Origin of the sequence: Rhodococcus sp. Chr-9, assembly GCF_000801125.1 — a bacterium.
GTDB classification, from domain to species: domain Bacteria; phylum Actinomycetota; class Actinomycetes; order Mycobacteriales; family Mycobacteriaceae; genus Rhodococcus; species Rhodococcus pyridinivorans.
On record NZ_JTIZ01000043.1, the window covers coordinates 56,802 to 112,517 of the forward strand.

Sequence of the window (55,716 nt, forward strand, 5' to 3'; positions counted from 1 at the left end):
GACCCGCGAGCGGTAACCCTTGGCGCTGAGGCGGTCGGTGACCGTGCCCGAGCTGATCATGAGGAACAGACCGATGATGGACGGCAGGGCGAACATCGAGCCGGCCTGCAGAGCGCTGTAGCCGAGACCGACCTCGAAGTAGGACGGCAGCCAGGTCAGGACGACGGTGGTGAGCGCGTAGACGACCATGATCAGGATCGCGCAGCTGATGAAGGTGCGAGTGAGGAAGATCTTGCGCCACGGCACGGACGGTTCGGTCTGCGCGGCGGAAGCGGCGGTCTCGGCGCCCTTGACGGCCCGGGTCGTGTAGGGGCCTTCCTTCCAGCCGAGGAGCCAGCAGCCCATCCAGATCGCACCGAGGATCGACAGCGAGATCAGCGCGGCACGCCATCCCCATTCGACGGTGATGAAGGTCAGGACGGGAGCGAGGGCGATCTTGGCGACCGAGGCGGAACCGGCCAGGAAGGCGCCGGGCAGGCCACGCTTGGCCGGCGGGTGCCACGAGTACGCGGCGGTGTGCATGAGCGCCGAGCTCGGTCCTTCGGCGAGACCGAGCAGCATGCGGGTGACGACCAGCATCGCGAAACTCGCACTGACGACCAGCGGCAGCATGACGAGCGACCAGGTCAGGCCGAGGGCCAGCAGGGCCCAGCGGAGGGTCATGTACTTGTTCAACGGCCCGGCGAAGAAACCGCCGACGGTGAATGTGACGAAGAACAGCGACCCGACCAGGCCGATCTGGGAGGAGCTCATGCCGAGCTCACGCGCCAGAGGCTGGGCGATGATGCCGAGGACGGCCTTGTCGGCGTAGTTGACGACGTAGAGGAAGATGACCAGGCCGGTCATGCTCCACGCGCGGCCGGGGGTCACGAGAGGTGTCGAGCCGGTCGTCGGCCGACCGGGCCCGCCGGCGGCTGCCGACTTGTCGTGCGCGATTTCGCCTGTGGTCACTGGGAGTCCCTTCAGAACTCGAGCGGGATGGCCGACTTACGAACGATCGGTATGTCGCTGTCGGAGGAACGTCACGCCTGGCGTCTGCATGTATTGAACGTGAGCCATGTCACCTGAAGCAAAGAGCGGGAGGCGAACGAATCGATCACTGAAACCTATGACTCATCACACGGCGGATTCAGGCCGCATCGAGTATTGGTCTGCGCTAACCGAGCGATAGCCGATCGGTGCTGTTCCGGGCGGCAAAACCTGGGCATGCTGACTGTGCCCGAAACAATCTGCGACGAGGACGAGCGAGCCCAGCATGAACTCCACCGCTTCCACCGACGAGCTGCCCTCGTCCACTGCACCCCTCGCGGGAGTGCGCGTGGTCGAGGTGTCCAGCTTCGTGGCCGCACCCCTGTGCGGCATGACCCTGGCCGCGCTCGGCGCCGACGTGATCCGGGTCGACCCGATCGGCGGCGCTGCCGACTACCGCCGCTGGCCGGTCACCGACGGCAACGAGTCGATCTACTGGGCCGGCCTGAACAAGGGCAAGCGATCGCTCGCAGCGGATTTCCGTAGCCCGGAGGCACAGAACCTGATCCGCGACCTGATCATCGATGCCGGCGTGCTGGTCACCAACGCCGCCGGTCGCTCGTGGCTCGACTACGACGAACTCGCCGCGATCCGCCCCGACCTGATCCACGTGCAGGTCCTCGGTCGCGCCGACGGCACCGGCGCCGTCGACTACACCGTCAACGCCGCCGCCGGTTTCCCGCAGGTCACCGGCGCCGAGAACGTCTCGACCCCGGTCAACCACGTGCTGCCCGCCTGGGACGTCTCGTGCGGCCTGTACGCCGCGTTGTCGGTCGCCTCGGCCGTCTACCGCCGCGAGATCACCGGTGCAGGAACGAAAGTCGTTCTCCCCCTCGAGGACGTTGCGTTCGCGACCGTCGGCAACCTCGGCTACATCGCCGAGGCCCAGCTCGGCCGCCCCGTCCGGGAGAAGGTCGGCAACTCCGTCTACGGCACATACGGCGCCGACTTCGCCACCAGTGACGGCGCACGCTTCATGCTCGTCGCGCTCACGCCGCGGCACTTCCGCGACCTCACCGAGCTCACCGGTACCGCCGAGGCCGTGGCCGCACTCGAATCCGCCCTGGGCGTCGACTTCCGCGACGAGGGCACCCGGTTCGAACACCGCCACGTGCTGAACAGCCTGTTCGGCGCCTGGTTCTCGCGCCACACCGCCGACGAGGTCGAGACGGCGCTCGGTGGTACCTCGGTCCTGCACGAGCGCTACCGCACCTTCGCCGAACTCGCCGCCGACCCGCGCGTGACCGACAACCCGATGTTCCACAAGCTCGACCAGCCGCGCATCGGCAGCTACCACGCCCCGAGCACCCCGATGTCCTTCGACGGCTGCTACCCCGAGGTCCGCCCCGCGCCGGCCAACGGCGACGACACCGCCGAGGTGCTCACCGAACATCTCGGGCTGACCGACGACGAGGTCGACGCCCTCGCCGCTTCCGGCACCATCCGCATCTCCCAGAAAGAGCCCGCATGACCCGCCTCGCCCAGACCCTCGGTCTGACGGAATTCCAGTCCGAGATCCTCGACACGGTCCGCACCTTCGTCGACCGCGAGATCATCCCGAACGCTCAGGAACTCGAGCACTCGGACACCTATCCGCAGGCCATCGTCGACCAGATGCGCGAGATGGGGTTGTTCGGACTGATGATCCCCGAGGAGTACGGCGGACTCGGCGAGTCGCTGCTGACCTACGCGCTGTGCGTCGAGGAACTCGCCCGCGGCTGGATGAGCGTCTCCGGCGTCATCAACACGCACTTCATCGTCGCGTACATGATCCGCCAGCACGGCACCGAGGAGCAGAAACAGTACTACCTGCCGCGCATGGCCACCGGTGAGGTCCGCGGCGCGTTCTCGATGTCCGAGCCCGAACTCGGCTCCGACGTCGCCGCCATCCGCACCAAGGCCAAGCGCGACGCCGACGGCAACTACGTCATCAACGGCCAGAAGATGTGGCTGACCAACGGCGGCAGCTCCACCCTCGTCGCCGCCCTGGTCAAGACCGAGGAAGGCTCCGACAAGCCCCACAAGAACCTGACCACCTTCCTGGTGGAGAAGCCCGCCGGCTTCGGTGAGGTCGTCCCGGGTGTCACCATCCCCGGCAAGATCGACAAGATGGGGTACAAGGGCATCGACACCACCGAACTCGTCTTCGACAACTACAAGGCCTCGGCCGATTCGATCCTCGGCGGCGAGCCCGGCAAGGGCTTCTTCCAGATGATGGACGGCGTCGAGGTCGGCCGCGTCAACGTCTCGGCCCGCGCGTGCGGTGTCGCGATCCGCGCGTTCGAGCTCGCCGCCCGGTACGCCCAGCAGCGCACCACCTTCGGCAAGCCCATCGCCCAGCACCAGGCGATCTCGTTCTCCCTCGCGGAAATGGCCACCAAGGTCGAGGCCGCCCACCTGATGATGGTCAACGCCGCGCGCCTGAAGGACTCGGGTGAGCGCAACGACGTCGCCGCCGGTATGGCCAAGTACCTCACCAGCGAGTACTGCTCCGAGGTCACCCAGGCCGGCTTCCGCATCCACGGCGGCTACGGCTACTCGAAGGAGTACGAGATCGAGCGCCTCATGCGCGAGGCTCCTTTCCTGCTCATCGGTGAGGGCACCAGCGAGATCCAGAAGACGATCATCAGCAAGGGTGTGCTGCGTAGTTACGCGCTGTAAGGTCCACCCCCGCAATCACATTCATCCCTGGAAGGACAACGCGTGAAGCGCACGCTGTACAACGAGGATCACGAGGCGTTCCGGCAGACCGTCCGCGACTTCATCGCGAAGGAGGTCGTACCCGTCTACCCGGAGTGGGAAGAGTCCGGCCATCCTCCGCGCGAGTTCTACAACCGCATGGGAGAACTCGGGCTCCTCGGTATCCAGGTTCCCGAAGAGTACGGCGGAGGCGGCGAGACGTCGCTGAAGTTCAACGTGATCCTCGCCGAAGAGGCGTCGGCGGCCGGTGTGTCGTTCGGTTCGTCGTCGGTGCACTCGAACCTGATCCTGCCGTACATCATGCAGAACGCCACCGAGGAGCAGAAGCAGCGCTGGCTCCCCGGGTTCGCCTCGGGTGAGCTGATGTTCGCCATCGCGATGACCGAGCCGGGCACCGGTTCCGACCTCGCCAACATCGCGACCACCGCGAAGCTCTCGGAGGACGGCAGCCACTACGTCCTCAACGGCGCGAAGACGTTCATCACCGGCGGTGCGCTCGCCGACCGCATCCTCGTCGTGGCCCGCACCTCGCCGTACAACCCCGAGGACCGTCGCGGTGGCCTGTCGATTCTTGTGGTGGACACCAGGAGCGAGGGCTTCGCGGTCGGGCGCAAGCTCCACAAGATCGGTCTCAAGGCCTCGGACACCGCCGAGCTGGCGTTCGACGACGTGAAGGTGCCGGTCGCCGATCTGCTCGGCAAGGAGGGCGAGGCGTTCTCGTACCTGACGCAGAACCTCGCGCAGGAGCGTCTCACCATCGCGTTCGGCGCTGCCGCCACCGCGGCCGCGGCGATCCAGCACGCCATCGCATACACCAAGGACCGCAAGGTCTTCGGCAAGCCGGTCGCCGCGTTCCAGAACACCAAGTTCGTGCTCGCCGAATGCTCCGCGGAGCTGCAGGCGCTGCAGATCATGGTCGACAACGCCATCGAGCTCAACGATCGCGGTGAGCTCACCGTGCCCGACGCCGCCCGCGCGAAGCTGTTCGCGACGGAAACCGCCGGCCGCATCATCGACAAGTGCCTGCAGCTGCACGGCGGCTACGGCTACATCACCGAGTACCCCATCGCCCGCCTCTACGCCGACACCCGCGTGACCCGCATCTACGGCGGCACCAACGAGGTCATGAAGACGATAATCGCCAAGGATCTGGGACTGTAGGTCTTCTGTAGCTCTTCGGTGGAGTGGGCCCCGCTACCGGGGGTTCACTCCACCGAAGTCGTTTCCGACTATCGTTTCCCGCCATGCGGCTAGTCGTGAAGACCAAGAGGGTGATCGAAGCCCACCTGAACAATTCGTCCGTCCGGGCCCTGTCGGGGTCGATGGTGGCGTACGAGGGCCAGGTCGGTTTCAAGTCCGCCGGTTTCGGTGGTGGCGAGGGTGTTCTCTCCGGGCTGCGGCAGCGCGCGACGGGTGAGGGGCTCTCGCTCATGGAGTGCAGCGGCACGGGCGTCGTCTACTTCGCGCATCAGGCGCAGGACGTGACGGTGCTGGAGCTGAACAACGAGACCCTGCAGGTCGAGTCCGAGCAACTGCTGGCACTGAGCGGGAACCTGAACACGAACGTGACGTTCGCGGGTCTGCGCGGCGGTATGAGCGGCCAGGGTCTGTTCACCACGACGGTGACGGGGACCGGGCAGGTCGCACTGCTCTCGGCCGGGGGCCCGCTCATCCATCTCGAGGTGTCGCCGCAGTATCCCCTCGTCGTCGATCCCGACGCCTTCGTGTGCGCGAAGGGTCAGCTCACGCAGTCGTTCGTCACCGACGTGTCGTGGCGCTCGGCCATCGGTCAAGGTAGCGGCGAGGCGTTCTCCCTGAAGTGGGACGGCGTGGGCGTGGTCTCCATCCAGCCGGCGGAACGGTAGGAACAGATGAGCTTCACGAAGATCAACGGCAAGGTCGTGCGCGTCGACCTGCGGCAGTCCGGTCCCGTCGTGGCCCGCCGCGGCGCGATGCTGTTCTACACCGGCAACGTCCGGTTCTCCCCCCACGGCGTTCCCGGCGGCACGGGAGGCGCTCCCGGTCTCGGCGGTCTCGCCGGTATGGCGGGACGCATGCTGCAGGGTGAACACGAGGCCACGATGCTCGCGCAGGGCGACGGTGTCGTGCACTACGGCTTCCGCGGTCTCGAGACGCACATCGTCGACATGTCCGCGGGCGGTGAACTACGCGTGGAGGCGTCGCGCCTGCTCGCCCACACCACCGGTCTGCAGTCCACTGTCGTCTCGGTGGCCGCGGCCTCCGGTGGGGGCGGTGGCGGCGGGGGTCTGTTCGGGGCGCTACGCGGCGCCGCCACCGGCGCGATGACCGGCACCGGCATGTTCACCACGCAACTGACCGGCCAGGGTGCGGCGGTGCTGCTCGCCCATGGGGGCGTGTTCGAGCTTCAGGTGGGCGGCCCGACGCCGGTGGTCGTCGACCCGCAGGCGTTCGTAGCGTCCTACGGCCCGGTCCGCACCGAACTGAAATCGTCGATGAGCTGGCGGAACGTCGGTCGCACCGGCGGGGAGGCCATGCAACTCGAATGCAGCGGACAGGGCATCGTCTACGTGCAGGCATCGGAGGAGAAGCTGTGAGTACCGTTCTGAACCCGTCGAGCTTCGGCGGCAGCGACAACGTGCCGGGCAACCCCTATGCCTACTGCATCGACCTGCAGACGCCTTGGTTCCTGTCGAAGGGCGCGATGATCGCGTACTACGGCCAGGTGCAGTTCTCGGCGCTCACCCACGGACTGCAGGGACACCTGCTGCACATGGTGGCCCAGCAGTTCTCCGCTCCGCTCTATCTCGGCGACTACGTCGTGGCCGAGGGTTTCGGGAAGCTGATCATCGGCGACCGCGGATACGACATCAACTCGTACGACCTCGACGACGGCAACCTCACGATCCGGCAGGCCAATCTGCTGGCCTTCGAACCGGGCCTGTCGCTCAACCAGTCGATCGTCCCGGGTTTCCTCACCCTCATCGGTACGGGCCGTTTCCTCGCGTCGTCGAACGGGCCGGTGATGTTCGCCGAGCCGCCCCTGAGGGTCGACCCGGAGGCACTCGTCGGCTGGGCCGACTGCCCGTCCCCCAGTCACCACTACGACGAATCGTGGATCACCGGGTTCGTCTCGGCCGGGGCGCGGCGTTTCGGCGTGCAGTCGGGGGAGGAACGGCAGTTCGATTTCACCGGCGCGGGCACCGTCCTGATCCAGTCGAGCGAAAAGGTTCTCGACGATTCGTCGCTGGTGCGCACGATCGAGAACCAGATCCCGGGCCTCACCGCGCCTGGTCTGCACCGGATCAACCAGGTGGTATCGCAACACCTGCAACAGCAGTAGCTGCGGTAACACCCCCTGGGACGGACCTGGGTATAACACGGATCCGGCCCTCCCTTTGTGTGACTACGATCACAAGCTAGGCTAGCCTAAGCCGATGTAAGGTTTGGACAACCTAAGTGAGTGTTCCCTCAGTCGCAGAAAGGTGGCTCTGATGATCGTCTGCAGTTGCCACGCTCTTACCCACCACCACATCGAGGCAGAGGTGGCTGCGGGAGCACGCTGTACCCGCGAGGTGAGCGCCAAGTGCCGCGCCGGTACCGACTGCGGGAATTGTGTACGCAATATCTCGGCGATCATCCGGCAGGCCCGGCAGCGGAATGAGACCATCGAACTCGAGACCGCCGTGTAGCCAGCCCCTACCCGGCGGTAAACCTGATGGTTCACCCCGGGAGGTGCCATGAAGGGCGACAAGAAGGTCATCGAGTTGCTCAACGAACAACTCACCGCCGAGCTCACCGCGATCAATCAGTACTTCCTGCATTCGAAGATGCAGGACAACCGCGGATGGGCGAAACTCGCGAAGCACACTCGCGACGAGTCGTTCGACGAGATGCGTCACGCCGAGAGACTCACCGATCGGATCCTCTATCTCGACGGACTCCCCAACTACCAGCGCCTCGGGGCGTTGCGTCTGGGTCAGACCGTCAAGGAGATGCTCGAGGCCGACCTGCAGGTGGAGATCGAGGCCCGCGACCGGCTCCGGAAGGGAGCCGAGTACATGCGCTCGGTCAGCGACATCACCTCGGCCAACATCTTCGAGGAGATCCTCGCCGACGAGGAAGAACACATCGACTATCTCGAAACCCAGCTCGATCTGATCGAGCAGCTCGGCGAACCGCTGTACCTCGCCCAGCACATCTCTCCGCCGGAATAACCCGGCACAGCAGAACGGGCCGCGGCATTGCGCCGCGGCCCGTTCTCTATGCTGTGGACACACCAGCTTGGCTGTGGGACACACCAGCTTGTCGACGGTGAGAGGAAGACCATGAGCGATTCGTCCGTGACCGTGGTGCACAACGCCGAGAAACAGAGGTACGAAGTCCGGGACGACGACGCCGTCGTCGGATACACCCAGTACCACCCCGACGACGACGGCCGCCTCGTCTTCGACCACACCGAGATCGACAAGGGTTACTCCGGTCAGGGACTCGGAGGCAAGCTCGTCGGTTTCGCCCTCGACGACGTCCGCGAACGCGGCAAGCGCATCGTCGCGATCTGCTCGTACGTCGACAAGTTCATCGAGAAGCACCCGGACTACCGGGATCTGACCGACTAGACATGCACGCGGGCGCTGGTCAGTTCCCCGCGCGGTTGCGCAGGTCGAGTGCGACGTCGGTGATCATGTCCTCCTGCCCACCGACGAGGCCACGACGGCCGATCTCGACGAGGATGTCGCGGGTGTCGAGACCGTAGATGCTCGCTGCGGTCTCGGCGTGACGCAGGAAGCTCGAGTACACGCCGGCGTAGCCGAGGGTGAGGGTTTCACGGTCGACCTGCACCGGGCGGTCCTGCAGCGGACGCACCAGATCGTCGGCGGCGTCCTGCAGACCGAACAGGTCGCACGAGTGCTTCCAGCCCTTGAGGTCGGCGACCGCGACGAACGGCTCGATCGGGCAGTTGCCCGCACCGGCACCCTGGCCGGCGAGCGACGCGTCGACGCGGATCACGCCCTCCTCGACCGCCACGACGGAGTTCGCCACCGACAGCGACAGGTTCTGGTGGGCGTGGATACCGATCTGGGTGCTCTCGTTCAGCACGTCCCGGTATGCACGGATGCGCTCGCGGACACCGTCCATCGTGAGGCGGCCACCCGAGTCGGTGACGTACACGCAGTCGGCGCCGTAGGACTCCATGAGCTTCGCCTGCTGGGCCAGGGCGTCTGCGGAAGTCATGTGCGACATCATCAGGAAGCCCGACACGTCCATGCCCAGTTCCTTCGCCGCCGCGATGTGCTGCGCGGAGACGTCGGCCTCGGTGCAGTGCGTCGCGATGCGCACCGACCGCACACCGATCTCGTAGGCGCGCTTCAGCTCGTGGACGGTTCCGATACCGGGCAGGAGCAGCGTCGTCAGGGTTGCCGAATTGATGGCTCCCGCTGCGGCTTCGAGCCACTCCCAGTCGGTGTTGCTGCCGGGACCGTAGGTCAGCGAGTGACCGGCGAGGCCGTCACCGTGCGACACCTCGATGGCGTCGACACCCGCACGGTCGAGTGCACCGGCGATCGCCGCGACGTTCTCGGGGGTGATGCGGTGACGGATGGCGTGCATGCCGTCGCGCAGGGTCACGTCCTGGATGTACAGAGCCGTTCCGTCGCTTGCGAATTCGCGTGCCGTAGTGGTTGCCGCGGTCATGCCGTCACCTGATCCTTCGTGCGTGCCGCCACGGCGCGTGCGACCTGCAGCGCCGCGGAGGTCATGATGTCGAGATTGCCCGCGTACTCGGGCAGGTAGTGCGCTGCGCCCTTGACCTCGAGGAACACCGCGACCTTCCACAGGGGGCCGGTGTGGTCGGTGAGCGTCTCCATGGGCTCGGTGACCTCGGTGAACTGCACCTCCTGCTTGAGGGCGTAACCGGGCACGTATTCCTGGACCTTCGCGACCATCGCCTCGACGGACGCGACGATCTCGTCCTTGCGGTCCTCGCCGACGAGCGCGAGCACGGTGTCGCGCATGATCATCGGCGGCTCGGCCGGGTTGAGGATGATGATCGCCTTGCCGCGCGTGGCGCCACCGATCTTCTCGATGGCCTGCGAGGTGGTCTCGGTGAACTCGTCGATGTTGGCGCGGGTGCCGGGGCCGGCCGACTTCGAGGAGATCGAGGCGACGATCTCGGCCCAGTGCACCTTGGTGACCTGGGAGATGGCCGCGACGATCGGGATGGTGGCCTGGCCACCGCAGGTGACCATGTTGACGTTCGGGGCGTCGAGGTGCTCGGTGAGGTTCACCGGCGGCACCGTGTACGGGCCGATCGCGGCCGGTGTCAGGTCGATGAGCATCTTCCCGTGCGGGCGCAGGACCTTCTCGTTGTACTCGTGGGCCTTCGCCGAGGTTGCGTCGAAGACGATCTCGATCTCGTCGAAGCGCGGGTGCTCGACGAGTCCTTCGACACCGGTCGAGATGGCGTCGATGCCGAGGCGCTTCGCCCGTGCGAGGCCGTCGGATTCGGGGTCGATGCCGACGAGGGCGACGGTTTCGAGTTCGGCGTCGGCCAGTCGCTTGATCTTGATGAGCAGGTCGGTGCCGATGTTGCCCGACCCGATGACGGCAACCTTGGTGGTCATGAGTTCTCCTGTGCGGTGGAGCTTTCGGAAGAGAAACGCGCGGTGACGGTGCCGAGCGAGGAGATCTCGGCGCGGACCGTGACGCCGGGCGGCGCCGGGACCATCGGGCCGAGTGCCCCCGACAGCACGACCTGTCCTGCGCGCAGGGGCTGCCCGAACTCGCGTGCCGTGCGTGCGAGCCACAGCAGGGCGTTCAGCGGATCGCCGAGGCAGGCTGCGCCGTTGCCCTCGGAGACGAGCTCGTCGTCGACGTACATCCGCATGGTGGCGTCGATCGGCTCGAACTCGTCGAGGGTGAGAGTCTGCGAGCCGAGCACGTACAGGCCGCTGGATGCGTTGTCCGCGACCGTATCCGTGATCTTGATGTCCCAGCCGGCGACGCGGCTGTCGACGATCTCGAGAGCGGCGACCGCGTGGCCGACGGCGGCGCGGACGGTCGCGAGATCGAGATCGTCCGAGTCGAGGTCGGCGGAGAGGACGAAGGCGATCTCGGCCTCGGCCTTCGGCTGCAGCAGGCGCTTGCTGGGCACCTCGTCGAGAGCGGTGACGTCCATGTCGTCGAAGAGGACACCGAAGTCGGGGCGGTCGACACCGAGCTGCTGCTGCACCGCCGGGGAGGTCAGGCCGATCTTGCGTCCGACGATGCGGGCACCTTCGGCGAGCCGGCGGTCGGTGAGCTGCTGCTGCACCGCATACGCCAGGTCGATGTCGGTCTCCCCGAGCAGGTCGCGGACCGGACCGCACGGTGTGGAGCTGCGTGTGGCCTCGATGAGACGGTCGGCTGCCGCACCGGCGATGCGGGTGCGATCCGCCGCTGATGTGGTGTTGGAGCTGGTAGTCATCACGTCCTCGTCGTTCGATGGATTACGACCATCGTGGCGGCGAGGTCCGCCCCCGTACAGGGGGTCGTTCCGGTGAGTGGAACGTGCGCGCTCAGAGGTTGCGAATGGCCTCGCGGCGGGCGTGGGTGGCGGCGATACCCGCGGCGGCGGCCTTCACCGCTCCCTCGTGCTTCTCCGGACGGAACCGGGTGACGGGACCGGTGACGCTCACCGCCGCGATGGGACGCTCGTCCGCGTCGAGGATCGGGGCGGCGACACAGGCCAGGCCGACCGCGGACTCCTCGAACTCGAAGGCCACCCCGCGCTCGAGCACGGTCGCGAGATTCGCCCCGAGCCGCCCGGGGGTCGTGATGGTGCGGGGAGTCTTGCGCGCCAATCCGGCCTCGACCACCTCGGCCAGCAGCTCCGGTGGGGAGAACGCGAGAAGAGCCTTGCCGATCCCGGTGCAGTACATGGGCATTCGCCCACCGATCCGGGACGGCGTGGACGCGGGGCGATGTCCGCCGATCTTCGAGACATAGACGACCTCGACACCCTCGGGGACGCCGAGGTGCACGGTCTCGTGGGTGCGCTCGTAGAGGTCCTCCATGAACGGGATGGCGACCTCGACCAGGCCCCGCTCGAGGGAGGCGCGCAGGCCAAGTTCGAAGAGCTGCCCGCTCAGGCGGTAACCGGCCGGGTCCTTGTCGAGCAACCGGACGGCGACGAGGTCGCCGACGACGCGGTGCAGCGTCCCCTTCGGCAGACCGGTGCGTCGACCCAGTTCGGCGAGGGTGAGGACGTGGTCGTCGGCGGTGAACGCCCACAGCACGGTGACGACCTTGCCGAGCACCGTGTTGGTGTCCACCCCGTCGCCCGGCGGGCGGGCATGCACCGGCGACTCGCGCTGTCCTTCCACGTGGCTCAGGTTAGGACACCAGCACCGTGTGGCGGTCGGGACCCACAGCCGCCCGGACCCGGTGCCCGCCCCTGGCATCCTGGATGTGTGACCGAGCGCAAGCGGTGGGATCTGACGTTCGAGACGTGGATCGAACGGCAGATCCGCGTGGCGCAGGACCGGGGCGATTTCGACGATCTGCCCGGTTACGGCAAACCCATCCCCGACCACGGCGACGACGATCTGTGGTGGGTGAAGAGTTATCTGGCGCGTGAGGGCCTGTCGACGGAGGCTCTGCTGCCGCCCGAACTGCAGTTGCGGCGCGAGATCGAGCGGCTGCCCGGCACGGTCGGGTCGGCGCCCAGCGAGAAGGTGGTGCGCGAGATCGTCTCCGATCTCAACCGGCGGATCGCCGACTGCCTGCGGTTCCCGAGCGGACTGCCCGTGCCGATCCACAAGGTCGACGCCGAGGAGATGGTGGAGGTGTGGAAGGTCGAGCGGGCGCGTCGTCGTGAGGAGGCCCGCACGGCTCTGAACTCGACGCGACCCCGGCTCGAGACGGAGTCCGAGGCCGGGGCCGTGCGCAGGGGGTGGATCTTCCGGTGGTTCCGCAGGCGGAACCGGCCGGTCGTCAGAGAAGGGTGAGCGGTGCTCCGGTGGCGGCGCGCACCTGTTCCTCGGTGACGCCGGGGGCGCACTCGGTCAGGACGAGGCCGTCGGCGGTCACGTCGATCACCGCGAGGTTGGTGATGATGCGCTGCACCACGCCCTCACCGGTGAGCGGCAGCGAGCACTCCGAGACGATCTTCGGGTTGCCCTGCTTGTCGGTGTGCTCCATGAGCACGATGACCTTGCGGGCACCGTGGACGAGATCCATCGCCCCGCCCATGCCCTTGACCATCTTGCCGGGCACCATCCAGTTGGCCAGATCGCCGGTGGCCGAGACCTCCATGCCGCCGAGCACGGCGGTGTCGATGTGGCCGCCGCGGATCATGCCGAAGCTCAGCGCCGAGTCGAAGAAAGCAGCGCCGGGGTTGACCGTCACGGTCTCCTTGCCGGCGTTGATCAGATCCGGGTCGACCGCGTCGTCGGTGGGGTACGGCCCGGTGCCCAGGATGCCGTTCTCACTGTGCAGGGTCACGTGCACACCCTCGGGCAGGTAGTTGGGGATCAGCGTCGGCAGGCCGATACCGAGGTTGACGTACTCCCCCGGCGAGAGTTCCTGCGCGGCGCGCGCGGCCATCTGCGTGCGCGTCCAACCCTGTGTCTCGACAGCTGTGGTCATCTTCTACGCTCCCTTCGCGGCGCTGACGGTGCGCTTCTCGATCTGCTTGTCCTGGACACCGGTGTGCACGACCCGGTTCACGAAGATTCCCGGCAGGTGCACCTCACCCGGATCGATCTCGCCCGGCTCGACGAGTTCCTCGACCTGGGCGATGCACACGCGGCCGGCCATCGCGGCGAGCGGGTTGAAGTTCATCGCGGCCTTGTTGAACACCAGGTTGCCCTCGGTGTCGCCCTTGAGGGCGTGCACGAGCGAGAAGTCGGCGGTGATGGACTCCTCGAGCACGTACCGCTTGCCGCGGAACTCGCGGATCTCCTTCGCCGGCGACGCCACGGCGACCGAACCGTCGGCGTGGTACTTCCACGGCAGTCCGCCCTGCGAGATGGGCGTGCCGACGCCGGCGGGGGTGAAGAAGGCGGGGATGCCTGCGCCACCGGCGCGGAGCTTCTCGGCGAGGGTGCCCTGCGGGGTCAGCTCGACCTCGAGCTCACCCGAGAGGTACTGCCGGGCGAATTCCTTGTTCTCCCCGACATACGACGCGGTGACCCGGCGGATGCGCTTGCTGCCCAGCAGGATTCCGAGACCGTGGCCGTCGACACCGCAGTTGTTGGAGAACACCTCGAGGTCGGTGGCCCCGGCGTCGGCGATGGCCCGGATCAGGATGTCGGGGATACCGCACAGTCCGAATCCGCCCACCGCGAGCGTCGCACCGTCACGGATGTCGGCGACGGCCTCCGCCGCCGTCTCGAACACTTTCGTTGCCAACTCTCACCTCTCGGGTTTCCGGGGGAGCCGCCGGGCTCCGCTGGACGAATCACGTCCACTGGATGAACGCAGTCGCATGCTTGGTTTCTACTAAAGAGTCTGCAGGTGGCGAACACAAGTACCTGCCGGAATCTCTCTGAAATTGATCGTTCATCGAACAGAGACGCTATATGCGTTCACTGAGTGGACGTATAATCGAGGCATGTCGTCCGATGCACGGGGTCAACTGGTCGCGCGGATCGCCGCCCTGCTGCGCACCGTCTCGTCGCACGAACCGGAAGGGGTGACGACCTCGGAGGTCGCCCGCACCACCGATCTCGCCCGGCCCACGGTGCACCGGCTGCTCAGCTCGCTCGCCGACGAGGGGCTCGTCGACCGGGATCCGGCGTCGGGACGCTGGGCCCTCGGACCCGAGCTCTACCTGCTGGGATCGCTCGCCTCCGTGCGCTACGACATCACCGATCTCGCGGGCGACGTGCTGCGCGATCTGGCGCGCGCGACCGGCGAGAGCGCCTTCCTCTCCGCGCGGCGGGGCGACGAGACGGTCTGTCTGGCGATGGAGGAGGGCAGCTTCCCGCTGCGTTCGCACGTGCTCCACATCGGGATCCGGTTCCCGCTCGGGGTGGCGTCGGCGGGGCTGGCGATCCTCGCGCACATGCCCGATCAGGAGATCGAGGCGCATCTGTCGCGGGTGGATCTCACGCAGGATTGGGGACCGGACCACGCGCGACCCGCACTGGAGAAACGGATCGAGACGACACGGCTGACCGGCTACGCCGTCAATCCGGCACTGATCGTCGAGGGCAGTTGGGGAATGGGCGCCGCGGTGTTCGATCACCGCGGCGCCCCGACCTGGGCGTTGAGTCTGACCGGCGTGGAGAGCCGGTTCCGGCCCGATCGTGTGCCCGAACTCGGTGAGGCGCTGCTCGACAGCGCCCACCGTCTCACTCAGTTGTTGCGTCACCGTCCCCGGTGACACGCGGTCATGCCGAGGCGGCAGCCGACGCGCGCTGCAGCACGCGCTCGGCGTGACGCAGCACCGGGGCGTCGACCATCTTCCCTTCGAAATCGAAGACGCCGCGCTCCGATTCGGCGGCCTCGAGGACACGTCGCGCCCACGCCTCCTCCTCGGGGGTGGGCGCGTACGCCCGGCGGACGACGTCGACCTGGCTCGGGTGGATCGACACCTTGATGTCGAATCCGACCGCCACGGCGTCGAGGGCCTCCTCGTGGAGACCGTCGGTGTCCTTGATGTTCAGGTACACCGAGTCGAGCGCCCAGCGGGCGTGACCCTTCGCGGCGAGCAGGGTCACCGACCGGGCGTGTTGCGCGACCGCGCGGTACGTCCCGTCGGCGCGGCGGCTCGCGTTGCCACCGAGTCCGGCGACGAGATCCTCGGCACCCCACATCATTCCGAGTGTGTTCTCGGCGACGGCGATGTCTTCGACCGCGAGCACCCCGAGGGGCGACTCGATGAGCGCGACCACCTCGAGCGGTGCGAGCGAGCGCACCTCGTCGCCGCTCTCGCATTTTGGCAGCATGACCCGCGTGTACGACGTGCGGCGCAGCGCCTCGAGATCGGCCTCGTGGTCGGCCGTGCCCACCGGGTTGACCCGCACCACGGTGCGTTCGGGGTCGAGCGGCGTGGCGATCAGTGCCTCACGGGCGGCCTGCTTGTCGGCCGGTGCGACGGCATCCTCGAGGTCGATGATCACCACGTCGGAACGTTCGGCGGCCTTGGCGTAGCGCTCCGGGCGATCGGCGGGACAGAAAAGCCATGCGGGGCCGGGGAGTTCCCAGGTCATGTCGTGGGCCTCTTCTGGACCAGGGTCTTGCGCACGGCGACGGCGACGACATCGCCGTGCTGGTTGCGACCGGTGTGTTCGAGGGTGACGATGCCCTCCCCCGGCCGGCTCTTCGACTCGCGCTTGTCGACGATCTTCGTCTCGGCGTAGAGCGTGTCGCCGTGGAACAACGGCTTGGGAAAGGAGATCTCGGAGAACCCGAGATTCGCGACGATCGTGCCCTGCGTGAGCTGGGCGACCGACAGTCCCACGAGCGTCGAGAGCGTGAACATCGAATTGACCAGACGCTCACCGAAACTCGTCTCGGCAGCGTATGCGGCGTCGAGGTGTAGCGCCTGCGTGTTCATCGTCTGCGTCGTGAACAGCGTGTTGTCGGCCTCGGTGATCGTCCGGCCGGGGCGGTGCTCGTAGATCGCGCCGAGTTCGAACTCCTCGAACCACAGGCCACGCTGGACGATCCGCTTCTCCACGGTGGTGTCGGTCTCGCTCACAGTCCCAGCTCCCGTCCGATGAGCATGAGCTGCACCTCGGTGGTGCCCTCACCGATCTCGAGGATCTTGCTGTCGCGGTAGTGGCGCGCCACGGCGTATTCGTTCATGAAGCCGTAGCCGCCGTGGATCTGCGTCGCGTCACGCGCGTTGTCCATCGCGGCCTCGGACGCGACGAGCTTGGCGACCGCGGCCTGCTTCTTGAACGGCTTGCCGGCGAGCATCGCGGCGGCGGCGTCGTAGTAGGCGGTGCGTGCTGCGTGCGCACGCGCCTCCATGCGGGCGATCTTGAAGGCGATGGCCTGGTTGTTGCCGATCGGGCTGCCGAATGCCTCGCGTTCCTTGGCGTACTTCACCGATTCGTCGACGCAGCCCTGCGCGGCGCCGGTCGACAGCGCGGCGATCGCGATGCGGCCCTCGTCGAGGATGCGCAGGAAGTTGGCGTAGCCGCGGCCCCGCTCGCCGAGGAGGTTCTCCTCGGGCACCCGCACGTCGGCGAAGGTGAGCGGATGCGTGTCGGAGGCGTTCCAGCCGACCTTGTTGTAGGCGGGTTCGGCGGTGAAGCCCGGCGTGGAGGTCGGCACGAGGATCGTGGAGATCTCCTTCTTGCCGTTCTCCCGCACACCGGTGACGGCGGTGACGGTCACCAGCGAGGTGATGTCGGTGCCGGAGTTGGTGATGAACTGCTTGTTGCCGTTGATGATCCACTCGCCGTTCTCGAGCTTGGCGGTGGTCTTCGTGCCTCCGGCGTCGCTGCCCGCACCCGGCTCGGTGAGACCGAAGGCGGCGAGGTTGCGACCGCTCGCGAGCTGCGGCAGCCACTCCTGTTTCTGCTTCTCGTTGCCGAAGCGGTAGATCGGCATCGCACCGAGCGAGACACCGGCCTCGAGAGTGATGGCGACGGACTGGTCGACCTTGCCGAGTTCCTCGAGTGCGAGGCACAGCGCGAAGTAGTCGCCGCCCATGCCGCCGTACTCCTCGGGGAACGGCAGGCCGAACAGGCCCATCTCGGCCATGCCCTGCACGACCTCGTAGGGGAACGAATGCTCGGCATCGTGCTTGGCCGCGACCGGCGCGACCACCGTGCGGGCGAAGTCGGCGACCGTCTTGCGCAGCTGCTCGTACTCGTCGGGAAGTTGGCCCGTGGCCAGGTATTCCGTCATCACTTTGTCTCTTCCGTGTCGGCGTGCGGGGTGATTCGCACGAGAAGTTGATCGACCTTGACCTGCTCACCGGCGGCCGCGAACAGTTCGACGGTGCCGTCGATGGGGGCGGTGAGCGAATGTTCCATCTTCATGGCCTCGACGACGACGAGCGTCTGCCCGGCCGTGACGGTGTCGCCGGGGGCGACGGACACCGCGATGACGGCACCGGGCATCGGGCTCGTGATGTCGGCGTCGCCGGCGTGGGCGTCGTCGCCGCGCACCGACGCCTCGCGCACCTCGCGGACGGCGACGCTGCCGTGACCGTCGGAAAGCCAGACCGCACCGTCGGATTCGCCGACGCGGTAGCTGTGACGCCGGCCGTCGAGCACGACCGCCAGAGCGGAGCCGTGCAGCACGGCGCTGAACCGGTAGGTCTCGCCGTCCTCGACCTCAGCGACACCGGCCGCCGGAGTTCCGGTCAGGCGCACATGTGCGGTGCGGTCGCCGGAGGTGAGCCGCGACGTGACGGGCCGGTGGGCACCGACGCGCCATCCGTCGGGCACCGCCCACGGATCGGTGGTGTCGCCCGCCCAGCGGTCGAGCCACCGCAGGATGGCCGCGGCGACGAGCGTGGAATCGGCGGTCGTGGGGGCGGTGTAGTCGCCGACCCGGCGGTCGAGGAGTCCGGTGTCGAGCGCACCGGCCACGACGTCGTCGTCGGCGAGCAGGAACCGCACGAAGTCGACGTTGGTGACGACGCCGAGCACGGCGGTCTGCGCGAGCGCCCGGTCGAGGCGGCGCAGCGCTCCGGCGCGGTCGTCGGCGTGGGCGATGACCTTGGCGAGCATCGGGTCGTAGTCGCTGCCGACCACGGTGCCGGCGCGGATGCCGGAGTCGACGCGCACGCGGGGACCGGTGACGTTCCCCGTCGCTGCGCTCGCCCCGAAAGGCTCGACGACATCGACGATCTCACCGCCGGTCGGAAGGAAGCCACGAGCCGGATCCTCGGCGTAGACGCGGGCCTCGATCGCGTGGCCGGTGAGGGTGATGTCGTCCTGGGTGAAGCCGAGCGGCTCGCCCGCGGCGATACGCACCTGCCACTCGACGAGGNCGGTGACCATCTCGGTGACCGGATGCTCGACCTGCAGTCGGGTGTTCATCTCCATGAAGAAGAACTCGTCCGGCTTGTCGGCGGAGACGATGAACTCGACGGTGCCGGCGCCGGTGTAGTCGACGCTGCGCGCGGTGTTGCACGCGGCCTCACCGATGCGGGCGCGGGTGGCCTCGTCGAGCAGCGGCGAGGGCGCTTCCTCGATGACCTTCTGGTGCCGTCGCTGCAGGCTGCACTCGCGCTCCCCGAGGTGCACGACGTTGCCGTGCGCGTCGGCGAGGACCTGGACCTCGATGTGCCGGGGGCGCTGCACGAACCGCTCGAGGAAGAGGGTGTCGTCGCCGAACGCCGACGCCGCTTCGCGACGGGCGGATTCGAGCGCGGCGGGCAGATCCTTCGGGTCCTCGACGAGGCGCATGCCCTTGCCGCCACCGCCGGCGGACGGCTTGACGAGCACGGGATAGCCGACTTCCTCGGCGCCCGCGATCAGTTCGTCGTCGCTCAGTCCGGGCCGGGAGATGCCGGGCACGACGGGAACGCCGAACTCCGACACCGCGGCCTTGGCGGTGATCTTGTCGCCCATGGTCTCGATGGCGTGGGCGGACGGGCCGAGGAAGGCGATACCGGCAGTGGCGCACGCGGCGGCGAAAGCCGAATTCTCCGAAAGGAATCCGTAGCCGGGATGGATGCCCTGTGCACCGGTGGCGAGCGCCGCGTCGATGACCTTGTCGATCACCAGATAGCTCTCGCGCGCCGCGGCGGGTCCGAGCAGCACCGCGGTGTCGGCCTCCTGCACGTGCCGGGCGTCGCGGTCGGCCTCGCTGAACACGGCGACCGAGCGGATGCCCATCGCCTTCAGGGTGCGGATGACGCGCACCGCGATCTCACCGCGGTTGGCGACCAACACCGTGTCGATCCGAGTCGTATCAGTCATGGGTGCACTCACATCCGGAAGACGCCGTAGGAGACCGGCTCGAGCGGGGCGTTGGCGCACACCGACAGTGCCAGTCCGAGAACTTTTCTGGTGTCTGCGGGATCGATGATGCCGTCGTCCCACAGGCGCGCGGTCGAGTAGTAGGGATTGCCCTGTTCCTCGTACTGGGCGCGGATCGGAGCCTTGAACTCCTCCTCCTGCTCGGCCGTCCAGGGATTGCCCGAGGCGTCGAGCTGGTCGGAGCGCACCGTGGCCAGCACCGAGGCGGCCTGCTCGCCGCCCATGACGGAGATGCGGGCGTTAGGCCACATCCACAGGAAGCGAGGCGAATACGCGCGACCGCACATCGAGTAGTTGCCGGCGCCGTACGAGCCGCCGATGACGACGGTCAGCTTCGGCACCCGCGCGCACGCGACCGCGGTGACCATCTTCGCGCCGTGCTTGGCGATGCCGCCGGCCTCGTAGTCGCGGCCGACCATGAAGCCGGAGATGTTCTGCAGGAACACCAGCGGGATCGAGCGCTTGTCGCACAGTTCGATGAAATGCGCTCCCTTGACGGCGGATTCGCCGAAGAGAACGCCGTTGTTCGCGATGATGCCGACCGGGTGGCCGTGGATGCGTGCGAAGCCGGTGACGAGAGTCTTGCCGTATTCGGCCTTGAACTCGTGGAAGCTGCTGGATCCATGGCCGTCACCGCCGGCGCCGTCGACCACACGGTCGATGACCTCGTGCACGTCGTAGGGGATGCGCGAGTCGGTGGGCACCACGTCGTACAGCTCGGTGGGGTCGGCCTCGGGTTCGACGGTGGGTTCGACGTCCCACGGACGCGGGTTGCGCGGACCGAAGGTGGAGACGATGTCTCGCACGATGCGCAGCGCGTCGCGGTCGTCCTCGGCCAGGTGGTCGGTGACGCCGGAGACCTTCGAGTGCAGGTCGCCGCCGCCGAGCTCTTCGGCGGTGACGACCTCGCCGGTCGCGGCCTTCACCAGCGGCGGGCCACCGAGGAAGATGGTGCCCTGGTTGCGGACGATGACGGCCTCGTCGCTCATCGCGGGGACGTAGGCGCCGCCGGCGGTGCACGAGCCCATGACCGCGGCGATCTGCGGAATCCCCTTGGCGCTCATGGTGGCCTGGTTGTAGAAGATGCGGCCGAAGTGCTCGCGGTCGGGGAAGACCTCGTCCTGCCGCGGCAGGAAGGCGCCACCGGAGTCGACGAGGTACAGGCACGGCAGGTTGTTCTGCAGCGCGACTTCCTGCGCCCGCAGGTGCTTCTTGACCGTGATCGGATAGTAGGTGCCCCCCTTGACGGTGGCGTCGTTCGCGACGATCACGCACTCGCGGCCGGCGACGCGGCCGATGCCGGCGATCATGCCGGCGCCGGGGCACTCGTCGTCGTACATGCCGTCGGCGGCGAGGGGCGACAGTTCGAGGAACGGGCTGCCCGTGTCGAGCAGTTCGTCCACGCGGTCGCGGGGAAGCAGCTTGCCGCGGGCGACATGCCGCTCCCGGGCTTTCTCGCTGCCACCCAGGGCTGCGGCAGCGAGCTTGTCTCGGAGCTCTCCGACCAGCTGTTCGTGCTGGTCGCGGCTGGTTGTCGAGGCCGTCTCAGCGGTTGTCACGGACACCATCCTCGGTAGATCGACTAATCGCCATTAACTGAAATCTAGGTTAGTTATGATTAACCGAGTTGTCCAGACCACACCGAGCGGAGATTTTCATGACCGAGTCCGCGATCGACGTCTCGACCGCATCGGGACGCCCGACGCGGCGTAGCCTCGCCAAGGCGGAACGCCGACGGGACCTCCTGCGTGCCGCGGCGCACCTGATCGCCGAACGCGGATTCCCCGGGGTCCGCCTCGAGGATCTCGGTGCGGCCGTGGGGATCAGCGGTCCCGCCGTGTACCGACACTTCCCCAACAAGGACGCCCTGCTCGTCGAGATCCTCGTCGAGATCAGCCGCCGCCTCCTCGCAGGTGGCACGCAGGTCGCCGAGACGACGCCCGACCCGCGCGACGCCCTCGAGGGCCTGGTCGACTTCCATCTCGACTTCGCGCTGGGCGAGCCCGATCTCATCCGCGTGCAGGACCGCGAGTTCACGTCCCTCCCCGACGAGGGGCAGCGGGAGGTGAGGGTGACCCAGCGTCGCTACGTCGAGATCTGGGTCGAAGCCCTGCGCCGCATCGACCCCGCACTGCCCGAATCCGATGCGCGCACGATGGCGCACGCGACCTTCGGACTCATCAACTCGACACCGCACAGCGCCGACCCGCGTTCCCCCGAAGGCACCCGCGCGGTGCTGCGACGCATGGCACTGGCAGCTCTCGCCGCGACCCCCTCGGCTCTCGCGGCAGAGCCGTCACGAACGGAGACCGCATGAGCTACTTCGAACGACTCGGCCCGACCTCCTTCCGCGCCACCGAACATGTCGGTGGGGCGTGGAACGAGGCGGAGCAGCACATCGCTCCCGCTCTCGGGCTGATCGCCCACGTCGTCGAATGCGACCGCGACGCGCGGCGCGACGACGACCTCACGATCGGACGCCTGTCGTACGACATCCTCGGCACCGTGCCCGTCGGTCCCGTCGTCACGACGGTCGAGGTCCTGCGGCCCGGACGCACCATCGAACTCGTGGAAGCGACCCTCGCCTACGACGGGCGCGCGATCGTGCGTGCCCGCGCGTGGCTGATGCAGACCCGCCCCACCGCGGAGATCGCCGGCACCACGCTGCAGCCGATTCCGACGCCCGAGGACTGCGAACCCTGGGACCCGACGACGCTGTGGCCGGGAGGATTCATCGACTCGGTGGAGGTGCGCCGCGTCTCGACCGCACCCGGACGGGCCTCGTTCTGGGTGCGCACCGGTCTCCCGCTCGTGGAGGGCGAGAAGGTCAGCGATCTCGCCGCCACGGCCGGCCTGTTCGACATCGCCAACGGCATGGCGGTGCGTGCCGATCCGAGAACGGTCGCCTTCCCCAACGTCGACCTGACCGCGCACCTGTTCGCCGAACCCCGCGGTGAATGGGTCGGCTTCGATACGTCGGTCTCGTTCGGCACCGACGGCATCGGCCTGACGAGCACGGTGCTGCACGATGCGACCGGCCCGATCGGCACGATGTCCCAGATCCTCACGGTGCGGCCGATCTGAGCGGCCACACCGATCCGGTGACCTCGGGGTTCGGTGACCTCGGGGTTCGGTGACCTCGGGGTTCGGTGGCCTCAGCTCAGCAGCGCGGACGCGATCTGCCTGTATTCCTCGCTCGGGAAGGTGAACGGATCCGCGGTGAGCACCTGGATGGCGACCTCGTCGGCACCGGCGGCGTAGTGCTTCTCGATGCCGGCGACGACGCTGTCGAGATCACCCCACGGGATGAGCGCGTCCATCAGGCCGTCGCTGCCACCGTCGGCGAGGTCCTCGTCGGTGTACCCGAGGCGACGCAGGTTGTTCGAGTAGTTCGGCAGCGCGAGATAGCCGCGCATGTACTCGCGGGCGATGCCGCGCGCAACGGTCTCGTCGGTTTCGAGGACGACGGCCACCTCGGGGGCGAGCAACGGCTCCGAGCCGAGGGTCTCGCGCGCGATCGCCGTGTGTTCGGACGGCACGAAGTACGGGTGGGCTCCTGCCGCGCGCTCGGCGGACAGCTTCAGCATGCGCGGGCCGAGCGCCGCGAGAACCCTGCGATCGGTGGGCACCGGCGTCGATGCCGCATCGAGGCCGTCGAGGTACTCGACCATCCGGCTGTAGGGCTTGGTGTAGCTGGTGTTCTCCCGCGCGTCGACGACGGGAGCGTGACTCGTTCCGACGCCCAGCAGGAAACGACCGGGATACCGCGACTCCAGATCGGCGACCGCAGCCGCCGTGGTCTCCGGGTCGGCGTGCCAGATGCTGATGATGCCGCTCGCCAGCTCGAGCGTCGTCGTCGCCGCGAGCAGTTCACCGTAGACGGAGGGGAAGCCGTCCTTGAATCCGCCGGACGTCCACAACCGGGAGTACCCGAGCTCCTCCAGTTCGCGGGCTGCATCGAGCGCCTGCTCGCGAACCTTCCGACTGAGCCAGAACGCGCCACCCCACACGCTCACTCGTCGTGTCATGCGACCGACCCTAGTCGCGTTCCGGCACTCGGTGCAGCCGGTTCGGCCCGTGGCCGGATCGGAACGGCTCCACCGGTCGGCTACAGTTCGCATTCGGGTTCAACAGACAGCCCGTCCATACGTGTGTTCGCAGACCGACAGGTTCGGGACCGCACCGCCGTCGGGATTCGTCGCCCGTAGGCGCGAATCGGGCACGGGCCGGGAAGCTGGGGTGGATGTGATCGGTATCGTGCGTTCCGCCGAGGTCGGAGCGACGGTGCGGCGATGAGGGATCCTTCGGTTCCCGAACCGCGCATCGAGCGGTTCTCGTCGCGGCTGGTCGTGCAGAGCTGGTTCCAGGTCGCGTTCGCGGTCCTCGCGGTCTTCGCCGTCCTCGGCTCGATCGTGGGCGGAATCTTCATCCAGCGCACCGTGCAGATCACCGACGAGGTGACCGGGCGGATCCACCCCGCGATGACGGAGTCCTACCGGCTGCAGCGCTCATTGCTCGATCAGCAGACCGCGGTCCGCGGGTATGCGCTCACGACCGACCCGATCTTCCTCGGGCCGTATCGCGCCGGCCGAGCCGATCAGCAGGTCGCCCTCGATCGCCTCCGTGAACTCCTCGCCGACCATCCCGAGCTCCTCGCCGACATCGACTCCATCGACGCCACCGCCCGGCAGTGGCAGACACAATATGCAGAGCCGATCATCGCCACAGTCGTGCCCGGGCAGCCGCGCCCCGTCGATGCGAACCTGGCAGAGGAGGACCGGCTGACCTTCGGTGAGATCCGGTCGATGTTCGTCCAGGAGAACAACGCGCTCTCCCGTGTGCTCGAAGAGAACCTCGACGATCTCGTGCAGTCCCGGACGATCCGCAACTCGGTCCTGATCGCCATGGTGATCACGTTCATCCTCACCGGCCTCGCGATGGTGGCCCTCGTCCACAATCTCGTCGCCGTGCCGCTCAGCAAACTCCGCAACGCCAGTCGCCGGGTCGCGCTGGAGGAGAACTTCTACCAGCACATATACCCCCAGGGACCGAAGGACATCCGGGCACTCGCCCTCGACGTCGAGACGATGCGCGGTCGTATCGCGGACGCGTTGGCGGACTCCCGGAAGCAGCAGACCCTGCTCGCGAAACAGACCGAGGATCTCGATGCCCAGGCCGAGGAACTCCGCCGCTCGAACACCGAACTCGAACAGTTCGCCTACGTCGCATCGCACGACCTGCAGGAACCGCTGCGGAAGGTCGCGTCCTTCTGCCAGCTGCTCGAGAAACGGTACGGCGACGTCCTCGACGATCGTGGACGACAGTACGTCGAATACGCCGTGGACGGCGCGAAACGGATGCAGGTGCTGATCAGCGATCTGCTCGCCTTCTCCCGGGTCGGACGCGTCCACGACGCCTACGTCCGGGTCGACCTCGGCCGACCGCTCGAGAAGGCGTTGTTCAACCTCTCCGCCTCCATCGAGGAGTCACAGGCGCAGATCGAACGCCCCGACGACCTCCCCGAGCTCACCGGTGACCCCACTCTGCTGACGATGCTGTGGCAGAACCTGGTCGGCAACGCCATCAAGTTCCGCCATCCCGATCGCACCCCGGTGATCAGGATCGAGTGCGAAAAGGCCGAGGACGAGTCGGACGGTCCGCGGTGGCACTTCTGCGTCACCGACAACGGCATCGGGATCGACAGCGAGTACGCCGAGAAGGTGTTCGTCATCTTCCAGCGGCTGCATCCTCGCGACGATTACCAGGGCACCGGTATCGGACTGGCGCTGAGCAAGAAAATCGTCGAGTATCACGCGGGAAGAATCTGGATCGACACCGAGTACGGCGATACTCATACCGAGGGCACTCGAATCTGCTTCACCCTCGGAACCGCATCACGCCCCGTCGAGCAGAAGCAGGGGACAACGTCATGAGGAGCACGATCGTGACCTATCCCGCTGCCCGACCGGTGGACGTCCTGTTGGTCGAGGACGATCCCGGCGACGAGCTGATGACCCGTGAAGCATTCGAGGACAACAAGATCGGCAACGCCCTACACGTCGTCCGCGACGGGGCGGAAGCACTCGACTTCCTGTACCGCCGGGGCGACCACGAGGGTGCGCCGCGCCCGGATCTGATCCTGCTCGACCTGAACCTGCCGAAGTACGATGGCCGGCAGGTACTGACGAAGATCAAGTCCGATCCGGAACTGTCCGACATCCCGATCGTGGTGCTCACGACCTCGTCGGCCGAGGAGGACATTCTCCGCAGCTACAAGCTGCACGCCAATGCGTACGTCACCAAGCCGGTCGATCTCGACCAGTTCATCGGTGCCGTGAAGCAGATCGACGAATTCTTCGTGCAGGTCGTGCGGCTACCGCGTCGCGGACGCTGACGAGAAACTCCGCGGGGCGGCTCGGGCCGAACCGTCAGGACAGGATGCCGAAGATCGCGACCACGAATCGGGATCCTGGCTTCCGTGGTGTTCGGGGTCCGAAGTGGTCACCTGACCTCCTTCTGTGCGGCTGCGCTCCCGCAAGAGCGGCCACAGACATGTGTCGCGGTGATTCGATTCTGTGGCGACATACCTCTCCTCCGGCACGCGCAAACATGTGCGGCGCGGCAGGGACCCGCTCGCGGGCAGCGTTTGCCCGCGCCGAGCGGGGGTAGGCATCGAGGGACACGTGCCGGGCACGGCCCGACATTCCTGCACCCGAGGAACCGAGGAGCGACATGAAGGCAGTGACATGGCAAGGGCGCCGCAACGTGAGCGTCGATACGGTGCCCGATCCGACGATCCAGGAGGCCGGTGACGCCGTCATCCGCGTCACCACCACCAACATCTGCGGCTCCGACCTGCACCTGTACGAGGTGTTGGGAGCCTTCATGACTCCCGGCGACATTCTCGGTCACGAACCGATGGGCATCGTCGAGGAGGTCGGCTCCGGCGTCACGAAGCTGAAGCCCGGCGACCGGGTGGTGATCCCCTTCCAGGTGTGTTGCGGCCAGTGCTTCATGTGTTCCCACGGCCTGCATTCGCAGTGCGAGACCACGCAGGTCCGTGAGGAGGGCACCGGCGCCGCACTGTTCGGCTACTCGAAGCTCTACGGCAGCGTGCCCGGCGGGCAGGCCGAATATCTGCGCGTCCCCCATGCCGACGCCACCCACATCAAGGTCCCGGAAGGGCCGGCCGACGACCGTTTCGTCTACCTTTCCGACGTGCTGCCCACCGCGTGGCAGGCCGTCGAGTACGCGGAGATCCCCGACGGCGGAAGTGTCACGGTGCTCGGCCTCGGCCCCATCGGAGAGATGGCCGCCCGCATCGCGGTGCACAAGGGTGCCCGCGTGATCGGCGTGGACATGGTCCCCGAGCGACTGGCCCGCGCGGCCTCCCGCGGCATCGAGGTCGTCGATCTGCGCGAGGTCGACAACAATCCCGGCGACATGATCCGTGACATGACGAACGGGCGCGGCACCGATTCGGTGATCGACGCCGTGGGTATGGAGGCGCACGGCTCGCCCGTCGCGAAGCTCGCCCAGAGTGCCGCCGGCTTCCTGCCGTCGGCGATCGCCGAGCCGTTCATGGAGAAGGCCGGAGTGGACCGTCTCCACGCGCTGTACACCGCGATCGACGTCGTGCGGCGTGGTGGCGCGATCTCGTTGAGCGGTGTGTACGGCGGGGCGGCGGATCCGATGCCGATGCTCACCCTGTTCGACAAGCAGATCCGTCTCCACATGGGTCAGGCCAACGTGTTGAACTGGGTCCCGGAGATCCTGCCGCTGCTGACCGACGAGGATCCGCTGGGGGTCGACGACTTCGCGACCCACCGCCTCCCGCTCGACGACGCACCGCACGCGTACGAGATCTTCCAGAAGAAGCAGGACGGCGCCATCAAGATCTGCCTGAAACCGTAGTGGACGCAGCCGAACCGGGCCCGGGAATCATCCCGGGTCCGGTTCGCCGTAGCGGTTCACTTCTCGATCGCGGCCTGGCCGTTCGTCTCCGCGTCGATCACCGAGATCTTGCGGGGCTTCGCCTTCTCTGCGACCGGAATCGTCACGCGTAGAACACCACCGCGGTACTGCGCTTCGATCCGATCGGTGTCGAGGGTGTCACCGAGGAACAGCCTACGAGTGAAGATGCCTCGCGGCCTCTCGGTCGAGACGAATTCCTTGTCCCGGTCGACTTCCGGACGTTCCGCGCGCACGGTGAGCACGTTGCGTTCGACATCGAGGTCGATCGAGTCGGCGTCGACGCCCGGGAGATCGAACTCGGCGACGAAACGGTCGCCTTCTCGCCATGCATCGAGCGGCATCACCGCGGGCCGTGCCATGGTGCCGAGCACCTGCTGCGTGAAGCGATCGATATCGCGGAAGGGGTCGGTGCGCATCAACATCGGTCTGTCACCTCCGACTGTCCGGCCGTTCGTGACGGCCACGCTTTGTTGATTATCTGCGTCCGTAGACACAGATTTATTATGGACCTGTGATAAGGTTCGGTCAAGTCGCGGGTGACCGCAGCGCGACCCGAGAAGACCGACTCCGGAGGAAACGATGACGCCAGATCCGTTACGCGCCCGGCGCGGGGTCTACGGCATCTCGGTGGCCGCCGAACTGTCGGGACTCGACCCGCAGACCTTGCGCCTGTACGAACGTCGAGGGCTGCTGAACCCCGCACGCACAGCGGGTGGGACGCGCCGCTACAGCGACAACGATCTCGAGATCGTCCAACGGATCGTCGAACTGGTGGGCTCCGGAATCAATATCGCCGGAATCGCCCGGATCCTCGAACTCGAGGCGAACAACGCGGCCCTCAAGGAGGACAACGACCGTCTGCGCTCCACCCTGGACAGCAGACCCCCTCCCCCGCCGCATACTTCCTAGACCTCCTCTACCTGTGCAAACAGCAGAAAGACCGGGCCGGTTCAGTAGAACCGGGCTAAGATTCAAGAACGCCTCAGAGGTGCGTAGGAGTGCGTCCGCCAATGACGCACCGATAGCAATAAGGGGTGACCTCAGTGCGCAACGCACAGCACGATTCACCGAATACCGGACAGGGACAGCAGGACATGGCATCCCGGCCCAATCACATCGCAGACGACACGATCCGCTGGCCCGATCCGAGCCCGCTGGACGGATGGTGGGCCCGCGTCATGGGCAAGTCGGTTCCCTGAGAGGAACCGGCACGATCCGACCATTCCACGACATCGATTCGCGGATACCGAGTTGTTGATATCGAGGTGGACATGACGCCGCACCGCGACCCGATCTCCGGTGGCCGGTGGGTCTTCCGTTGCGACCATTGCGATCACTGCTACCGCACTGCCGCACAGAGCAAGCTGCAGGCAGAGCTCTATGCCCAGATGAACGGCTGGGCCATCGATCCGACGTTGTGCCCCGGATGCGCAACACTGTTCACCGGCGAGTTCGCGCCGCTCGCGCACGCCGACGGTTGATCCGATAGTTGTCGCAGTCGCCGGTCGGGAGGCGGGTGAGCATCTAGGCTCGCTTCATGACCGGCGACGCAACACGTATCGATTCACCCGAGAAACTCTCGGCTGCTCTCGAGACCACGGGATATCTCGCCGACGACGGACTGGCGACCGTCGTCTTCCTTGCGATGCGTATGGGCCGGCCGCTCTTCTGCGAAGGCGAACCCGGAACCGGGAAGACTTCGCTCGCAGCGGCTCTCGCTCAGGCCCTGGATCTGCCGATGGTCCGGTTGCAGTGCCACGAGGGCATCGACGCCTCGCAGGCCCTCTACGACTGGGATTTTCCCCGGCAGTTGCTCCATCTGCGCTCGCTCGAAGCGGCGAGCGACGGTGTGCTCGATGCGGACACCGCCGAGCGTTCCCTCTACACGGAGCGCTATCTCCTCGTCCGCCCGTTGCTGCAGGCGCTCACCGACTCACCGTGCGTGCTGCTCGTCGACGAAATCGACCGCGCCGACGACGAGTTCGAGGCCTTCCTACTCCAGTTGCTCGACGAGAACGCGGTGACGATCCCCGAATTGGGCGAGATCCGCGCGGAGGTCCCACCGCTGGTGGTGCTCACCTCCAATCGGACCCGCGAGGTGCACGACGCACTCAAGCGCCGCTGTCTGTACCACTGGGTGGAGCATCCCGATCTCGAACGCGAGGTCGCGATCCTGCAGCGGCGGCTGCCCGGTCTGGGGCACCCGCTCGCCGAGCAGATCGCCCGCGCGGTGCGCTCGTTCCGCGAACAGGACCTCCTGAAGCCACCGGGGATCGCCGAATCCCTCGACTGGGCGCGCGCACTGGTCGCCCTCGACCGCGACGTCCTCGACGCAGCGACCGCTGCGGCGACACTCGGTGCCGTACTGAAGTACCGCGAGGACATCGACCGGGTCACCCGCGCCGGACTCGACCTCTCGAGGGCCGGATGACGACCGCCCCCGGCCCGGTCGCCGGGTTGGCCGGCTTCTGCCGCGCCCTCGCCGCCGCCGGTCTGCCCGTCGCCCTCGACGCCACCGCCACCTATCTCGACGCCCTCGCACACGTCGACGTCGGGGATCCCGTGCAGGTCTATTGGGCAGGCCGCGCCACGCTGTGCCGCACACCGGACGACACGGCCCGCTACGACGTGGTCTTCGTCCACTGGTTCGGCGACACCGTCCCCACCGGCTCGCGTACCCACGGGCAACGCACCCGCACCGCACGGATCGCCGCGCTGTCCCGCAGCGAGGGCGCCGAGGGTGATTCCGGTGACGACGCGCCACGCCTGCAGGTCGCGGCGGACGACACCGACGTCCTCCGGCACCGCGACGTGGCCGAATTGACGACCGCCGAACGCGCTCACCTCGCCGAACTGCTCGCGCGGTTGCAGCCCCGACCCCCGACGCGTCGGGGATTGCGGTCGAAGCCCTCCCGCCGCGGGCCGGTGGACCCGCGGCACACCCTGCGCGACATGCTGGCGGGCGGAGGCGAACCCGTCCGGCCGCGGCACCGGGCACGAGCGACGAGACCGCGCCGGGTGGTGTTGCTGATCGACGTATCCGGCTCGATGAGTCCCTACGCCGACGCGCTCCTGCGGTTCGCGCACGTCGTCACGCGTGCCGCGCCGTCGTCCACCGAGGTGTTCTCCCTCGGCACGCGGCTGACCCGCCTGTCGCGTGCGCTGCGTGCCCGCGACCCGCAGATCGCGCTCGCCGGGGCCTCGCGTGCGGTACCGGACTGGGCGGGCGGGACACGTCTCGGCGACACGCTCGGCGCGTTCCTGGACCGCTGGGGGCGCAGAGGTTTCGCGCGCGGCGCGGTGGTGGTGATCTTCTCCGACGGCTGGGAGCGCGGCGACACCTCGCAGCTCGGGGAACGCATGGCGCAGCTGCATCGCCTCGCGCACCGCGTGCTGTGGGTGAACCCGCACGCCGGCGGCGCCGGATACGAACCGATCCAGTCGGGTATCTCCGCGGCCCTGCCGCACATCGATCGTCTGCTCGCGGGACACAGCCTTGCGACACTGGAAGAACTTCTCGAGGAGGTTCGGCGTGCGTGAAATTCTGGACGAGCTCGACCGGCGGTACCGGGACGGGGAGGCCGTCGCGGTAGGCACCGTGGTCTCGACTTTCCGTTCGGCGCCCCGGGGGCCGGGTGCATCGATGCTGGTCGCGCAGGACGGCACCGTCACCGGCAGCGTCTCTGGCGGGTGCGTCGAAGGCGCCGTCTACGAACTCGGCCGGTCGGTCATCGACAGCGGGCAGCCGGTGCTGCAACGCTACGGGGTCTCCGACGACGACGCGTTCTCCGTCGGCCTGACCTGTGGCGGCATCATCGACGTCTTCGTCGAACGGATCGACGCCGCGTCCTTCCCCGCCTTCACCGACCTGCTCGACTCCGTCCGCGCGGGCGAACCCGTCGCGCTCGCGACCGTCACCGCCCATCCCGACCCGGCGTTACGGGGACGACGGATGGTCGTGTGGCGCGACCGCGCCGACGGACAGCTCGCCTCGTCCCGCATGTACGACGCCGTCGTCGACGACGCGCGCGGCCTGCTCGAGGTGGGACGCTCGGGCACCCTTCACTACGGCACCGACGGTGAGCGTCGCGGCGAGGGGATGTCGGTGTTCGTCAACGTCTTCCAGCCCCCGCCGCGGCTGATCGTGTTCGGGGCGATCGACTTCGCGTCGGCGATGGCCCGGCTCGGCTCGTTCCTGGGCTACACGGTGACGGTGTGCGACGCGCGCGGGGTGTTCGCCACCGAGGCCCGCTTCCCCGGCGCCCACGAGGTGATCGTCGACTGGCCGCACCGCTATCTCGCGGCCGAGGCCGAGGCCGGACGTGTGGACGCCCGCACCGTCATCACGGTACTCACCCACGACCCGAAGTTCGACGTGCCGCTCCTCGAAGTCGCCCTACGGCTCGACGTGGCCTACGTCGGGGCGATGGGGTCGCGCCGCACACACGACGACCGGATGGAGCGTCTGCGGGAGACGGGACTGACCGAGGAGGAACTGGCGCGCCTGTCGTCGCCGATCGGTCTGGATCTCGGGGCCCGCACCCCGGAGGAGACCGCGGTGTCGATCGCCGCGGAGATCATCGCGCTGCGCTGGGGCGGGGGCGGCGGCCGCCTCGCGGAGACACGCGGACCGATCCACGCCCACGAGGAGCACATCGGCGCTCAGAAGTACTGAGCACCACCGTCGATCGCGAAGCTCTGGGCGGTGACGAAGACGGACTCGTCGGACGCGAGGCGACCATGTTCGCGATCTCGTCCGCCTCGGCCATGTACTTGTTCAGGAAGGGCATGGTCATGCCGCCGAGCCGGGGGTTGCTCTCGGCGGTCTGGGCGATGCGGTCGCGCATCGAACCGGATCCCATCGGGGTGTTCACCGCGCCCGGGTGGATGCTGTCGACCCGGATGTCGTGCTGTCCGAGTTCGGCGGCGAAGGCCCGCGCCATCCCGACGAGGGCGTGCTTGCTGGTCGTGTAGTGCACCAGATGTTCCTTGGCGCCCTCCGCCTCGACCAGCCGGCGTGTCTCGTGACGATCCCGCCTCCGATCGACGCGAGCCCAAAGGCGATTTCGGCGATTCGGGTCCTTTCGACGCGCGATATGCAGCAGAGTGTCAGTGATCTGTATCACTGCGCTACGCGAGGCACTTGGAGGATCGATGCGCATCACTGTCACCGTAGACGGAACGCAGTACACGGACGACGTGGAACCGCGACTGCTTCTCGTCCACTACCTCAGAGATCGACTCGGGAAGGTGGGCACGGTGGTCGGCTGCGACACGAGCAACTGCGGCGCCTGCACCGTGTTGCTCGACGACCGCAGCGTCAAGTCGTGCTCGATGCTCGCGGTACAGGCCGACGGACACTCGGTCACCACCGTCGAAGGGCTCACCACGAACGGCAGCCTGCATCCGGTCCAGGAGGCGTTCCGCGAGAAGCACGCCCTGCAGTGCGGCTTCTGTACGCCCGGGATGATCATGGCGACCATCGATCTGCTCTCCGAGAACTCCGATCCGAGCGACGAGGACGTACGGCACGGTCTCGAAGGAAATCTGTGCCGCTGCACCGGGTACCAGAACATCGTGGCCGCTGCGCGTGACGCCGCTCAGCGACTGCGCGAGAACCCGGCCGCCACGCAGGAGGTATGACGATGACGAGCACCGTGGATCCCACCACCGACGAGGGCACCGGCGAATCCGAACTCGGCCGGGCACGCCGCCGCAAGGAGGACGAGCACCTCATCACCGGCCGCACGCGCTGGACCGACAACATCGTGCTCCCTGGGATGCTGCACGCCGCGATCCTGCGCAGCCCGATCGCGCACGCCCGCATCACCGGACTCGACGTCTCCGAGGCCCGGGGCAAGCCGGGGGTCGTCGCCGTCTACACGGGCGCCGACCTCGCCGAGGAGCAGGGCAGCCTGCCGTGCGCGTGGCCGATCACCGAGGACATGAAGACCCCGAACGCCCCGGCCCTGGCCGTCGACACCGTGCGGTTCGCGGGTGAGGCCGTCGCAGTCGTGGTGGCCCGCAGCGCATACGAGGCCCACGATGCCCTCGACGCGATCGACGTCGACTACGAGGACCTGCCGGTCGTGCTCGATCTCGGGAGCGCGACGCAGGACGGCGACCTCGTCCACCCCGATCTCGGCACCAACGTCAGCGCGACATGGGTGTTCGACTCCGCCGAGGCCGGCAGCGGCGGCAACGTCGAGGACGCGATCCGCGACGCGGAGGTGGTCGTCGAACGGACCTTCCGGCAGCAGCGGCTCATCCCGGCCTTCATGGAACCGCGATCGGTCGTCGTCGACCCCACCGCCTCGCAGATCACCATGTGGTCGGCGACCCAGGTCCCGCACGTGCTGAAGCTGATGCTCGCGATGACCCTCGGTCTCCCCGAGCACAAACTGCGCGTCATCGCCCCCGATGTGGGCGGTGGTTTCGGCGGCAAGCTGCAGGTCACGCCGGAGGAGGTGCTCACGCTCCTCATCGCGCGTCGCCTACACAAGCCCGTCAAGTACACCGAGACGCGCAGCGAGTCGATGCTCGCCGCGCACCACGGCCGCGACCAGGTCCAGAAGCTGACCCTCGCCGCGCGCCGCGACGGCACCGTCACGGGCCTGAAGGTGGAACTGCTCGCCGATATGGGCGCCTACCTGCGTCTCGTCACCCCGGGTGTGCCGATCCTCGGCGCGTTCATGTTCAACGGCATCTACAAGTTCGACTCGTACCGGTTCGCCTGCACCAACGTGTTCACCAACAAGGTGCCCACCGACGCCTACCGCGGCGCCGGACGCCCCGAGGCCACCTTCGCGATCGAACGCATCATGGACGAGCTCGCCGTCGAACTGTCCATGGATCCCCTCGAGCTCCGCGAGAAGAACTGGATCAAGCACGAGGAGTTCCCGTTCGACACCGTCGCGGGCCTGACCTACGACTCGGGCAACTACGAGGCCGCGACCGCCAAGGCCCGAGAGTTGTTCGACTACGACGCATTACGGCGCGAGCAGACCGAACGACGCGAGCGCAACGACCCGGTGCAGCTCGGTCTCGGTGTCTCCACGTTCACGGAGATGTGCGGCCTGGCCCCGTCGCGGGTGCTCGGTTCACTCTCCTACGGCGCCGGCGGCTGGGAGCACGCCGCGATCCGCATGCTCCCCACCGGCAAGGTGGAGGTCGTCACCGGTTCGTCCGCCCACGGTCAGGGCCACGAGACGGCGTGGAGCCAGATCGTCGCCGACCGGCTCGGAATCCCGTTCGAGGACATCGAGATCCTGCACGGCGATACGCAGAGTTCACCGCGCGGTCTCGACACCTACGGCTCCCGCTCGCTCGCCGTCGGCGGCATCGCGGTCGTGAAGGCCGCCGAGAAGGTGGTCGCCAAGGCCCGGCCGATCGCCGCACACCTGCTCGAATGTTCCGAGGACGATCTGGATTTCGAGGCAGGACAGTTCCGCGTCAAGGGCACCTCGAAGTCCGTCGGGCTCACCGACGTCGCGCTCGCGGTGTTCGCCGCGCACGACCTGCCCGACGGTGTCGAACCGAACCTCGACTCCGAGGCGACCTACGATCCCGACAACTTCTCGTTCCCGCACGGCACCCACCTGTGCGCCATCGAGGTCGACACCGAGACGGGGCACGCGCGGATCCGCAAGTACGTGTGCGTCGACGACGTCGGGCACGTCGTGAATCCGCTCATCGTCGAGGGTCAGGTGCACGGCGGACTCGCCCAGGGTATCGCCCAGGCCCTCTACGAGGAAGCGGTGCACGACGAGTCGGGCACGTTGCTGAGTTCGTCGTTCGCCGAGTATCTGCTACCCACCGCGGTGGATCTGCCGCCCTTCGTCACCGATCGCACCGACACTCCGGCACCCGGTAATCCGCTGGGTGTCAAGGGTGTCGGCGAGGCAGGAACCATCGCCTCCACCCCGGCCGTCGTCAACGCCGTACTCGACGCGGTCCGGCCGTTCGGCGTCACCGACGTCGAGATGCCCTGTACACCGATGCGGATCTGGCACGCGCTCCGCGACGCCCGAGGAGGCACGAAATGATACCGGCCCCGTTCGACTACGTCGCCCCGTCGAGCGTCGACGAAGCGGTCGCCGCGCTGACCGAGGCCGGTGAGGACGCGAAGGTCATCGCCGGTGGGCAGAGCCTCATGCCCGTCCTGCGCCTGCGGATGGCGGCACCGACCGTGCTCGTCGACCTCGGCAGGATCCCCGAACTGCGGGGCATCCGCGACGACGGCGACGCCCTGGTGATCGGCGCGACCACCACCCACCACGATGTGCTGCACGACCCGCTCGTCGCGGAGCACGCACGGTTGCTGGCCGAGGCGACGGCGACCGTCGCCGATCCCCAGATCCGGCACCGCGGCACGTTCGGCGGGTCGCTCGTGCACGCCGACCCGGCCGGGGATCTCGCGGCGCCTGCCGTGGCGCTCGAGACGACCTTCACCGTGGCCGGTCCGTCCGGGCGTCGCACCATCGCGACGGACGACTTCTTCCAGGACTTCTTCACGACCGCGGTCGAGCCCGGAGAGATCCTCGTCGAGGTCCGGATTCCCAAGCACACGGGCTGGTCTGCGCGCTACGAGAAGTTCCATCGCGCGGCCCAGCAGTGGTCCATCGTCGGGGTCGCTGCGACCCTACAGGCGTCCGGCGACACCATCGAACGGGCGAGGATCGCGCTTACTAACATGGCAGCCGTCCCGGTCCGGGCACGCGGCGTCGAGGAATCGCTGATCGGTAAGCCCGCGACGGCCGAGACGATCCGGGAGGCCGCCGAGCTCGCCACCGACGGCACGGCTCCCATGACCGACGGGAATGCCGACGCCGAGTATCGGAGCCACCTCGCCCGGGTACTCACCCAACGAGCGGTCACCACTGCCTCCGGGGTCTAGGCGTCTCCACGCCGAACACCGAGATCCCGGACCACTTGTTCGGAAAGGACCTCATGCAACTCGAACACACACTGTCCGTTCCCGCCCCGGTCGACGAGGTGTGGACCGCCCTGCTGAATCCGGAGAAGGTCGCGCCGTGCATGCCGGGCGCGACGCTCACCGGGGTCGACGGCGACACGTTCACCGGGACCGTCAAGGTGAAGCTCGGACCGGTGGCGCTCACGTTCAAGGGCACCGGCGTGTACGTCGAGAAGGACGAGAGCGCCCGCCGGGCGGTCATCGAGGCCAATGCGAAGGACACCCGAGGCAACGGCACGGTGGCCGCGACCATCACCGTCACCCTCACCGGCGACGGCGACCGCACCGACGGCATCGTGAGCACCGACATGAAGATCACCGGCAAGCCCGCCCAGTTCGGGCGGGGGATGATCTCGGATGTCGGTGGGAAGATCCTCGAGCAGTTCGCGGACTGCCTGTCGAAGAAGCTCGGACCCGAAGCGGCGGCCTCCTCCACGTCCTCCTCTGTGTCCTCCTCCTCCGCGGCGACCGCTGAGGCAGCCGAGTCGCAGCCCAACGAGTCCGTGCCGGCGAGCCCGCCGCTCACCGCCGCGGGTTCGGGCGACGAGCCGGCCGGTGGAGCATTCGTCGGGCCCGGCGCCGGGGACGACGACTCCGCGCAGCTGCGGCCGAACGAGTCGGTTCCGCCCAGCCCGGTGAGCGCCTCACCGGCGCCTACGATGACCTCGACGCCTCCCACGCCGTCGACGACTCCCTCCCCGGCCGCGCCCCCGCAGCCCGAGGCCGAACCGCTCGACCTCATGCAGTACGCGAAGGGATCGGTCGCGACGCGGGTCGCGCCGGTCGGAGTGGTCGCGATTCTCGTCGTGGTCATCGCGGTGATCCTCCAGCGTCGATCGGGACGCTGACCTCGTCGGATCCACTCGAACGCTGCGGATCGAACCCCGTCGAACGGGCCGGTCCGCAGCGTTCGTCGTCGTCAGCCTGCCTGTGCTGCGACGCGGCGACGTCCGATCGGGTCGAGCTGCGCACGGAGCCAGGCGTGCGCGGGATCCGCATCGCGCTCGGCGTGCCAGACCGCGAATTCGCGCAGGGGCGGCAACTGGAAGGTCGGTTCCAGGATGCGCAGGAACGCCATCTCGGCGAGGTGCCGGGCCAAGCGCTCGGGCAGGAACGTGACCATGCGGGTGTTCTCCAGGGCGTACGGAAGCACCGCGAGGTTGCCGCTGGTCGCGCCGACCTGGGCCACCGCCCCCGCACGCAGCAGAGCGCGGCCGAGGTTGGTGTCGTCGGAATACTGCGCGTAGGACAGCAGCGGGTAGCGGCCGAGCACTTCGCGGGTGAGCTTGGTGCCGGTGTACGGGTGGCCGGACCAGACCGCCCCGACGAGTCTGTCGGTCAGCACGACCTGCCTCCGGCAGCTCTCGAACTCCGGGGATTCGAGCACGTGTTCCGGTAGCACCGCGAGATCGATCTCGAACCGGCGGAAGGCATCGAGACCGGCACCGTTGAACGGCAGCAGATCGAAACGGATGCCGGCCGGGGTGCTCCCCCGGACCAGCAGACGCAGGAGGGTGATCGCGGCGTAGTCGCCGGTCATGATGGTGAAGGTGCGTGAATCCGTCGCGGGATCGAAGCCGGGCGCAGCCAGTACCGAGCGCTCGAGGGTCCGCAGCACCTCGCGGAGCGGTTCGACGATCGCCTGGGCGCGCACGGTGGGACGCAGTGTGCGGCCGCTCTTCACGAGAAGCGGATCGTCGAATTGCTTGCGCAACCGGGCGAGAGCCGTACTCGTCGCCGGTTGCGACATGTTCAGTCGCCGCGCCGCGCGCGTGACATTGCGTTCGGAGAGCAGGACTTCGAGGACGACGAGCAGGTTGAGATCGACCCGTCGCAGATCCATGCGCCCCCCTGACATCGAAACCCGGCGGAACGGGAAATTCCGGCGGCATCGTAGCGCACGACCGTGATGTATACACAAGATCGAATACCAGCTATCGGACTTGGACGGCGATCTTGTGAGCGCAGCGAAGTACTACCTACTCTGACCCACGTCCTGACGGCAGCGAACCGTGATTCGCCCTGGCCCGAATTTCCAAGGCGAAGTTCTTTACTTGCCGAAGTCCAGTTTCGGCCGGCCGCCGACTCAGGCAGGTAGAGAGGCTCGGGGGGCGAAACGTTGTGAGTGTCATGAGGAAATTCCGGCAGTACACGCCGGACAACTGGCGTCTGTGGCGCAGGATGACCGCGGTCGTCGCCGTCCCCATCGTCGCAGCGACCCTGTACGGCTCGCTCCGCGTCTACGACCTCTACCAGGAGAACGACGCCTACAGCGCCGCCGCCGAGAACGTCTCCATCCTGCCGACCCTCGCCGACTACGCCACCAGTGTCACCGGCGCCGCGGCAGCGACGATCCTGTCACTGCCCGTCGACAACGGCGCCCAGGTCGCCCGCGAATCCGCCGCGACGCTGCGCGACCACATCGACGCGAAGGATCTCGATCCGCAGATCGCGGCGATGATCAACCGCATGCTCGCCGAGGGCGAGAGCCTGCTCGACAGCGCGTCGTCGGGAACCCTGGCGCCGACCGTGGCCAGCGAGCGCGCCGAAGGATTCGTCAGCCGCGCCCAGGCTGCCTACCGCGCCATCACCACCACCACGGACGACCCCACCGTCCAGCGCGAGAGCGCGACACTTCTCGACCTGTGGGACACCCAGTGGTCCCTGCTCGACCAGGTCCTCGCATACTCCGCGCTGAGCGCCGGAACCGACGGTGCCCTGCTCATGTGGAACAACGCCCTCGGTGTCGAGTCCGCGCGACTGGCCGTCCTCCGTGACACCTTCGTCGAGAACGAGACCGCCGACTCCTCCCGGGTCGACGGTCTGATGACCCAGCTCGAGAATCGCCGCAGCCTCACGGCCAACCTCGACAACGAAGCGGGCAACGTCGCCGCTCTGCGCGGGTCGCTCTTCGAGAGCCTCATGATCTACCAGGAGGAGGTCGCCGGTTCCGCGACCCGAGCCGTGGCCACCCTCGACGACCTCGCGGCCGAAGCACGCGCCGAAGCCCTCAAGAACGCCATCGGTATCGCGATCGTCCTCGCGCTCGCCCTCGGACTGGCGATCGTGATCGCGATGTCGCTCGTCCGACCGCTCCGCCGACTGCGCGACGACACCCTGCGCACCGCCGAACAGGATCTGCCCGCCGCGCTCGCCGCGATCAAGGACGGCGCCGAGATCGAATCCGTCACACTCGATCCGGTCCGCGTCCACACCCGCGAGGAGATCGGCGAGGTGGCGCGCGCCGTCGACAGCATGAACGAGGGCGCCCTGCGTCTGGCCGGCGAACAGGCCCAGCTGCGCCGACAGGTCAACGAGATGCTCGAGACCCTCGCCCGCCGCAACAAGACGCTCGTGGAACAGCAACTGGCACTGATCGATTCGCTCGAACACGAAGAGCGCGACCCGACACGTCTGCAGAACCTGTTCGCACTCGACCACCTCGCCGCCCGCATGCGGCGCACGGGCGACTCGCTGCTCGTCCTCGCCGGCACCCGCCAGCGTCTCGGCCGGGTCCCCGACACACCGCTCGTCGACGTCCTGCGCGCGTCCGTCTCCCAGGTCGAGAACTACCAGCGCGTGAACATCGGCAATGCGCCCGACGGCAATCTGGTCGGCAGCGCCGTCACCGACGTCGTCCACATGATCGCCGAGCTCCTCGACAACGCGCTGCGCGCCTCACCGCCCGAGAGCACCGTGGCGTTCGCGTTCTCCCGCGCCGTCGACGGCGGACTCCTCCTCGAGATCGCCGACCGCGGAATCGGTATCCCCGCAGATGAACTCGCCGACATCAACATGCGGCTGGGTGCGGAAGGCGAAACCGGATCCGGTGCCGCACGGCGAATGGGTCTGTTCGTGGTCGCACGTCTCGCCGACCGTCACGGCATCACGGTGCGTCTGCGTCCGACCTTCGACTCGTCCACCAATGCCGGCATCACTGCGAGCATCTACCTGCCGACCAGCCTGCTCAAGGGAACCGGCAGGAACCACGACGATCCGTACCGGATCGATCGGCCGCGCCGCCTGCCCGATCCCCCGTCGGAGTACGGCGAGCAGTTCCACGCCGACCCGGCATCCGGATCGCAGCCGGTGGTCGGAAGCCGTCACTCGGCACCCACCCCCGCTCTCGCGACGCCCGGGACGAGTCCGGGTATCCGGCGCGGACAGCTGCACGAACGATGGGTTCCCCGCGGCGCGGGACAGTAGGCGACGCGGACAACGGACAGCGGGCGGGCGGTCTGCCATCCTGACGGCATGACCGTTCCCCGCGTCGACGTCCACCAGCACGTCTGGCCGGCACCACTCGTCGCTGCGTTACGGGCACGCACCCGTGCGCCGCGGCTCGTCGGATGGACGCTGTACCTCGGCGGTGAACCCCCGTACGAGGTGCGACCGGAGAATCACTCGATCGCCCGGCGGGCCGAGCTCGCGGCGCAGGACGGCATCGACTTGGCGCTGGTGTCGTTGTCGAGCCCGCTGGGGATCGAAACGCTTCCCGCAGCCGACGGGGCCGGCCTGCTCGACGCCTACCACGAGGGAGTGCTCGCGCTGCCGCACCCGTTCGGGGCGTGGGCGGCAGCGTCGGTCGACGATCCCGATCCCGCGGCGCTGCGCAAGGTGCTCGGGGCGGGCTGCGTCGGTCTCCAGCTTCCCGCCACCGCGTTGGCGGATGCCGACGGCTACGCGCGGTGCGCCCCGCTCCTCGACGAACTCGACCGCGTCGGTGCTCCCCTGTTCGTGCATCCCGGGCCCGCCGCGGCCGATCCGTCGGCTCCGCCGTGGTGGCCGGCGATGGTGTCGTACGTGGCGCAGATGCACACCGCGTGGTTCGCCTGGCACGAGTACGGGGCCCCTCGCCTCCCCGGACTGCGCGTGGGGTTCGCGATGCTCGCCGGGCTCGCGCCGCTGCACGCCGACCGGATGGCCGCGCGCGGCGGACCGGCGACGGTCCCGTCGGCCGGAGTGTTCGTCGACACCTCGTCGTACGGTCCCGAGATCGTCGAGGCCGTGGCGTCCGGACTCGGCCCCGACCGCGTCGTGCTCGGTTCGGACCGCCCGTACGCAGCACCGTTGCTGTTCGGCGACGCGCGCGACGAGCCCGTACGGCGACGCAATCCGGCCCGGTTGTTCCGAACGTCACACGAGTGAAAATCTTGACAGTGCCGCATCCGGCCGCTGAAGTGAGCGACATGCGTCTTCCGGCGACCCTGCGGCATCGCAGGCTTCATGTGGACTACGTCCGCATCGCCGGTGGTTTCTGTGGTTGTCGCGCCTGTCGTTGATCCCGGCCCGACCCACTTCCCCTGCCCGGACGACCCTACGATCCCGTCCGGCTCCCGTTTCGAGGAACCACGATGGCTGCTGCTCTTCTGTCCCCCTCCGTGCGCGTCGATCTCGCCGAGATCGTCCGTGACATCGCCGCGGACGTCTCCCGCTGGCGTCCGCTCGTCCGCTTCGACGAGACCGAACGCTGGTACACCCGGCTCGCCGTCGCCGACGACTACGAGGTGTGGTTGCTGAGCTGGCTTCCCGGGCAGCGCACCGGGATCCACGATCACGGTGGGAGTGCCGGTGCATTCGCCGTCGCGCAGGGACAGGTCCGGGAGGACACCGTCGACCAGCCGTGGTCGGAAGATCTTCCCGGGCAACGCGTGACGCTCTCCCGCACCCATCTGTCGACGGGTGTCACGCGTCGATTCGACGATCGGCACGTGCACGAGGTCGTCAACGACGGTCCCGTCCCGGCGGTGACCGTGCACGCCTATACCCCCGCGCTGGACTCGATGAGCCGATACCGTCTCGAGAGCGGCATCCTCGCCCTCACGACCTCGGAGCGTGCCGGCGACGACTGGTGATCCACTCGTGACAAATCCGGCACAGTGGGTATCCGCCGGGATAGAGTCGAAAACCGACCGTGCCGCATCCGAGGGAGCAACCCGTGAAACGCTTCGCACGCACCACCGCGCTTCTCGCCGTGTCCGTATTCGCCCTGGCCGCCTGTTCCGGCGGCGGAGACGAGGATCCCCTCGCCGGAGACACAGCGGACGGAGGCGCGATCGTCGTCGGTTCGGCGAACTTCCCGGAGAACGTCCTGCTCGCGGAGATCTACTCGCAGGCGCTCGAGAGCACGGGGGCGGAGGTCACCCGCCAGTTCAACATCGGCAGCCGCGAGATCTACTACGACCAGGTCGCCTCGGGTGCCATCACGCTCGTCCCGGAGTACAACGGCGCACTGCTCGCGCGGGTCGACCCCGACAGCACCGCCTCGACGACGGAGGACGTCAATGCGGCCCTGTCCGAAGCCCTTCCGGACGGGCTCGAGATCCTGGCCTCCGCCCCCGGTGAGAACAAGGACGCCCTCGTCGTCACCGAGGAGACCGCGCAGCGCTACAACCTTGTGAGCATCGCCGATCTCGCGCCGGTCGCCGGCGAACTCGTCCTCGGCGGACCGCCCGAGTTCGAGACGCGTCAGCAAGGTGTCGTGGGTCTGCGTGAGGTGTACGGGGTCGAGTTCCGCGAATTCGTCCCCACCGACACCGGTGGCCCCATCACCATCCGCGCGCTCTCGGACGGCACCGTGCAGGCCGCGAACATCTTCACCACCGATCCGTCGCTGAGCACCGAACCGTTTGTTGCGCTGGAGGACCCGGAATCGGTCTTCGGAGCCCAGAACGTCACCCCGCTGGTGCATCGCGCCGATCTCGACGACGACCACGTCGCGAAGATCGACGCCGTGTCCGACAAGCTCACCACCGACACCCTCGTCGTCCTGGTCGGACAGGTGGTCACCGACGGTCGCGACATCGACGTCGTCGCCGAGGAGTGGCTGCAGCAGAACGATCTGAACTGACGGAAGTCGGTGCCACGTGATCACATTCGACAACGTCGGGAAGCGTTATCCCGACGGGACCGTCGCCGTCGACGGACTCTCGCTGGAAGTCCCGACGGGCACCCTGACGGTGTTCGTCGGGCCGTCGGGGTGTGGGAAGACCACCTCGTTGCGCATGATCAACCGGATGGTCGAGCCCTCGAGCGGGCGTGTGCTCGTCGGGGGCCGCGACGTCCGGGACGAGGATCCCCGGATCCTGCGCCGCGGCATCGGATACGTCATCCAGCACGCCGGGCTGTTCCCCCATCGCACAGTGATCGACAACGTCGCCACCGTGCCCCGGTTGCTCGGCGCGAGCCGTAAGGAGGCCCGCGCGACCGCGATGGACGTGCTCACCCGAGTCGGCCTCGGAAAAGAACTGGCGCAACGCTATCCTGCTCAGCTGTCCGGCGGGCAGCAGCAGCGTGTCGGTGTGGCACGCGCGCTGGCGGCCGATCCTCCGATCCTGTTGATGGACGAGCCGTTCTCCGCGGTCGATCCTGTGGTCCGCAAGGATCTGCAGGACGAACTCCTGCGCCTGCAATCGGTGCTGGCCAAGACGATCGTGCTCGTCACCCACGACATCGACGAGGCGATCAAGCTCGGCGACCGCGTGGCCGTCCTGCGGCCGGGCGGGGTGCTCGCCCAGTACGCGACTCCGGAGGAGCTTCTCACCTCCCCCGCCGACGATTTCGTCGCCGGATTCCTCGGCGTCGACCGCGGTGTGCGACTCATGTCGTTCTTCTCGTCCGCCGACCTGCCGCTGCGCACCGATCCGATCGTCACCCGCGATGCCGCCGAACTCGCCGTCGGCGACGGCTGGCTTCTCGTCGTCGACGACGACGGACGCCCGACGGGGTGGCGAGACGGCAGTGCCGATGCGGAATTCCTGCCGGCCGGAAAGCCGTTCGTTCCCGGGCGGGATCCGCTGCGCGTCGTGCTCGACGCGGCCGTGCTCTCACCGTCGGGCCATGCCGTGGCGGTGGACGACGACGGACGTGCGCTCGGGGTGATCAGTGGCGAAGAGGTGACCGCGGCGGTCCGCGCGGCGCACAACCACAGGGAGGCCGGCACCCCGTCTCCGCTCGCGATGCGGAAGTTGCGGTGAGCTTGCGGATTCCCGGTTATCTCGGGACGTTCTGGGAACTGCTCGGCGATCATCTCGTCATGGCCCTCGGCTCGTCGCTGCTCGGCCTCGTCCTCGCTCTGCCGCTGGGCCTCGCGTGCGTGCGGTGGCCGCGGGTGTACGCCCCGGTGCTCGCGGTCTGCAGTGTCCTGTATTCGATTCCGTCGCTTGCCTTCTTCGTCATGCTCATCGCGTTCACCGGGATCAGCCGGACCACCGTGATCCTTCCGCTGGCCGTCTACGCGCTGGCGGGCCTCGTCCCGAACGTCGTCGACGGATTGCGTGCTGTGCCCGACAGTGTCCGCCAGTCGGCGGTGGCGATGGGATTCTCGACGCCGCGCCGGTTGCTCACCGTCGACCTGCCGCTGGCGATCCCCGCGGTCATCGCGGGGCTGCGGGTCGCGACGGTCGCGAACATCAGCATGGTGAGCGTCGGAGCGCTGATCGGCATGGGTGCCTTCGGCGCGTTGTTCACCGCCTCGGTGCAGCTCGACCGACTCGATCTGGCGATCATCGGCATCATCGCGACCGTCGTGATGGCACTGGTCGTCGACGCGGTGCTCGTGCTCGTCCAGCGTCTCGCCACGCCGTGGATGCACCGCACCTCGAAGGTGCGCCGATGACGACGCTGCTGAACTATCTGGCCGAATACTTCGGCGACTCCGCGAACTGGTCGGGCGCGTCCGGGATCCCGACGCGACTGGCCCAGCACTTCGGCTATACCCTGCTCGCGTTCGTGATCTCCGTGCTCCTCGCGTTGCCGCTCGGCCTGTGGACCGGGCACACGGGCCGCGGCGGTGTGCTCGTGTCGCTCACAGCGAACGCCGCACGCGCCCTCCCCACCTACGGCCTGCTCGTGTTGCTGGTCGTGCTGTACGGGATCGGGCTCGTTCCGGTGATGGTGCCGCTGGTGGCACTCGCGATCCCACCCATCCTGTTGAACTCCTACGAAGGGATCCGCGGGATCGACCCGGCGCTGACCGACGCCGCCCGCGGGATGGGGATGACCTCGTCCCAGATCCTGCTGCGGGCCCAGCTGCCGGTGGCCTTGCCGCTGATCCTCGTCGGCCTGCGCACCGCCGCCGTGCAGATCGTCGCGACCGCCACGATCGCCGCGGCAGTGAGCTTCGGCGGGGTGGGAAGGCCCATCGTGGACGGTCTCGCGCGCAGCGACTACGCCCTGGTCGTGGGCGGTGCCGCCCTCGCCGGGATCTGCTCGCTGGTGATCCTCGCGCTCTTCGCGGTCCTCGGCCGACTGCTCGTCTCACCCGGCGTCCGGGCCTCGCGCGACTAGCTCCTACGACCCCTCCTTCGGAACCGACAAACGTGTCGGTGGCCCGGAGCACACTGGAGGTAGAGACGAAGTCCTATCGAGGAGGCGCAGGTGCGATGTATGCGCAACGCGAAACCTACTTCGGCTGGACGTCTCGGCGCGTACCCCTGTACGCAGCCGCGCAGCCCACGGCATCCCCGGCCACACCGGCCGCAGCCGGCCCGAGCATCCGTCCCGAGGACGAGCGCGTTCCCTCGGGCGTAACGCTCGACCGCATCCTGCCCGAGTCCGTGCTGCATGGCCGCCTGGTCGCGTATCACGACGCGGACGAGGACAGGGACTACGTGGCCGTGGCGGTCGGCGCGGTGGCGGGCGAGAACGATGTACCGGTCCGCGTGGCCGAGGAAGAGACGCTCGTCGTGTCCGCGGCCCGCAGCATGATCGATGGGATCCTCGTCGGCACGGAGAGCGACGACCTCGACGAACTGGAGGTCGCCCGTCAGCTCCGCTTCGGCGGACCGGTCCGCGACCTGCTGGAATACATCGGAGCACGGTCGGTGGTGGTCGACTGGAGCCCGGCTGTGGCGTGATCCGACAGAGCCGTGGCGTGATGTGATCGCGTCCCCGTAATCGCGGATGTGTGACGCGCCGGTACACACATCTGCAACGACACAGCATTCAGGTGGTACGGTCGTAGGCGTCCCCGTGACCAAAACGTAATAATTCGGGGATTATCGCAGCCCTGGTGTGGGTACTCGAGCCTTCGGGTTCCACTGGGAGGGTGACCGGAAGTGGCGATGCCGGACTGACAGCTACGCCCGTCGGGGGCAGCCCGGCACCGCCACTTTCGACCTACACTCTCCGGGACCGGATTCTTCCGAGTCCCGGTTCTCAGTTCTCCGTTACCGCTGCGGCTGCGGCCGTCGCCGCCAGAGCGGCCGGCGCCTCGACCGCGAGGAGATGACCCACCTCGGGAAGCGCCACGAAATGAGCACCCATGTCGTCGGCCAGCTTGTTCAGCGCGTCCACCTGTACGAGGGGGTCCTTGCTTCCCACGACGACCTCGACCGGACGCCCGCGCCAGCGGCGCAGCACGGCCCGATCGATGCGGGGCATGTTCGTCAGCGACGTGCAATACGCACCGACGCGGCAGGACCACCGCAGGGTCTGTTCGTCGGGCCGGTAGTCGCATCCCGCGAGTGCTCGAAGGTACCGCTCGGTGTTCTCGAAGTTGGGCTCGTTGCGCCACTGCAGGCCGGGGATGAGGGCGCGGTTCCACCGGACGCGCGGGACGAGACCCAGCGGCGCCGCGATCACCAGCTTCTCGATCCGGTCAAGATCCTCCACCGCAGCGGCCACGGAGGCCGACCAGCCGAGACCGATCACGGGAATCCGCTCGACGCCGAGTGCATCGAGCACCTCGACGAGCCAGTGGCCGTAGACGCTGTGGATCCGGCTGTCGGGCCGGCTGCCCGCGCTCGCACCGGGAAGGCCCGGGACATCCACGAGCACCACCCGGTGGCGCTCGCCGAACTGCTCGGCGAGCAGACGCAGCCCCGCCGCCGGGAGATCGCCACCCGCGAGCACCACGATCGGCGGTGCGGTCGCAGGACCCGTGGTGAGCACGTAGGTGTCACCCAGCGAGGTGCGGGCGACGTGCTCCTCGACGGGACGCTCCCAGTAGGTCAGCAGTCCTGCGCACGCGTGGTGGATCACGCTGCCGTCTCCGGGGCAGCGGTAGGGCGAACGTGTCAGCAACGCCATCATCCTCCTACCCGGACGATTCCGGGGACGACGAGGGATTCACGGAACGGCATGAATGGATCTTCTTTCGTGGGGTACGAGCGTCTTTCGCCGACCAACCTCGGGCACACCGCACGACACCGTAGCCCAGTGCTCGGTGTGGACGCCACCCGTGGTTCCGGAAAACTTCACAGCCGTCCCTCACGTCACTTTCGTGCCGAATGCCCTATCACCCCTGCGCCTCCAGGTCCTCCCACGAGGTGTGAACCTGCGGTCGGAAGCCGTAGCCGGTGTCGGGTTCGGGCAGATGCCCTTCGGGGTCGATCACGACGACCTCCACGCCGTCCCGGTGGAGCCGACCGATCATCTCCAGCAACATCCTTCGGCCGACCGGCAGGATGGTACGGACGAGGGACAGGTCGAAGACCAGGCGTTTCGTCTCCACAGGCTCGTCGACCACGGCCGTCACGAGACCCTCGGAACTGGTGAACTGGAGGTCGCCCTGCAACTCGAGGAGGGTGAGAGACTCGTCACCCTCGCCGATGACATGTCTTCTGCGTAACACCGAGTGTGCGACCATCGGCGCGTCCATCAGATGCAAGTTCATGTCGCGGGAGAGACGACCGAAGGCGGCGACCCCCTGGACGCTGGTGCCGTGGTCGTCGAGGCGCGGCGAGTATGCGGCAATACCCAACTGTCCCGGTAGGATTCCTATGATTCCTCCGGACACGCCGCTCTTGGCGGGGATACCGACGGTGGAGAGCCAGTCCCCCGCCGCGTCGTACATCCCACAGGTCGCCATCACCGACAGCACCTGACGCACCACGTCCCGCGAGAAGATCTCCTCGCACGTCACGGGTTGCACACCGCCCGCCGCGAGCGTCGCGGCCATCATCGCGAGATCCTTGGTCGTCACTGTCACCGAACACTGCCGGATGTACCCCTCGACGATCTCGTCCGGATCGTCCTCGAAAACCTCGTACCCCCGAAGGAGATTGGCGATGGCGACATTGCGGTAGGAGTTCTCGAGCTCCGACGACGCGACCTTCTCGTCGATCGTCAGCTCGCGACCGGCCAGGGACGACAGCAGAGAACGGATGTCCTCCACCGAGGCCTCGGGTTGCCGTCCGTCGAGCACCAGGGCGTGTGCGGCGAGCGCACCGGCATTGATCATCGGGTTGAGCGGACGGCCCGTGTTGCGTTCGAGCGAGACCTCGTTGAACGCCTCCCCGGAGGGTTCGACATCGATCACGTCGAGCACGGCGTCGAAGCCTCTCTGTTGCAGCGCAAGACCGTAGACGAAGGGCTTCGAGATCGACTGGATCGTGAACTCGGTGTGGTCGTCGCCCACGGAGTACACCGCACCTTCGGCGGTCACGAGGGTGAGGGCGAACCGGTCCGGGTCGGCCCTCGCCAGTTCCGGGATGTAGTCGGCGAGGGCGCCCGAACTGTCGGCGCATCCTCGGAGCACTTCGGTCAGATAATCCGGCAACGGTGAACGCATGTATTCATCGTGACCGAATCGGACGCTGCCGGGGTGAGGAGTGACGAAGGCGATTGAACCGGCGGATCGCGGGTATGCCATCCCCATGACTGCTCTGTCGTCGGCGCTGTCCGTGCCGTTCCGAGTGGGATCCGCGCTGCGCGGAGCGCGCGTGTTCCACCCGCGCGGTGCGACCTTCGAAGGGGTTGCCGAACTCGAGTCGTCCTGGTGGCCGCGGCAGATTCCCCGCCCTACTCCTGTCGTCGCCCGGGTGTCGCGGGCCATCGGCACACCGGACGGCATGCCGGACGTGCTCGGTCTCGCGGTGCGCTTCGCCACGAAGACCGGCCCGTGGGACGTCCTGCTCGCATCGGCTCATCTGCCGGCCCGGGTGGCGCTGCTGCCGGCCCGTTCGTGGTCGAGTGCCCGCTACAGCACGCTCATGGCCTATCGGACCGACAGCGACCCCGCGCCGCGGTGGATCACCGCCGTTCCGCGCGGACGACAACCGTCCTCGACGACCTCCGTGCAGGCACTCGAGATACCGCTCGAGTTCTCTCTCCTGGTGGGTTCCGCCCGCGGGCCTCTGGAAGCGGCGGGACGTCTGACGCTGACTCGCCACCTTCCCGAGAAGGATTCGGAGCAGCCGTCATTCGATCCGACCGTCCACTGCCCCGGATTCGTCGATCCGTGGCCGGGATGGCTCGTCGAGACGCGGCGCGACGCCTACCGGGCGAGCCGGGCCGGACGAGGCGCCTTCCTCGCCCGGCCGCAGCACACCGTCAGCTGATCACCGCGTCGATCGTCTTCTTCAGCGCGGACGGCTGCGCCGGTGACCGCGGGGCGCCCTCCTTCATCTCGAGCATGCGGGCACCGATGTCCTGCAACTGCTTACGGCCGAGCGCCTCGCGCACCTTGGGAAACCACTCGTCCTCCTCCTCGTCGATGTGATGCTCGACGTTCTCGATGAGGACCGTCGTCTTCGCGTCGAAACGCTCTGCGTCGGGCTTCATCCCGGCCAGTTCGATGACGAGCACGTCGGCGACGTGGTGCTCCTCGTACGATTCGAGAATGTCGTCCTCGAGATCGGGGAGCAGGGAACGCACCTCGGGGTACATGCACTCGTTCTCGAGATAGGTGTGCACGGTGAGGGCTTCGATGATCTTGTCGACGATCTTGCCCTTCTCCTTCTCCCCCTCGGCCTTCCGGAAGTCGCGGAAGAGTTTCTTGATCTCCTTGTGGTCTTCCTTCAGCAACACGATCGCGTCTGTGGACACGGTTCCTCCTGCGGCGTGAACATTGCCGCCCCCAGCGGGCGTGGCACAGGAATACCCGTCCGCGACACCGTCACACGCGCACACGATCCGCATTCGCGAGGATGGCCGCCCGCAGTGCCGCCTCCGGGCCGCTGAGTACGGAACGACGCGCCATGAGCACGAACTCGATCTCACCCGCACCGGGAAGCAATCGTTGGGGATCGCGCACCGGGACGAGACCGGGTGGTGGAAGCCGCTCGGCGTGCAGCACCACGCCCAGTCCCGCGAGCGCTGCAGCACGCAGACCGTTGAGACTGTCGGTCGTGCACGCAACGCGGACACCGCGCCCACTGCGCTGGAGGACCTCGAGCGCGATGTCGCGGGTCAGGGCCGGCGACGGATAGGACACCAGCGGTGTCGGCTCGTCCGGATCGAGGACGTAATCGGGGGCGGACAGGAAGACGAGACGCTCGCTGAAGATCATTTCACCGTGGCGGCTGCCCGGTCGACGCTTGCCGAAGACCAGATCGAGCTCGTTGTCGTCGAGACGGCGCTGCAGATCCTCGCTCAGATCCACCGTGAGTTCGAGATCGATGCGGGGATGACTACGCCGGAACTCGGCGAGGATCGACGGCAGCTCGTAGAGCACCAGGTCCTCGGAGACCCCGAAACGCAGCCGGCCGCTGAGCGGCGACTCCGAGAAGTGCCTGCGGGCGGCATCGTGGCGATCGAGGATCTCGCGGGCGAAGGCGACCATGTCGGCGCCGTCCGCCGTGAGCTCGACGTTGTGCGTGTCGCGTACGAACAGGCGGCGCCCGATCTCCTTCTCGAGTCGCGCGACGTGCTGACTGACCGTCGACTGCCGCAGGCCGAGCCGCTGGGCGGCCGCGGTGAAGCCGCGCTCCCGCTCGACGGCCAGGAAGCTCCGTAGGTGCACCGGATCGAACACCACCCCATTTCATCACGAATCGCGATTACAGAAAACGTGGCGACCGTCTTCTGTAATGACATCCGGCTGCCGTACCGTCGATTCGTGCTCTCCAAGATCCCCGTGCTCGGACGGCTCGACCCGTTCCTGCTCGCCATCCTCGCCACCGTCGCCGTCGCTGCTCTGCTGCCCGCCGACGGGGTCGTACTCGACGGCGTGAACTGGGCCGCCAAGATCGCCATCGGGCTGCTGTTCTTCCTGTACGGCGCGCGCTTGTCCACGCAGGAGACCATCGAGGGTCTCGAGCACTGGCGTCTGCACCTGACGATCCTCGCCACGACCTTCGCCGTCTTCCCGCTGCTCGGCCTGGCCGCCAAGGCGCTCGTGCCGTCGATCCTGAGCGACCCGCTCTATCTCGGCGTCCTGTACCTGTGCCTGCTGCCGTCCACGGTGCAGTCCGCCATCGCGCTCGTCTCGGTGGCGCGCGGCAACATCCCCGGCTCGATCGTCTCGGCCAGCGCCTCGAGTCTCATCGGAATCTTCGCGACTCCACTGCTGGTCGCGCTGACGATGTCCACCCAGGGCGTCACCTTCAGCGGGTCGGCCGTGCTCGACATCGTGCTGATGTTGCTCGTGCCGTTCGTCGCAGGTCAGCTCCTGCGGCGCTGGATCGGCGGCTGGGTGAAGGCCCACGGCAAGCCGCTCAAACTCGTCGACCGCGGATCGATCATGCTGGTCGTGTACGTGGCGTTCAGCCGCGGCATGAACGAGGGTATCTGGTCGATGATCTCGGTCGGCCGCCTGCTCGCCCTCGTCGGTGTGTGCGCGGTGCTGCTCGCGATCGTGCTCGCGCTCACCTGGTACTCGTCGCGCGGACTCGGTTTCGAATATCAGGACCGTGTCGCGATCCTCTTCTGCGGCTCCACGAAGTCCCTCGCCACCGGTCTACCCATGGCGATCGTGCTGTTCCCCGGCCAGCCCATCGGCCTGATCGTGCTGCCGCTCATGCTGTTCCACCAGATGCAGCTCCTGGTGTGCGCGGCCCTCGCCGGACGCCTGGCGAAGAAGGCACCGGATGGGCTCGTAGCCGTATAGGAGAGCGAAGCCGAAGCTCCTGTTAGACGAAACCGAGGGTGAAATCCGCTGATTCCGGTAGCGGTGACGTCATCGTGCCGTCACCGTGCAGGGAGAACCCCGATTCGTGAACCTCGGCTCGAAGGAGCACCGACATGGGTCTGCTGTTCCACGATCATCTGCACGACGAGTTCGGAACCTGGCCGCTGGCCTACATCCCCTACGGCGGCGCCGACTTCGGCGAGATCGCCGCAGTGGCCCGGCAGGTGGGCGACGGTGACGACGGGGACTTCTATCGGGCGTGGGTCGAGACCGGGGACCGTCTCGTCGCCGAAGCGGAGTCCTGCGCGACCGCCGGGCACGACGACTCGGCACGCGAGCTGTTCCTGCGGGCGAGCGCCTACTACGCGACCGCGTACCACCCGCTGTACGGATCTCCCGTCGACCCACGTCTGATCGCCGCCTTCGACAAGCAGGTCGCGGCCTTCGAGGCCGGGCTGGCGATCGGGGACACACCCGTCAAGGTTGCCAGGATTCCGTTCGAGGACACCACGCTTCCGGGCTACCTGATGCCCGCACCCGGCCACGAGAACAGCGTGCGGCCGCTCATCGTCTTGACCAACGGATACGACGCCACGATCACCGACATGTACTTCGCATCGGCCGTGGCAGCTCTGCGACGCGGCTACCACTGTCTCCTGTTCGACGGACCCGGCCAGGGCGAGATGCTCTACAAGCAGAAGATGCCGATGCGTCCGGACTGGGAAGTGGTCGTGCGCGCGGTGATCGATCATGCGACGGCCTCCCCCATCGTCGACCCCGAACGCATCGTCCTGAGCGGATGGAGTCTCGGTGGGTATCTCGCGCCGCGCGCAGCATCCGGTGAGCATCGTCTGGCCGCGGTGGTCGCCGATCCCGGTCAGTGGAGCGTCGCGGCCGGCACCCGGGCCCTCGGGGCAGCGTTCGGCCTCTCCCCCGAGGTCCTCGACGATCCTCTCTCGATGAGCGCACAGGACGCCGACACGATCATGGCTGCGGTGCAGTCGGATCCGTCGCTGCGCTGGAAGATCGTCGCCCGTGGATTCTGGGTCAACGGAGTCTCGGACATCCGGGAACTGTTCGCGGAGATGAACGCGTACACGCTCGACGAGGTCGGGGAGCGTATCTCGTGCCCGGTCGTGGTGACCGCCGCCGAGAGCGATGCCCTCGCGCGCGGTGCAGGAACGTTCGTCGATCGATTGGGCGACAAGGTGACCCTCATCCCGTTCATCGACGCCGAGGGTGCGGGTGGGCATTGCGAGATGGGCAACCGCACCCTCCTCAACAGGCGGGTTCTCGATCGGCTCGACGAACTCCTGGCCCGCACGCCCTGACTATCAGCGGTCGGGCCGGCCCGTGTACGCCTCCGCGAGATACTGCTGTCCGTACCGGGAGCCGACGACCGCGGCGAGTTCGCCCAGCGCCCGTTTGTTCTCGAACGGCGTTGCGTCCTCACGGGTGTGAAGCATCGAGGTCATCCAGTACGAGAAGTTCTGCGCCTTCCACACGCGCTGCAGCGCCGTGTCGCTGTAGGCGTCGAGCAGGTCGGACGAGCCGGTGGAGAAGAACGAGTCGAGCGCGCGGAAGAGCACCCGGACGTCGGCCAGGGCGAGGTTGAGTCCCTTGGCACCGGTCGGCGGAACGGTATGGCCGGCATCGCCTGCCAGGAAGAGGTTTCCGTGCCGCATCGGTTCGCACACGTACGAGCGGAACGGCAGGACCATCTGTTCGAAGATGGGGCCGCGCTTCAGTTCGAAACCGTCGGGGCCGTCGACACGCCTCTGAAGCTCGTCCCAGATCCGGTCCTCGCTCCACGTCGACGCGTCCTCGGACGGATCGCACTGGAAGTACATCCGCTGCACCGACTCGTTGCGTTGACTGATGAGGGCGAATCCGTGATCAGAACGCGCATAGATCAATTCGGGTGCACTCGGTGGAGCCTCGGTAAGGATCCCGAACCATGCGAAGGGGTACTCGATGAAGTGGTCGGTGCGGACGTCGCCGGGAATCGCCTTGCGGCAGATGCTCTGTGATCCGTCGGCTCCGACGAGGATGCGGCACCGGATCTCGACCGGCCTGCCGTCGGATTCGGCGAACCGGATCTTCGGTGTGTCGGTGGTGATGTCGAGAACCTCTGTGTCGCAGACGCTGTAGCGCACATCGCCACCGTCGCGTTCGCGCGAGGCGGCCAGATCGACGAAGACCTCGTTCTGCGGATACAACCACACCGACTCACCCACGAGGTCCCGGAAATCGATGCGGTGGCTCTCACCTCCGAAGCGCAGATCGATGCCGTCGTGGCGGTGCCCTTCGTTCAGGACACGGGTGTCGACTCCGCTCTCGGTGAGCAGCGACACCGAGCCGTGCTCGAGGATCCCCGCACGGTGGGTGGTCCGGATGGTCTCGTGATCACGCTTCTCGACGACGATGTTGTCGATCCCCGCCTTCGCGAGGAGATGGGAGAGCATGAGACCTGCCGGGCCGCCGCCGACGATGCCGACTTCGGTGGTGACGACCGTGCGGGTTGCGTTCATGTGTTCGTCCTTCGCTGCGCATATCCGATTCGCGTCCCGTCGAGTGTCGTGCGCCTCTCCCACCGCACACGTCGACTTCTCGTTCAATGAGAAAACGACCTGGTCAGTCCGGGGGACGCTCGCCGACTCCGCGCGCGATGCCGCGGGCAGCGGCCATGAGGACGGGCACGACGGCCTGTTGCCGGGACGCACCGGTGGGCACCACCACGCCGAGCGCCGCCAGGGCATGACCCGACCGCGCGAGGACGGGCACCGCGATGCCCGTGGTGCCCTCGTCGAGCACACCGTCGAAGCGCGCATAACCCCGCTGGCGGACCTCCGCGAGCGCGCGACGGAAATCTCTCGTCGTCGCAGCGAAACGCTTCTCCACCTCGGGATGTCGTCGCCGATAGGTTTCCTGCACCTCCGCAGGTGAGAACGCGAGCATCGACATGCCCAGCGACGTGTCGTGGACGGGGAGCCGACGCGCGACCGAGGCCTGGTTGACCACCGAATCGGACGCCGACAGCCGTTCGAGGACGAGGACCTCGTCGTCCTGCAGGACCGCGAGCTGGGTGTGCTGGTGCACCACCGACTGCACGTCCTGCAGAAAGGGCAGCGCCGACTCCCGCAGATCGCGCGCGGGTGCACTGCGCGCGACGAGTTCCCACAGGCGCAGACCGAGCCGTACCCGGCCGTCGTCGTCCCGGGTGAGCAGACCGTGTTGCACCAGCTCGCCGACGAGCCGGTAGGTCGTGGCCTGCGGGATGCCGGACCTGCGGGCGAGACTCCCGACCGTCAGGCGGGGTTGGGTGTCGTCGA

The 55,716-nt window shown here is 67.7% G+C and carries 58 protein-coding genes and 2 pseudogenes (2 of these 60 running past the window's edge); 37 read left to right on the plus strand and 23 right to left on the minus strand.

The features are described 5' to 3' along the window. Positions 1-951 carry the 5' portion of an MFS transporter gene (locus QR64_RS04720; RefSeq protein WP_006550734.1) on the minus strand. It extends 396 nt beyond the left edge of the window, so 951 of the gene's 1,347 nt are visible here — the first part of the coding sequence; it begins with the start codon at positions 949-951; its stop codon lies beyond the left edge, outside the window. Positions 952-1,255: 304 nt separating this feature from the next. On the opposite strand from QR64_RS04720, the gene QR64_RS04725 reads away from it, so the two are divergent. From QR64_RS04725 to QR64_RS04765, 9 genes are all read left to right on the plus strand, one after another. Next, positions 1,256-2,500, plus strand: coding sequence for a CoA transferase (locus QR64_RS04725; RefSeq protein ID WP_052227197.1), 1,245 nt, complete (start codon positions 1,256-1,258; stop codon positions 2,498-2,500). Beyond that, positions 2,497-3,690 carry an acyl-CoA dehydrogenase family protein gene (locus tag QR64_RS04730; protein WP_039584368.1) on the plus strand — a complete coding sequence of 398 codons (1,194 nt, stop codon included), beginning with the start codon at positions 2,497-2,499 and terminating at the stop codon, positions 3,688-3,690. Before QR64_RS04725 ends, QR64_RS04730 begins: the two co-directional genes overlap by 4 nt. 42 nt (positions 3,691-3,732) lie before the next feature. Further along, positions 3,733-4,890, plus strand: a complete 1,158-nt coding sequence (locus QR64_RS04735; protein WP_006550737.1) for an acyl-CoA dehydrogenase family protein — start codon at positions 3,733-3,735, stop codon at positions 4,888-4,890. 83 nt (positions 4,891-4,973) lie between these two features. Continuing rightward, positions 4,974-5,594 carry an AIM24 family protein gene (locus QR64_RS04740; protein WP_039584369.1) on the plus strand — a complete coding sequence of 207 codons (621 nt, stop codon included), beginning with the start codon at positions 4,974-4,976 and terminating at the stop codon, positions 5,592-5,594. Positions 5,595-5,600: 6 nt separating this feature from the next. Next, positions 5,601-6,305: an AIM24 family protein gene (locus QR64_RS04745; RefSeq protein ID WP_006550739.1), complete on the plus strand. Its 705-nt coding sequence runs from the start codon at positions 5,601-5,603 to the stop codon at positions 6,303-6,305. Then, positions 6,302-7,051, plus strand: a complete 750-nt coding sequence (locus tag QR64_RS04750; protein WP_006550740.1) for an AIM24 family protein — start codon at positions 6,302-6,304, stop codon at positions 7,049-7,051. Before QR64_RS04745 ends, QR64_RS04750 begins: the two co-directional genes overlap by 4 nt. Before the next feature lie 151 nt (positions 7,052-7,202). Beyond that, entirely contained in the window at positions 7,203-7,400 is a 198-nt protein-coding gene (locus tag QR64_RS04755) for a bacterioferritin-associated ferredoxin (RefSeq protein ID WP_006550741.1), read from the plus strand. A 48-nt stretch (positions 7,401-7,448) separates the two neighbouring features. Beyond that, positions 7,449-7,925, plus strand: a complete 477-nt coding sequence (gene bfr, locus QR64_RS04760; RefSeq protein ID WP_016693088.1) for a bacterioferritin — start codon at positions 7,449-7,451, stop codon at positions 7,923-7,925. Between the two features lie 111 nt (positions 7,926-8,036). Then, positions 8,037-8,327 carry a GNAT family N-acetyltransferase gene (locus tag QR64_RS04765; protein ID WP_024102424.1) on the plus strand — a complete coding sequence of 97 codons (291 nt, stop codon included), beginning with the start codon at positions 8,037-8,039 and terminating at the stop codon, positions 8,325-8,327. A 19-nt stretch (positions 8,328-8,346) separates the two neighbouring features. Here the strand turns inward: QR64_RS04765 and dmpG are convergent, their stop codons facing one another. The 4 genes from dmpG to QR64_RS04785 form a co-directional block, all read right to left on the minus strand. Beyond that, a complete protein-coding gene (gene dmpG / locus QR64_RS04770; protein WP_039584370.1) occupies positions 8,347-9,402 on the minus strand; it encodes a 4-hydroxy-2-oxovalerate aldolase in 1,056 nt (351 codons plus the stop codon). Beyond that, positions 9,399-10,331, minus strand: a complete 933-nt coding sequence (locus tag QR64_RS04775; protein WP_039584371.1) for an acetaldehyde dehydrogenase (acetylating) — start codon at positions 10,329-10,331, stop codon at positions 9,399-9,401. The genes dmpG and QR64_RS04775 overlap by 4 nt, the downstream gene beginning before the upstream one ends. Next, positions 10,328-11,173: a 2-keto-4-pentenoate hydratase gene (locus tag QR64_RS04780; protein WP_039584373.1), complete on the minus strand. Its 846-nt coding sequence runs from the start codon at positions 11,171-11,173 to the stop codon at positions 10,328-10,330. Before QR64_RS04780 ends, QR64_RS04775 begins: the two co-directional genes overlap by 4 nt. 91 nt (positions 11,174-11,264) lie before the next feature. Beyond that, the gene (locus QR64_RS04785; RefSeq protein WP_033097576.1) at positions 11,265-12,020 is read right to left on the minus strand and encodes an IclR family transcriptional regulator; all 756 of its coding nucleotides are present in this window, start codon (positions 12,018-12,020) and stop codon (positions 11,265-11,267) included. 138 nt (positions 12,021-12,158) lie between these two features. Here QR64_RS04785 and QR64_RS04790 point away from each other — a divergent pair, with 138 nt between their 5' ends. Next, positions 12,159-12,695 carry a DUF1992 domain-containing protein gene (locus tag QR64_RS04790; protein ID WP_039584374.1) on the plus strand — a complete coding sequence of 179 codons (537 nt, stop codon included), beginning with the start codon at positions 12,159-12,161 and terminating at the stop codon, positions 12,693-12,695. Here the strand turns inward: QR64_RS04790 and QR64_RS04795 are convergent. Next, a complete protein-coding gene (locus QR64_RS04795; RefSeq protein WP_006550749.1) occupies positions 12,682-13,335 on the minus strand; it encodes a CoA transferase subunit B in 654 nt (217 codons plus the stop codon). The two genes, QR64_RS04790 and QR64_RS04795, sit on opposite strands and share 14 nt — an antisense overlap. Before the next feature lie 3 nt (positions 13,336-13,338). Further along, positions 13,339-14,100, minus strand: coding sequence for a CoA transferase subunit A (locus tag QR64_RS04800; protein WP_071935901.1), 762 nt, complete (start codon positions 14,098-14,100; stop codon positions 13,339-13,341). Positions 14,101-14,302: 202 nt separating this feature from the next. Here QR64_RS04800 and QR64_RS04805 point away from each other — a divergent pair, with 202 nt between their 5' ends. Then, complete coding sequence (locus tag QR64_RS04805) at positions 14,303-15,076, plus strand: IclR family transcriptional regulator (protein WP_019290591.1); 774 nt, start codon at positions 14,303-14,305, stop codon at positions 15,074-15,076. Between the two features lie 7 nt (positions 15,077-15,083). Here QR64_RS04805 and QR64_RS04810 read toward each other — a convergent pair whose 3' ends face one another. From QR64_RS04810 to QR64_RS04830, 6 genes and pseudogenes are all read right to left on the minus strand, one after another. Then, positions 15,084-15,905, minus strand: a complete 822-nt coding sequence (locus tag QR64_RS04810; RefSeq protein ID WP_006550751.1) for an HpcH/HpaI aldolase/citrate lyase family protein — start codon at positions 15,903-15,905, stop codon at positions 15,084-15,086. Continuing rightward, complete coding sequence (locus QR64_RS04815) at positions 15,902-16,396, minus strand: MaoC family dehydratase (RefSeq protein WP_019290589.1); 495 nt, start codon at positions 16,394-16,396, stop codon at positions 15,902-15,904. The genes QR64_RS04810 and QR64_RS04815 overlap by 4 nt, the downstream gene beginning before the upstream one ends. Further along, positions 16,393-17,556: an acyl-CoA dehydrogenase family protein gene (locus QR64_RS04820; RefSeq protein WP_006550753.1), complete on the minus strand. Its 1,164-nt coding sequence runs from the start codon at positions 17,554-17,556 to the stop codon at positions 16,393-16,395. Before QR64_RS04820 ends, QR64_RS04815 begins: the two co-directional genes overlap by 4 nt. Continuing rightward, a partial coding sequence (locus QR64_RS27570) for a biotin/lipoyl-containing protein (protein WP_318025550.1) occupies positions 17,556-18,648 on the minus strand: 1,093 nt, incomplete at its 5' end. The genes QR64_RS27570 and QR64_RS04820, both read right to left, overlap by 1 nt. 1 nt (position 18,649) lies before the next feature. Beyond that, a pseudogene (locus tag QR64_RS27575) lies at positions 18,650-19,583 on the minus strand (acetyl/propionyl/methylcrotonyl-CoA carboxylase subunit alpha); the annotation flags it as partial. A gap of 8 nt (positions 19,584-19,591) precedes the next feature. Then, a complete protein-coding gene (locus tag QR64_RS04830; RefSeq protein ID WP_019290586.1) occupies positions 19,592-21,211 on the minus strand; it encodes a carboxyl transferase domain-containing protein in 1,620 nt (539 codons plus the stop codon). Positions 21,212-21,300: 89 nt separating this feature from the next. On the opposite strand from QR64_RS04830, the gene QR64_RS04835 reads away from it, so the two are divergent. Continuing rightward, positions 21,301-21,960, plus strand: a complete 660-nt coding sequence (locus tag QR64_RS04835) for a TetR/AcrR family transcriptional regulator (RefSeq protein ID WP_019290585.1) — start codon at positions 21,301-21,303, stop codon at positions 21,958-21,960. Next, positions 21,957-22,727 (plus strand): thioesterase family protein, encoded by a 771-nt coding sequence (locus tag QR64_RS04840; RefSeq protein WP_019290584.1) that lies wholly within the window; start codon positions 21,957-21,959, stop codon positions 22,725-22,727. The genes QR64_RS04835 and QR64_RS04840 overlap by 4 nt, the downstream gene beginning before the upstream one ends. Before the next feature lie 71 nt (positions 22,728-22,798). On the opposite strand, the gene QR64_RS04845 is transcribed toward QR64_RS04840, so the two are convergent. Beyond that, the gene (locus tag QR64_RS04845) at positions 22,799-23,671 is read right to left on the minus strand and encodes an LLM class F420-dependent oxidoreductase (protein ID WP_050993536.1); all 873 of its coding nucleotides are present in this window, start codon (positions 23,669-23,671) and stop codon (positions 22,799-22,801) included. Positions 23,672-23,935: 264 nt separating this feature from the next. On the opposite strand from QR64_RS04845, the gene QR64_RS04850 reads away from it, so the two are divergent. From QR64_RS04850 to QR64_RS04860, 3 genes are all read left to right on the plus strand, one after another. After that, positions 23,936-25,576, plus strand: coding sequence for a sensor histidine kinase (locus tag QR64_RS04850; RefSeq protein WP_039584378.1), 1,641 nt, complete (start codon positions 23,936-23,938; stop codon positions 25,574-25,576). Further along, positions 25,573-26,037 (plus strand): response regulator, encoded by a 465-nt coding sequence (locus QR64_RS04855; RefSeq protein WP_006550760.1) that lies wholly within the window; start codon positions 25,573-25,575, stop codon positions 26,035-26,037. Before QR64_RS04850 ends, QR64_RS04855 begins: the two co-directional genes overlap by 4 nt. Before the next feature lie 338 nt (positions 26,038-26,375). Further along, the gene (locus QR64_RS04860; protein ID WP_019290580.1) at positions 26,376-27,557 is read left to right on the plus strand and encodes a zinc-dependent alcohol dehydrogenase; all 1,182 of its coding nucleotides are present in this window, start codon (positions 26,376-26,378) and stop codon (positions 27,555-27,557) included. Positions 27,558-27,613: 56 nt separating this feature from the next. On the opposite strand, the gene QR64_RS04865 is transcribed toward QR64_RS04860, so the two are convergent. After that, a complete protein-coding gene (locus QR64_RS04865; RefSeq protein WP_019290579.1) occupies positions 27,614-28,039 on the minus strand; it encodes an Hsp20/alpha crystallin family protein in 426 nt (141 codons plus the stop codon). A gap of 157 nt (positions 28,040-28,196) precedes the next feature. Here QR64_RS04865 and QR64_RS04870 point away from each other — a divergent pair, with 157 nt between their 5' ends. From QR64_RS04870 to QR64_RS04890, 6 genes are all read left to right on the plus strand, one after another. Then, positions 28,197-28,526, plus strand: coding sequence for a MerR family transcriptional regulator (locus QR64_RS04870; protein ID WP_006550764.1), 330 nt, complete (start codon positions 28,197-28,199; stop codon positions 28,524-28,526). A gap of 125 nt (positions 28,527-28,651) precedes the next feature. Further along, a complete protein-coding gene (locus tag QR64_RS26770) occupies positions 28,652-28,816 on the plus strand; it encodes a hypothetical protein (protein WP_153811622.1) in 165 nt (54 codons plus the stop codon). Positions 28,817-28,888: 72 nt separating this feature from the next. After that, positions 28,889-29,098, plus strand: a complete 210-nt coding sequence (locus tag QR64_RS04875; RefSeq protein ID WP_039584483.1) for a hypothetical protein — start codon at positions 28,889-28,891, stop codon at positions 29,096-29,098. A gap of 56 nt (positions 29,099-29,154) precedes the next feature. Further along, the gene (locus QR64_RS04880) at positions 29,155-30,048 is read left to right on the plus strand and encodes an AAA family ATPase (protein WP_006550765.1); all 894 of its coding nucleotides are present in this window, start codon (positions 29,155-29,157) and stop codon (positions 30,046-30,048) included. After that, positions 30,045-31,157 (plus strand): vWA domain-containing protein, encoded by a 1,113-nt coding sequence (locus tag QR64_RS04885; protein ID WP_006550766.1) that lies wholly within the window; start codon positions 30,045-30,047, stop codon positions 31,155-31,157. The genes QR64_RS04880 and QR64_RS04885 overlap by 4 nt, the downstream gene beginning before the upstream one ends. Next, positions 31,150-32,292 (plus strand): XdhC family protein, encoded by a 1,143-nt coding sequence (locus tag QR64_RS04890; protein ID WP_039584380.1) that lies wholly within the window; start codon positions 31,150-31,152, stop codon positions 32,290-32,292. The genes QR64_RS04885 and QR64_RS04890 overlap by 8 nt, the downstream gene beginning before the upstream one ends. Here QR64_RS04890 and QR64_RS25540 read toward each other — a convergent pair. Further along, a pseudogene (locus QR64_RS25540) lies at positions 32,280-32,599 on the minus strand (SDR family oxidoreductase); the annotation flags it as partial. The gene QR64_RS04890 and the pseudogene QR64_RS25540 sit on opposite strands and share 13 nt — an antisense overlap. 172 nt (positions 32,600-32,771) lie before the next feature. Here QR64_RS25540 and QR64_RS04900 point away from each other — a divergent pair. The 4 genes from QR64_RS04900 to QR64_RS04915 are packed head-to-tail and all read left to right on the plus strand — an operon-like array spanning position 32,772 to position 37,439. Further along, complete coding sequence (locus QR64_RS04900; RefSeq protein ID WP_006550769.1) at positions 32,772-33,260, plus strand: (2Fe-2S)-binding protein; 489 nt, start codon at positions 32,772-32,774, stop codon at positions 33,258-33,260. Between the two features lie 2 nt (positions 33,261-33,262). Beyond that, complete coding sequence (locus QR64_RS04905; RefSeq protein ID WP_039584381.1) at positions 33,263-35,662, plus strand: xanthine dehydrogenase family protein molybdopterin-binding subunit; 2,400 nt, start codon at positions 33,263-33,265, stop codon at positions 35,660-35,662. Beyond that, the gene (locus QR64_RS04910; protein ID WP_006550771.1) at positions 35,659-36,513 is read left to right on the plus strand and encodes an FAD binding domain-containing protein; all 855 of its coding nucleotides are present in this window, start codon (positions 35,659-35,661) and stop codon (positions 36,511-36,513) included. Before QR64_RS04905 ends, QR64_RS04910 begins: the two co-directional genes overlap by 4 nt. 53 nt (positions 36,514-36,566) lie before the next feature. Continuing rightward, positions 36,567-37,439 (plus strand): SRPBCC family protein, encoded by an 873-nt coding sequence (locus tag QR64_RS04915; RefSeq protein WP_006550772.1) that lies wholly within the window; start codon positions 36,567-36,569, stop codon positions 37,437-37,439. Positions 37,440-37,510: 71 nt separating this feature from the next. On the opposite strand, the gene QR64_RS04920 is transcribed toward QR64_RS04915, so the two are convergent. Continuing rightward, positions 37,511-38,434 (minus strand): LysR family transcriptional regulator, encoded by a 924-nt coding sequence (locus QR64_RS04920; RefSeq protein WP_006550773.1) that lies wholly within the window; start codon positions 38,432-38,434, stop codon positions 37,511-37,513. Between the two features lie 287 nt (positions 38,435-38,721). Here QR64_RS04920 and QR64_RS04925 point away from each other — a divergent pair, with 287 nt between their 5' ends. From QR64_RS04925 to QR64_RS04960, 8 genes are all read left to right on the plus strand, one after another. Further along, positions 38,722-40,797, plus strand: coding sequence for an ATP-binding protein (locus QR64_RS04925; RefSeq protein WP_006550774.1), 2,076 nt, complete (start codon positions 38,722-38,724; stop codon positions 40,795-40,797). A gap of 48 nt (positions 40,798-40,845) precedes the next feature. Next, the gene (locus tag QR64_RS04930; RefSeq protein WP_019290572.1) at positions 40,846-41,739 is read left to right on the plus strand and encodes an amidohydrolase family protein; all 894 of its coding nucleotides are present in this window, start codon (positions 40,846-40,848) and stop codon (positions 41,737-41,739) included. Between the two features lie 206 nt (positions 41,740-41,945). Then, positions 41,946-42,446 carry a cysteine dioxygenase gene (locus tag QR64_RS04935; protein WP_037217386.1) on the plus strand — a complete coding sequence of 167 codons (501 nt, stop codon included), beginning with the start codon at positions 41,946-41,948 and terminating at the stop codon, positions 42,444-42,446. 83 nt (positions 42,447-42,529) lie between these two features. Beyond that, positions 42,530-43,441: an ABC transporter substrate-binding protein gene (locus QR64_RS04940; protein ID WP_024102446.1), complete on the plus strand. Its 912-nt coding sequence runs from the start codon at positions 42,530-42,532 to the stop codon at positions 43,439-43,441. A gap of 16 nt (positions 43,442-43,457) precedes the next feature. Next, the gene (locus tag QR64_RS04945) at positions 43,458-44,567 is read left to right on the plus strand and encodes an ABC transporter ATP-binding protein (protein WP_024102447.1); all 1,110 of its coding nucleotides are present in this window, start codon (positions 43,458-43,460) and stop codon (positions 44,565-44,567) included. Continuing rightward, complete coding sequence (locus tag QR64_RS04950; RefSeq protein WP_039584383.1) at positions 44,564-45,208, plus strand: ABC transporter permease; 645 nt, start codon at positions 44,564-44,566, stop codon at positions 45,206-45,208. The genes QR64_RS04945 and QR64_RS04950 overlap by 4 nt, the downstream gene beginning before the upstream one ends. Beyond that, on the plus strand, positions 45,205-45,879 hold the full coding sequence (locus tag QR64_RS04955; protein ID WP_006550780.1) for an ABC transporter permease: 675 nt from the start codon (positions 45,205-45,207) through the stop codon (positions 45,877-45,879). The genes QR64_RS04950 and QR64_RS04955 overlap by 4 nt, the downstream gene beginning before the upstream one ends. A gap of 95 nt (positions 45,880-45,974) precedes the next feature. Next, a complete protein-coding gene (locus tag QR64_RS04960; protein ID WP_039584385.1) occupies positions 45,975-46,448 on the plus strand; it encodes a hypothetical protein in 474 nt (157 codons plus the stop codon). 301 nt (positions 46,449-46,749) lie between these two features. Here the strand turns inward: QR64_RS04960 and QR64_RS04965 are convergent, their stop codons facing one another. Further along, positions 46,750-47,622 carry an alpha/beta fold hydrolase gene (locus QR64_RS04965; RefSeq protein ID WP_006550782.1) on the minus strand — a complete coding sequence of 291 codons (873 nt, stop codon included), beginning with the start codon at positions 47,620-47,622 and terminating at the stop codon, positions 46,750-46,752. Positions 47,623-47,830: 208 nt separating this feature from the next. Continuing rightward, the gene (locus QR64_RS04970; protein WP_024102450.1) at positions 47,831-49,105 is read right to left on the minus strand and encodes a glutaminase; all 1,275 of its coding nucleotides are present in this window, start codon (positions 49,103-49,105) and stop codon (positions 47,831-47,833) included. Positions 49,106-49,190: 85 nt separating this feature from the next. Between QR64_RS04970 and QR64_RS04975 the strand changes: the two genes are divergently transcribed. Next, a complete protein-coding gene (locus tag QR64_RS04975; protein ID WP_006550784.1) occupies positions 49,191-49,874 on the plus strand; it encodes a hypothetical protein in 684 nt (227 codons plus the stop codon). On the opposite strand, the gene QR64_RS04980 is transcribed toward QR64_RS04975, so the two are convergent. Next, positions 49,867-50,361 (minus strand): hemerythrin domain-containing protein, encoded by a 495-nt coding sequence (locus tag QR64_RS04980; RefSeq protein WP_006550785.1) that lies wholly within the window; start codon positions 50,359-50,361, stop codon positions 49,867-49,869. The two genes, QR64_RS04975 and QR64_RS04980, sit on opposite strands and share 8 nt — an antisense overlap. 70 nt (positions 50,362-50,431) lie before the next feature. After that, positions 50,432-51,289, minus strand: coding sequence for a LysR family transcriptional regulator (locus QR64_RS04985; RefSeq protein ID WP_039584485.1), 858 nt, complete (start codon positions 51,287-51,289; stop codon positions 50,432-50,434). An 84-nt stretch (positions 51,290-51,373) separates the two neighbouring features. On the opposite strand from QR64_RS04985, the gene QR64_RS04990 reads away from it, so the two are divergent. Together QR64_RS04990 and QR64_RS04995 are read left to right on the plus strand one after the other, a co-directional pair. Beyond that, complete coding sequence (locus QR64_RS04990) at positions 51,374-52,363, plus strand: bile acid:sodium symporter family protein (protein WP_052227206.1); 990 nt, start codon at positions 51,374-51,376, stop codon at positions 52,361-52,363. A gap of 134 nt (positions 52,364-52,497) precedes the next feature. Further along, positions 52,498-53,715, plus strand: a complete 1,218-nt coding sequence (locus tag QR64_RS04995) for an alpha/beta fold hydrolase (RefSeq protein WP_039584386.1) — start codon at positions 52,498-52,500, stop codon at positions 53,713-53,715. A gap of 3 nt (positions 53,716-53,718) precedes the next feature. On the opposite strand, the gene QR64_RS05000 is transcribed toward QR64_RS04995, so the two are convergent. Continuing rightward, positions 53,719-54,915 carry a 4-hydroxybenzoate 3-monooxygenase gene (locus tag QR64_RS05000; RefSeq protein WP_039584387.1) on the minus strand — a complete coding sequence of 399 codons (1,197 nt, stop codon included), beginning with the start codon at positions 54,913-54,915 and terminating at the stop codon, positions 53,719-53,721. A 103-nt stretch (positions 54,916-55,018) separates the two neighbouring features. Then, a protein-coding gene (locus QR64_RS05005) for an IclR family transcriptional regulator (protein ID WP_039584388.1) crosses the window boundary here: on the minus strand, positions 55,019-55,716 show its 3' portion. Its footprint extends 61 nt past the window's final position; 698 of the gene's 759 nt are visible here — the last part of the coding sequence; its start codon lies off the right edge, out of view; it ends in the stop codon at positions 55,019-55,021.

Excerpts from the sequence above, each read along its gene's own strand:
- QR64_RS04730 (WP_039584368.1), top strand. The coding sequence starts at position 2,497 with ATGACCCGCCTCGCCCAGACCCTCGGTCTGACGGAATTCCAGTCCGAG.
- QR64_RS04840 (WP_019290584.1), top strand. The coding sequence starts at position 21,957 with ATGAGCTACTTCGAACGACTCGGCCCGACCTCCTTCCGCGCCACCGAA.
- QR64_RS04780 (WP_039584373.1), bottom strand. The coding sequence starts at position 11,173 with ATGACTACCAGCTCCAACACCACATCAGCGGCGGATCGCACCCGCATC.
- QR64_RS04965 (WP_006550782.1), bottom strand. The coding sequence starts at position 47,622 with ATGGCGTTGCTGACACGTTCGCCCTACCGCTGCCCCGGAGACGGCAGC.
- QR64_RS04855 (WP_006550760.1), top strand. The coding sequence starts at position 25,573 with ATGAGGAGCACGATCGTGACCTATCCCGCTGCCCGACCGGTGGACGTC.
- QR64_RS04725 (WP_052227197.1), top strand. The coding sequence starts at position 1,256 with ATGAACTCCACCGCTTCCACCGACGAGCTGCCCTCGTCCACTGCACCC.
- QR64_RS04900 (WP_006550769.1), top strand. The coding sequence starts at position 32,772 with ATGCGCATCACTGTCACCGTAGACGGAACGCAGTACACGGACGACGTG.
- QR64_RS04920 (WP_006550773.1), bottom strand. The coding sequence starts at position 38,434 with ATGGATCTGCGACGGGTCGATCTCAACCTGCTCGTCGTCCTCGAAGTC.
- QR64_RS04810 (WP_006550751.1), bottom strand. The coding sequence starts at position 15,905 with ATGACCTGGGAACTCCCCGGCCCCGCATGGCTTTTCTGTCCCGCCGAT.
- QR64_RS04970 (WP_024102450.1), bottom strand. The coding sequence starts at position 49,105 with ATGCGTTCACCGTTGCCGGATTATCTGACCGAAGTGCTCCGAGGATGC.
- QR64_RS04835 (WP_019290585.1), top strand. The coding sequence starts at position 21,301 with ATGACCGAGTCCGCGATCGACGTCTCGACCGCATCGGGACGCCCGACG.
- QR64_RS04880 (WP_006550765.1), top strand. The coding sequence starts at position 29,155 with ATGACCGGCGACGCAACACGTATCGATTCACCCGAGAAACTCTCGGCT.
- QR64_RS04960 (WP_039584385.1), top strand. The coding sequence starts at position 45,975 with ATGTATGCGCAACGCGAAACCTACTTCGGCTGGACGTCTCGGCGCGTA.
- QR64_RS04910 (WP_006550771.1), top strand. The coding sequence starts at position 35,659 with ATGATACCGGCCCCGTTCGACTACGTCGCCCCGTCGAGCGTCGACGAA.
- QR64_RS04820 (WP_006550753.1), bottom strand. The coding sequence starts at position 17,556 with ATGACGGAATACCTGGCCACGGGCCAACTTCCCGACGAGTACGAGCAG.
- QR64_RS04915 (WP_006550772.1), top strand. The coding sequence starts at position 36,567 with ATGCAACTCGAACACACACTGTCCGTTCCCGCCCCGGTCGACGAGGTG.
- QR64_RS04975 (WP_006550784.1), top strand. The coding sequence starts at position 49,191 with ATGACTGCTCTGTCGTCGGCGCTGTCCGTGCCGTTCCGAGTGGGATCC.
- QR64_RS04850 (WP_039584378.1), top strand. The coding sequence starts at position 23,936 with ATGAGGGATCCTTCGGTTCCCGAACCGCGCATCGAGCGGTTCTCGTCG.
- QR64_RS04905 (WP_039584381.1), top strand. The coding sequence starts at position 33,263 with ATGACGAGCACCGTGGATCCCACCACCGACGAGGGCACCGGCGAATCC.
- QR64_RS04830 (WP_019290586.1), bottom strand. The coding sequence starts at position 21,211 with ATGGTGTCCGTGACAACCGCTGAGACGGCCTCGACAACCAGCCGCGAC.
- QR64_RS05000 (WP_039584387.1), bottom strand. The coding sequence starts at position 54,915 with ATGAACGCAACCCGCACGGTCGTCACCACCGAAGTCGGCATCGTCGGC.
- QR64_RS04995 (WP_039584386.1), top strand. The coding sequence starts at position 52,498 with ATGGGTCTGCTGTTCCACGATCATCTGCACGACGAGTTCGGAACCTGG.
- QR64_RS04745 (WP_006550739.1), top strand. The coding sequence starts at position 5,601 with ATGAGCTTCACGAAGATCAACGGCAAGGTCGTGCGCGTCGACCTGCGG.
- QR64_RS04765 (WP_024102424.1), top strand. The coding sequence starts at position 8,037 with ATGAGCGATTCGTCCGTGACCGTGGTGCACAACGCCGAGAAACAGAGG.
- QR64_RS04845 (WP_050993536.1), bottom strand. The coding sequence starts at position 23,671 with ATGACACGACGAGTGAGCGTGTGGGGTGGCGCGTTCTGGCTCAGTCGG.
- QR64_RS04870 (WP_006550764.1), top strand. The coding sequence starts at position 28,197 with ATGACGCCAGATCCGTTACGCGCCCGGCGCGGGGTCTACGGCATCTCG.
- QR64_RS04805 (WP_019290591.1), top strand. The coding sequence starts at position 14,303 with ATGTCGTCCGATGCACGGGGTCAACTGGTCGCGCGGATCGCCGCCCTG.
- QR64_RS04955 (WP_006550780.1), top strand. The coding sequence starts at position 45,205 with ATGACGACGCTGCTGAACTATCTGGCCGAATACTTCGGCGACTCCGCG.
- QR64_RS04795 (WP_006550749.1), bottom strand. The coding sequence starts at position 13,335 with ATGACCACAGCTGTCGAGACACAGGGTTGGACGCGCACGCAGATGGCC.
- QR64_RS04935 (WP_037217386.1), top strand. The coding sequence starts at position 41,946 with ATGGCTGCTGCTCTTCTGTCCCCCTCCGTGCGCGTCGATCTCGCCGAG.
- QR64_RS04740 (WP_039584369.1), top strand. The coding sequence starts at position 4,974 with ATGCGGCTAGTCGTGAAGACCAAGAGGGTGATCGAAGCCCACCTGAAC.
- QR64_RS04755 (WP_006550741.1), top strand. The coding sequence starts at position 7,203 with ATGATCGTCTGCAGTTGCCACGCTCTTACCCACCACCACATCGAGGCA.
- QR64_RS04865 (WP_019290579.1), bottom strand. The coding sequence starts at position 28,039 with ATGTTGATGCGCACCGACCCCTTCCGCGATATCGATCGCTTCACGCAG.
- QR64_RS04860 (WP_019290580.1), top strand. The coding sequence starts at position 26,376 with ATGAAGGCAGTGACATGGCAAGGGCGCCGCAACGTGAGCGTCGATACG.
- QR64_RS04925 (WP_006550774.1), top strand. The coding sequence starts at position 38,722 with ATGAGGAAATTCCGGCAGTACACGCCGGACAACTGGCGTCTGTGGCGC.
- QR64_RS04930 (WP_019290572.1), top strand. The coding sequence starts at position 40,846 with ATGACCGTTCCCCGCGTCGACGTCCACCAGCACGTCTGGCCGGCACCA.
- QR64_RS04775 (WP_039584371.1), bottom strand. The coding sequence starts at position 10,331 with ATGACCACCAAGGTTGCCGTCATCGGGTCGGGCAACATCGGCACCGAC.
- QR64_RS04875 (WP_039584483.1), top strand. The coding sequence starts at position 28,889 with ATGACGCCGCACCGCGACCCGATCTCCGGTGGCCGGTGGGTCTTCCGT.
- dmpG (WP_039584370.1), bottom strand. The coding sequence starts at position 9,402 with ATGACCGCGGCAACCACTACGGCACGCGAATTCGCAAGCGACGGAACG.
- QR64_RS04885 (WP_006550766.1), top strand. The coding sequence starts at position 30,045 with ATGACGACCGCCCCCGGCCCGGTCGCCGGGTTGGCCGGCTTCTGCCGC.
- bfr (WP_016693088.1), top strand. The coding sequence starts at position 7,449 with ATGAAGGGCGACAAGAAGGTCATCGAGTTGCTCAACGAACAACTCACC.